Source organism: Pseudovibrio sp. Ad5 (genome assembly GCF_001623095.1).
GTDB lineage: Bacteria > Pseudomonadota > Alphaproteobacteria > Rhizobiales > Stappiaceae > Pseudovibrio.
In genome coordinates this window covers 1-57,671 of sequence record NZ_LMCH01000065.1, presented here as the reverse complement: position 1 = coordinate 57,671, position 57,671 = coordinate 1, and the positions used below count along the sequence as shown (strand labels likewise).

49 protein-coding genes, 2 tRNA genes and 1 other RNA gene (1 of these 52 running past the window's edge) are annotated in these 57,671 nt (G+C 51.6%); 24 read left to right on the top strand and 28 right to left on the bottom strand.

The features are described 5' to 3' along the window. From PsAD5_RS23465 to PsAD5_RS23455, 3 genes are all read left to right on the top strand, one after another. Window positions 1-1,250: the 3' portion of a cation:proton antiporter gene (locus tag PsAD5_RS23465; RefSeq protein ID WP_063293891.1), read on the top strand. The gene continues 568 nt to the left of window position 1, outside the view; only the last 1,250 of its 1,818 coding nucleotides appear in the window; its start codon lies off the left edge, out of view; the stop codon is at window positions 1,248-1,250. A gap of 89 nt (window positions 1,251-1,339) precedes the next feature. Beyond that, on the top strand, window positions 1,340-2,242 hold the full coding sequence (locus tag PsAD5_RS23460; protein WP_063293890.1) for a 50S ribosomal protein L11 methyltransferase: 903 nt from the start codon (window positions 1,340-1,342) through the stop codon (window positions 2,240-2,242). 680 nt (window positions 2,243-2,922) lie between these two features. Beyond that, on the top strand, window positions 2,923-4,743 hold the full coding sequence (locus PsAD5_RS23455) for an aminopeptidase P family protein (protein ID WP_063293889.1): 1,821 nt from the start codon (window positions 2,923-2,925) through the stop codon (window positions 4,741-4,743). 59 nt (window positions 4,744-4,802) lie between these two features. Here the strand turns inward: PsAD5_RS23455 and PsAD5_RS23450 are convergent, their stop codons facing one another. The 4 genes from PsAD5_RS23450 to PsAD5_RS23435 all read right to left on the bottom strand — a co-directional run bounded on the left by PsAD5_RS23450 (window position 4,803) and on the right by PsAD5_RS23435 (window position 8,662). Then, window positions 4,803-5,126, bottom strand: a complete 324-nt coding sequence (locus PsAD5_RS23450; RefSeq protein ID WP_063293888.1) for an AzlD family protein — start codon at window positions 5,124-5,126, stop codon at window positions 4,803-4,805. After that, window positions 5,123-5,872 carry an AzlC family ABC transporter permease gene (locus PsAD5_RS23445; RefSeq protein ID WP_063293887.1) on the bottom strand — a complete coding sequence of 250 codons (750 nt, stop codon included), beginning with the start codon at window positions 5,870-5,872 and terminating at the stop codon, window positions 5,123-5,125. The genes PsAD5_RS23450 and PsAD5_RS23445 overlap by 4 nt, the downstream gene beginning before the upstream one ends. Before the next feature lie 190 nt (window positions 5,873-6,062). Next, entirely contained in the window at window positions 6,063-6,932 is an 870-nt protein-coding gene (locus tag PsAD5_RS23440; protein ID WP_057465742.1) for an AraC family transcriptional regulator, read from the bottom strand. An 89-nt stretch (window positions 6,933-7,021) separates the two neighbouring features. Further along, the gene (locus PsAD5_RS23435; protein ID WP_063293886.1) at window positions 7,022-8,662 is read right to left on the bottom strand and encodes a chloride channel protein; all 1,641 of its coding nucleotides are present in this window, start codon (window positions 8,660-8,662) and stop codon (window positions 7,022-7,024) included. Between the two features lie 309 nt (window positions 8,663-8,971). Here PsAD5_RS23435 and PsAD5_RS23425 point away from each other — a divergent pair, with 309 nt between their 5' ends. Together PsAD5_RS23425 and PsAD5_RS23420 are read left to right on the top strand one after the other, a co-directional pair. Further along, entirely contained in the window at window positions 8,972-10,393 is a 1,422-nt protein-coding gene (locus tag PsAD5_RS23425) for an FAD-binding oxidoreductase (RefSeq protein ID WP_063293884.1), read from the top strand. 172 nt (window positions 10,394-10,565) lie between these two features. Continuing rightward, window positions 10,566-14,642 (top strand): AsmA family protein, encoded by a 4,077-nt coding sequence (locus PsAD5_RS23420; RefSeq protein WP_063293883.1) that lies wholly within the window; start codon window positions 10,566-10,568, stop codon window positions 14,640-14,642. Here the strand turns inward: PsAD5_RS23420 and PsAD5_RS23415 are convergent. The 4 genes from PsAD5_RS23415 to ssrA form a co-directional block, all read right to left on the bottom strand. Next, window positions 14,635-14,856, bottom strand: a complete 222-nt coding sequence (locus tag PsAD5_RS23415) for a ribbon-helix-helix domain-containing protein (RefSeq protein WP_063289922.1) — start codon at window positions 14,854-14,856, stop codon at window positions 14,635-14,637. The two genes, PsAD5_RS23420 and PsAD5_RS23415, sit on opposite strands and share 8 nt — an antisense overlap. A 9-nt stretch (window positions 14,857-14,865) precedes the next feature. Beyond that, window positions 14,866-15,075, bottom strand: coding sequence for a DUF4169 family protein (locus tag PsAD5_RS23410; protein ID WP_063294089.1), 210 nt, complete (start codon window positions 15,073-15,075; stop codon window positions 14,866-14,868). A 57-nt stretch (window positions 15,076-15,132) separates the two neighbouring features. Further along, entirely contained in the window at window positions 15,133-15,744 is a 612-nt protein-coding gene (locus tag PsAD5_RS23405; RefSeq protein WP_063293882.1) for an SspB family protein, read from the bottom strand. 127 nt (window positions 15,745-15,871) lie between these two features. Further along, window positions 15,872-16,227, bottom strand: a transfer-messenger RNA (tmRNA) gene (gene ssrA, locus PsAD5_RS23400). 272 nt (window positions 16,228-16,499) lie between these two features. Here ssrA and PsAD5_RS23395 point away from each other — a divergent pair. The 4 genes from PsAD5_RS23395 to PsAD5_RS23380 all read left to right on the top strand — a co-directional run bounded on the left by PsAD5_RS23395 (window position 16,500) and on the right by PsAD5_RS23380 (window position 19,367). Continuing rightward, window positions 16,500-17,294, top strand: coding sequence for a thymidylate synthase (locus PsAD5_RS23395; protein ID WP_063293881.1), 795 nt, complete (start codon window positions 16,500-16,502; stop codon window positions 17,292-17,294). Window positions 17,295-17,323: 29 nt separating this feature from the next. Then, the gene (locus tag PsAD5_RS23390; protein ID WP_063293880.1) at window positions 17,324-18,148 is read left to right on the top strand and encodes a 3-deoxy-manno-octulosonate cytidylyltransferase; all 825 of its coding nucleotides are present in this window, start codon (window positions 17,324-17,326) and stop codon (window positions 18,146-18,148) included. Next, entirely contained in the window at window positions 18,145-18,756 is a 612-nt protein-coding gene (locus PsAD5_RS23385; RefSeq protein WP_063289918.1) for a histidine phosphatase family protein, read from the top strand. Before PsAD5_RS23390 ends, PsAD5_RS23385 begins: the two co-directional genes overlap by 4 nt. An 89-nt stretch (window positions 18,757-18,845) precedes the next feature. Further along, window positions 18,846-19,367, top strand: coding sequence for a dihydrofolate reductase (locus PsAD5_RS23380; protein WP_057465752.1), 522 nt, complete (start codon window positions 18,846-18,848; stop codon window positions 19,365-19,367). Between the two features lie 9 nt (window positions 19,368-19,376). Here PsAD5_RS23380 and PsAD5_RS23375 read toward each other — a convergent pair whose 3' ends face one another. Next, entirely contained in the window at window positions 19,377-20,297 is a 921-nt protein-coding gene (locus PsAD5_RS23375; RefSeq protein ID WP_208980681.1) for a phytanoyl-CoA dioxygenase family protein, read from the bottom strand. Window positions 20,298-20,496: 199 nt separating this feature from the next. Between PsAD5_RS23375 and PsAD5_RS23370 the strand changes: the two genes are divergently transcribed. The 5 genes from PsAD5_RS23370 to PsAD5_RS23350 all read left to right on the top strand — a co-directional run bounded on the left by PsAD5_RS23370 (window position 20,497) and on the right by PsAD5_RS23350 (window position 25,210). After that, complete coding sequence (locus PsAD5_RS23370) at window positions 20,497-20,961, top strand: GNAT family N-acetyltransferase (protein ID WP_063293878.1); 465 nt, start codon at window positions 20,497-20,499, stop codon at window positions 20,959-20,961. A gap of 349 nt (window positions 20,962-21,310) precedes the next feature. Next, entirely contained in the window at window positions 21,311-22,480 is a 1,170-nt protein-coding gene (hflK, locus tag PsAD5_RS23365) for an FtsH protease activity modulator HflK (protein WP_063293877.1), read from the top strand. Continuing rightward, complete coding sequence (hflC, locus tag PsAD5_RS23360; RefSeq protein WP_063293876.1) at window positions 22,480-23,367, top strand: protease modulator HflC; 888 nt, start codon at window positions 22,480-22,482, stop codon at window positions 23,365-23,367. Before hflK ends, hflC begins: the two co-directional genes overlap by 1 nt. Continuing rightward, on the top strand, window positions 23,367-23,561 hold the full coding sequence (locus PsAD5_RS23355; RefSeq protein ID WP_057465757.1) for a DUF2065 domain-containing protein: 195 nt from the start codon (window positions 23,367-23,369) through the stop codon (window positions 23,559-23,561). The genes hflC and PsAD5_RS23355 overlap by 1 nt, the downstream gene beginning before the upstream one ends. 164 nt (window positions 23,562-23,725) lie before the next feature. Further along, window positions 23,726-25,210 carry a Do family serine endopeptidase gene (locus tag PsAD5_RS23350; protein ID WP_063293875.1) on the top strand — a complete coding sequence of 495 codons (1,485 nt, stop codon included), beginning with the start codon at window positions 23,726-23,728 and terminating at the stop codon, window positions 25,208-25,210. 72 nt (window positions 25,211-25,282) lie between these two features. On the opposite strand, the gene serB is transcribed toward PsAD5_RS23350, so the two are convergent. Next, on the bottom strand, window positions 25,283-26,176 hold the full coding sequence (gene serB, locus PsAD5_RS23345) for a phosphoserine phosphatase SerB (protein ID WP_063293874.1): 894 nt from the start codon (window positions 26,174-26,176) through the stop codon (window positions 25,283-25,285). On the opposite strand from serB, the gene miaA reads away from it, so the two are divergent. Continuing rightward, a complete protein-coding gene (gene miaA, locus PsAD5_RS23340) occupies window positions 26,160-27,152 on the top strand; it encodes a tRNA (adenosine(37)-N6)-dimethylallyltransferase MiaA (protein WP_342585876.1) in 993 nt (330 codons plus the stop codon). The genes serB and miaA overlap by 17 nt on opposite strands. 609 nt (window positions 27,153-27,761) lie before the next feature. Next, on the top strand, window positions 27,762-28,298 hold the full coding sequence (locus tag PsAD5_RS23335) for a GNAT family N-acetyltransferase (RefSeq protein WP_208988787.1): 537 nt from the start codon (window positions 27,762-27,764) through the stop codon (window positions 28,296-28,298). A gap of 60 nt (window positions 28,299-28,358) precedes the next feature. Here PsAD5_RS23335 and PsAD5_RS23330 read toward each other — a convergent pair whose 3' ends face one another. The 3 genes from PsAD5_RS23330 to PsAD5_RS23320 form a co-directional block, all read right to left on the bottom strand. Further along, window positions 28,359-29,915, bottom strand: a complete 1,557-nt coding sequence (locus PsAD5_RS23330; protein WP_063289910.1) for a 2-isopropylmalate synthase — start codon at window positions 29,913-29,915, stop codon at window positions 28,359-28,361. Between the two features lie 531 nt (window positions 29,916-30,446). After that, window positions 30,447-31,361 (bottom strand): PhzF family phenazine biosynthesis protein, encoded by a 915-nt coding sequence (locus PsAD5_RS23325; RefSeq protein ID WP_063293872.1) that lies wholly within the window; start codon window positions 31,359-31,361, stop codon window positions 30,447-30,449. Window positions 31,362-31,499: 138 nt separating this feature from the next. Continuing rightward, entirely contained in the window at window positions 31,500-32,654 is a 1,155-nt protein-coding gene (locus PsAD5_RS23320) for a GNAT family N-acetyltransferase (RefSeq protein ID WP_208988786.1), read from the bottom strand. A 301-nt stretch (window positions 32,655-32,955) separates the two neighbouring features. On the opposite strand from PsAD5_RS23320, the gene PsAD5_RS23315 reads away from it, so the two are divergent. Beyond that, the gene (locus tag PsAD5_RS23315; protein ID WP_063293871.1) at window positions 32,956-34,434 is read left to right on the top strand and encodes a tetratricopeptide repeat protein; all 1,479 of its coding nucleotides are present in this window, start codon (window positions 32,956-32,958) and stop codon (window positions 34,432-34,434) included. A gap of 156 nt (window positions 34,435-34,590) precedes the next feature. Here the strand turns inward: PsAD5_RS23315 and PsAD5_RS23310 are convergent, their stop codons facing one another. The 5 genes from PsAD5_RS23310 to PsAD5_RS23290 all read right to left on the bottom strand — a co-directional run bounded on the left by PsAD5_RS23310 (window position 34,591) and on the right by PsAD5_RS23290 (window position 40,375). Continuing rightward, on the bottom strand, window positions 34,591-36,636 hold the full coding sequence (locus tag PsAD5_RS23310; RefSeq protein WP_063293870.1) for an alkyl/aryl-sulfatase: 2,046 nt from the start codon (window positions 36,634-36,636) through the stop codon (window positions 34,591-34,593). Window positions 36,637-36,759: 123 nt separating this feature from the next. Then, entirely contained in the window at window positions 36,760-37,185 is a 426-nt protein-coding gene (locus PsAD5_RS23305) for a GNAT family N-acetyltransferase (RefSeq protein ID WP_063293869.1), read from the bottom strand. A gap of 182 nt (window positions 37,186-37,367) precedes the next feature. Then, window positions 37,368-37,808, bottom strand: coding sequence for a GNAT family N-acetyltransferase (locus tag PsAD5_RS23300; protein WP_063293868.1), 441 nt, complete (start codon window positions 37,806-37,808; stop codon window positions 37,368-37,370). Window positions 37,809-37,831: 23 nt separating this feature from the next. Continuing rightward, complete coding sequence (locus PsAD5_RS23295; RefSeq protein WP_063293867.1) at window positions 37,832-39,034, bottom strand: MFS transporter; 1,203 nt, start codon at window positions 39,032-39,034, stop codon at window positions 37,832-37,834. Between the two features lie 135 nt (window positions 39,035-39,169). Then, window positions 39,170-40,375: an MFS transporter gene (locus PsAD5_RS23290; RefSeq protein ID WP_208982001.1), complete on the bottom strand. Its 1,206-nt coding sequence runs from the start codon at window positions 40,373-40,375 to the stop codon at window positions 39,170-39,172. 307 nt (window positions 40,376-40,682) lie between these two features. Between PsAD5_RS23290 and PsAD5_RS23285 the strand changes: the two genes are divergently transcribed. Continuing rightward, window positions 40,683-41,180 carry a hypothetical protein gene (locus PsAD5_RS23285; RefSeq protein WP_063293866.1) on the top strand — a complete coding sequence of 166 codons (498 nt, stop codon included), beginning with the start codon at window positions 40,683-40,685 and terminating at the stop codon, window positions 41,178-41,180. Between the two features lie 12 nt (window positions 41,181-41,192). After that, window positions 41,193-41,672 carry a carboxypeptidase-like regulatory domain-containing protein gene (locus tag PsAD5_RS23280; protein WP_063293865.1) on the top strand — a complete coding sequence of 160 codons (480 nt, stop codon included), beginning with the start codon at window positions 41,193-41,195 and terminating at the stop codon, window positions 41,670-41,672. A 120-nt stretch (window positions 41,673-41,792) separates the two neighbouring features. On the opposite strand, the gene ilvC is transcribed toward PsAD5_RS23280, so the two are convergent. The 4 genes from ilvC to PsAD5_RS23260 all read right to left on the bottom strand — a co-directional run bounded on the left by ilvC (window position 41,793) and on the right by PsAD5_RS23260 (window position 44,936). Continuing rightward, window positions 41,793-42,812 (bottom strand): ketol-acid reductoisomerase, encoded by a 1,020-nt coding sequence (gene ilvC / locus PsAD5_RS23275; protein ID WP_057465770.1) that lies wholly within the window; start codon window positions 42,810-42,812, stop codon window positions 41,793-41,795. A 103-nt stretch (window positions 42,813-42,915) separates the two neighbouring features. Further along, window positions 42,916-43,545: a TetR/AcrR family transcriptional regulator gene (locus tag PsAD5_RS23270; RefSeq protein ID WP_057465771.1), complete on the bottom strand. Its 630-nt coding sequence runs from the start codon at window positions 43,543-43,545 to the stop codon at window positions 42,916-42,918. Window positions 43,546-43,800: 255 nt separating this feature from the next. Next, window positions 43,801-44,403, bottom strand: coding sequence for a YeeE/YedE thiosulfate transporter family protein (locus PsAD5_RS23265; protein WP_063293864.1), 603 nt, complete (start codon window positions 44,401-44,403; stop codon window positions 43,801-43,803). A gap of 11 nt (window positions 44,404-44,414) precedes the next feature. Next, window positions 44,415-44,936, bottom strand: coding sequence for a YeeE/YedE thiosulfate transporter family protein (locus PsAD5_RS23260; protein WP_084404522.1), 522 nt, complete (start codon window positions 44,934-44,936; stop codon window positions 44,415-44,417). Window positions 44,937-45,238: 302 nt separating this feature from the next. Between PsAD5_RS23260 and PsAD5_RS28715 the strand changes: the two genes are divergently transcribed. Beyond that, on the top strand, window positions 45,239-46,771 hold the full coding sequence (locus PsAD5_RS28715) for a triacylglycerol lipase (RefSeq protein ID WP_275078139.1): 1,533 nt from the start codon (window positions 45,239-45,241) through the stop codon (window positions 46,769-46,771). Between the two features lie 40 nt (window positions 46,772-46,811). On the opposite strand, the gene PsAD5_RS23250 is transcribed toward PsAD5_RS28715, so the two are convergent. The 3 genes from PsAD5_RS23250 to PsAD5_RS23240 all read right to left on the bottom strand — a co-directional run bounded on the left by PsAD5_RS23250 (window position 46,812) and on the right by PsAD5_RS23240 (window position 48,776). After that, window positions 46,812-47,189, bottom strand: a complete 378-nt coding sequence (locus tag PsAD5_RS23250) for a ribbon-helix-helix domain-containing protein (protein WP_063293862.1) — start codon at window positions 47,187-47,189, stop codon at window positions 46,812-46,814. Between the two features lie 31 nt (window positions 47,190-47,220). Next, window positions 47,221-47,802: a DJ-1/PfpI family protein gene (locus PsAD5_RS23245; protein ID WP_063293861.1), complete on the bottom strand. Its 582-nt coding sequence runs from the start codon at window positions 47,800-47,802 to the stop codon at window positions 47,221-47,223. Between the two features lie 98 nt (window positions 47,803-47,900). Then, on the bottom strand, window positions 47,901-48,776 hold the full coding sequence (locus PsAD5_RS23240; RefSeq protein WP_208981999.1) for a hypothetical protein: 876 nt from the start codon (window positions 48,774-48,776) through the stop codon (window positions 47,901-47,903). 376 nt (window positions 48,777-49,152) lie between these two features. Here PsAD5_RS23240 and PsAD5_RS23235 point away from each other — a divergent pair, with 376 nt between their 5' ends. Then, window positions 49,153-50,559: a glutamine synthetase family protein gene (locus tag PsAD5_RS23235; RefSeq protein ID WP_063293859.1), complete on the top strand. Its 1,407-nt coding sequence runs from the start codon at window positions 49,153-49,155 to the stop codon at window positions 50,557-50,559. 72 nt (window positions 50,560-50,631) lie between these two features. Here the strand turns inward: PsAD5_RS23235 and PsAD5_RS23230 are convergent, their stop codons facing one another. From PsAD5_RS23230 to PsAD5_RS23220, 3 genes are all read right to left on the bottom strand, one after another. Beyond that, a complete protein-coding gene (locus PsAD5_RS23230; RefSeq protein WP_063293858.1) occupies window positions 50,632-51,390 on the bottom strand; it encodes a pyridoxine 5'-phosphate synthase in 759 nt (252 codons plus the stop codon). Window positions 51,391-51,588: 198 nt separating this feature from the next. Beyond that, window positions 51,589-52,182, bottom strand: a complete 594-nt coding sequence (gene ilvN / locus PsAD5_RS23225) for an acetolactate synthase small subunit (RefSeq protein WP_063293857.1) — start codon at window positions 52,180-52,182, stop codon at window positions 51,589-51,591. Window positions 52,183-52,201: 19 nt separating this feature from the next. Next, complete coding sequence (locus tag PsAD5_RS23220) at window positions 52,202-53,974, bottom strand: acetolactate synthase 3 large subunit (protein WP_063290139.1); 1,773 nt, start codon at window positions 53,972-53,974, stop codon at window positions 52,202-52,204. 860 nt (window positions 53,975-54,834) lie between these two features. On the opposite strand from PsAD5_RS23220, the gene PsAD5_RS23215 reads away from it, so the two are divergent. From PsAD5_RS23215 to PsAD5_RS23205, 3 genes are all read left to right on the top strand, one after another. Further along, window positions 54,835-54,910: transfer RNA gene (locus PsAD5_RS23215), tRNA-Lys, on the top strand. 20 nt (window positions 54,911-54,930) lie between these two features. Further along, window positions 54,931-55,006 (top strand) — tRNA-Lys (locus PsAD5_RS23210). 717 nt (window positions 55,007-55,723) lie between these two features. Next, a partial coding sequence (locus tag PsAD5_RS23205; protein WP_063293856.1) for a VCBS domain-containing protein occupies window positions 55,724-57,671 on the top strand: 1,948 nt, incomplete at its 3' end.

Below are 57,671 nucleotides of genomic sequence, written 5' to 3'. Positions count from 1 at the left end.
CTGGGCTGCTGATTGGCGGTGTTGGTGGCTGGGCGCTGGGGCGTGGACTGATCTGGCTGTTTGTTGGTGGCCGTGTTCCTGAATTTCTCAAAGTTCCGCTGATTTTTGTGAGCGTGATGGGCGCTTATGCGCTTTCTGATTTGGTATTGGAAGAATCCGGTCTGCTGACAGTGACGGTTCTTGGGCTGGTGCTTGGTAACTCTCGTCTTGCCAGTCTTGAAGAGCTGAAACGGTTTAAGGAAGCGGTCACGATCATTCTGGTGTCATCAGTCTTTATTGTGCTGACTGCTTCCGTTCAGCTTGGCAGTCTTGCGGAGTTTGGGTTGGAGGATTTGGCATTTATTCTGGTGCTGTTGTTCGTGATCCGGCCTATTTCGGTTTGGGTTGGAACCATTGGTGCTCACTTGAGCTGGAAAGAGCGTTTGCTGGTTGGGTGGATTGCGCCACGCGGTATTGTGGCCGTTGCGGTTTCCGGCTTGTTTGCAAGGTCGCTTGTTGAACATGGGGCTCCTGATGGAGAGCGGTTGGCGGTTTTGTCGTTTGCCGTTGTGGTTGCGGCTGTGTTCGCGCATGGGTTTTCGCTTGGGCCATTTGCACGGTGGCTGGGGCTTTCCAGCCATACGGGGCCGGGTCTGCTGATTGTGGGAGCGAGCCGGTTTAGCGTAGCGCTTGCGACCAAGCTGAAAACGCTGGATGTTCCGAGCCTTACCGTTGACCGCAACTGGGGTAAGCTGCGGCTTTCGCGCAATGCCGGGCTTGCGAACCATTATGGTGAGGTTCTTTCCGAGGAAGTTGAGAACGAGCTTCCGCTTGAGAACTACAGCGTTTTGCTCGCTGTGACTGACAATGATGATTACAACGCGCTGGTGACCACAAACTTTGGACCGCTTATGGGGCGAGGGGAGGTGTATCAGTTTGCACCCTCAGAAGAGCAAAGCGAGAAGGAAAAGTTTCGCCGTGTTGTGACACTTGGCGGGCGTCCCTTCCTGACACCAGAACACAGCTATAACGACCTTGAAACGAAGATCAGTGAAGGCTGGTTCATCAAAGCCAGTGAGCTGACAGATACTTATGGCTGGGCCGAGTTTCAGGAGGCTTTGCCGGAGACGGCTATTGTGCTGATGTTGATAGACCCGACCAAGAAGCTTCGCCCGCTGAATGGCACCAAGCCTGCGCTGCCGATTGCTGGTTCAACAATACTTAGCCTTGTTCCCTGCGAATATGCGGCAGAGCGCGAGAAAACCTCGTGAGTACTGGCTTTTCGGCGCTGCACCTTCTATACGCCTAGGCAAAGGTTTTCACTGAGTTTTGATAGCTCATCGTAACTAAGGGATTTTGCATGGACACGATCCGGGTTCGCATTCCGGCACCTGAGGCTGAAGCAAAAGCACTCTCCGATATTATGGAGGCGCGCTTTGAAGATGACGGGTTCCCAGTTGCCGTCTTTGAAAGCTCCAAGGACGGAAAAACTTGGACCGCAGAAGTGCTGGTTCTGGAATCTACGGTTGATGACGCAATCAATCTGGTTGAAATGCGTTTGTTTGATCAGTTTGAAGGCGGCGTTATTCCAAGTTTTGCTGAAGTTGAGGCGCTGCCTGACATCAACTGGGTTGCCAAATCCCTTGAAGGTTTGAAGCCGGTTCGTGCGGATCGGGTTATCGTTCATGGTGCGCATGATCGTGATGCTGTCGGCCAGTCTGACATTGGTATCGAGATTGAAGCAGCACAGGCTTTTGGTACCGGTCACCATGGTACGACTGAAGGTTGTCTTTTAGAGCTTCAGCGCTTGTTGAAGCGGCACAAATACCACCGTATGCTTGATCTGGGCACCGGAACGGGTGTTCTGGGCATTGCACTTGCTAAGCTGACCAGCTCTGAAGTTCTGGCGACCGATATCGATCCTATTGCAGTGGAAGCTGCGATTGATAATGCGCGTAAGAACAATGTAGGGCCTCACTTCAAAGCCTTTACCGGTGCTGGTGTGGATGACCGCCGCTTTAATGAGTTTGGCCCGTTTGATCTGGTTGTTGCCAATATTCTTGCAAGACCGTTGATGCAGATGTCCGCTAAACTGTGCGCTCACCTTGCGCATAAGTCTACGCTGGTTCTATCCGGCTTGCGGATTGAGCATGGTCCACGGATCATCTCAGCGTATGGACAGCAGGGATTGAAGCTTGTGCATCGCCGCGAGATTGAAGGATGGCTGACGCTGACCTTTGCTAAAGGCAACTGGGACTCGTAAGGTCTGACAGATTGCTAAAGCAGTTCGCATTTAAATGGAAACGCATGAACTGCTTTAGCCTTTGTTTTTGCGTACCTTTCTCCGAAAACCGGTTTCCACTTTTCGGAGATACGCTGTAATAATTCTGGACCCTCATTGCTGATGCAGTGAGGGTTTTTTGATGTCTGATTGAAATGCAAAAAAACAAAAAACCTTTGCTTCCTGATCCGGCAAATTGGGAGGAAATTGCCGGGGAAGCAAAGGTTTTTTTGTGTGCCAAGCAACTGGGAGGAATTTGCTTAGCTTGCTAGATACTGGGAGGAGGTATCCAGCTATATGAGTGGCATTTCTAGCGCTTTATCAGCAGCTGATGGATGCCGGCCATTTTTGTCGTGCAGATCACTTTGGGAGGAGGTGTGATCCACCGGTTTGCTTTGGGAGGGAAGCGCCCCGTCGACAAGAGGAGTTATCTATTATTTTAGTTTGTAAAAAAAGAGATAGTTTCGCATGACACTTATGCGTTTTTTGCATGTCTCTGTATTGTCATGATCTGAAATTGCATGGAGAACATAGCAGATCTGCGTATAACGCATGGATTGTGTACTTCTGTATCCCCATCGTCTGAATTGAGAGTATAAATTCCTCTTAGGAGCCGTGTTTGTGTGGTTGAGTTGCGTGACGATCGGCATTAGCCTTCCGGCATGTTTCAAAGCTTTGACACAGTAAATGATAAATCTCGTGGGCCGGTTCGGTTGGCCGCTCTGCGAGACGAGCTGGCCTCGCGTGGGCTTGATGGCTTTTTGGTGCCGCGGGCAGATGCTCACCAAGGTGAGTATGTTCCTGATAGTGACTGCCGCCTTGAGTGGCTGACGGGTTTCACCGGCTCTGCTGGTATTGCTGGTGTTCTCAGTGACAAGGCAGCTGTTTTTATTGATGGCCGCTACACCATTCAGGTGCGAGATCAGGTAGATGAAGAGGCGTTTGCCTATCGTCATCTGATTGATGAGCCGCTGACGGGCTGGCTTCGTGAGAATGCGGCAGAAGGCCAGAAGATCGGGTACGATCCGATGTTGCATCCTGTTCGTCAGGTGCGCTCCCTGAAAGCTGCCTGTGAAAAGGCTGGTGCACAGCTGGTTGCTATTGAAAGCAATCCTGTTGATGCCGTTTGGAGTGATCGCCCGGAAGCGCCGCTTGGTGCCGTGAAAATGCACGGGATGCAGTTTGCTGGTGAAAGTGCTGCAGACAAGATCAAGCGTATTGGTGAGTTGATTGCTGGAAAAGAGGCGGATACAGCGCTTCTGACACAGCCAGACTCAATTGCGTGGCTGTTGAACATTCGCGGTAGCGATGTGATGCATACGCCGCTGCCACTGTCTTTTGCTTTGGTACCGACCAACGGCAAGCCATCGCTGTTTATTGATGGACGCAAGCTTTCCAATGAAGTGCGTGATGAGCTGAGCGCTCTTGCTGATATTGCAGGACCGACAGAACTTGCACCTGCATTGAAAGCATTGGGTACTGAAGGCAAACGAGTGCTCATTGATACCGGTCTTGCGGGTCAGGCTCTTTATGATGCGGTTGCTGACAATGGCGGCCATGTTGTGGAAGGGCAGGAGCCAACTCTGCTGCCGAAGGCTGTTAAAAATCAGGCTGAGATCGAGGGCACAAAAGCTGCGCATCTGCGTGACGGTGTTGCCTATGCTGGCTTCCTTGCATGGTTTGAGAAGACGGCGCCTCTTGGTGGCCTGACTGAAGTTGTTGTTGCTGAAAAGCTTGAGGAGTTCCGCCGTGAGACGGGTGCTTTGAAGGACATTTCCTTTGACACCATTTCAGCGGCTGGTCCTCACGGTGCGATCTGTCACTACCGTGTGAGCAACGATAGCAATCTGCCGATTGAGCTGAACAGTGTGTATCTGATCGATTCTGGTGCGCAGTACGAGGATGGCACAACAGACATCACACGTACGCTTGCTGTTGGAGCTGTGACTGCTGAGCAGTGCAAACACTTTACGCTTGTTCTGAAGGGCCATATTGCTATTGCGACCGCGCGTTTTCCTGTTGGGACGACCGGCTCACAACTGGATACTCTGGCTCGTATCGATCTTTGGAAGCAGGGTCTCGACTTTGACCATGGCACTGGCCACGGTGTCGGCTCTTATCTGGGCGTGCATGAAGGTCCGCAGCGGATCTCCAAAGCTCCAAACAGCATCGCGTTGAAGCCGGGTATGATCCTTTCCAATGAGCCGGGTTATTACCGGGCTGATGAGTACGGCATCCGGATTGAGAACCTTGAGCTGGTGACGCCTGCTGCTGCCATTGAGGGTGGTGATCAGAAAATGCTCGGTTTTGAGCCGCTTACACTGGCACCGATTGACCTGCGTATGGTGGATACCAAGCTTCTCTCCGCGTTCGAGCTGAACTGGCTGAATGCTTACCATGCTCGTGTGCGGGAATTGGTTGGGCCACTGCTGGATGGTGAGACCAAAGCATGGCTGGAAGAGGCGACCCGTCCGGTTTCTTAAACCGTTCCTGCTTCTCTTTGAGATAAAGAAAACCCCGCTTCATGGAGCGGGGTTTTTGTTTAGATGACAGTGAGTGCCATTCTGAGCACGACAACACTGACAACACCGAGTGTCATGGCTGCGAGCATTGGCAAGCGTAGGGCTGCAATCGCGGTGATGGCTGTTGCCGCGGTCTCTGCGATGCCGGTTGCGAAGGCTGTTGGGGCGACGACCGACATGAGGATCGCTGGCGGAACGGCTTGCAAGGCTGCCTCAGTTCTGCCTGAGAAAGGGACGAACTTTGTCAGCACCAGCCCTGCGATGCGGGTCAGGTAAGTTCCTGCTGCCATTGCCACAATGGTGAAGAGGACAAGCGGATCAACTGCGAAGACTTCTGACATCATGACTGAAGTGCCTCCGCAGGTTTCTGGAGCCCGTTGGTTTTTTCGTCATATTGGACTGCTGCGGCGATGACGCCTGCGATTGCGCCAGCGATTATGTACCAAGCACCTGGAACGAACTTATGGGTGAGAACTGCCGCTAAACCGCTCGCTGCGAGGACTACGCCAGTTTTGCGGCCTTGCCAGAAGCCCATGACCAGACAGATGAAGAGAGCGGTGAACGCAAAGTCCAGACCGTAGCGGGATGGGTCGCCCATGACTGCGCCTATCAGGCTTCCGACCACTGTTGCGACTTGCCAGGTGATGAACAGGGTCAGGCCAACACCGAGATAGAAGCTGAAAGTGGTGTGATGCTTGATGGCGCGCTGTTCAGACAGAGCCCAGACCTCATCGGCCAATATGAAGAAGCCAAGGTATTTTTGCAGGGGTGTCCAATGGCCGAGTTTGGGGGCAAGGGACGCACTCATAAGCACGTGGCGCAGGTTGATCAGGAAAGTGGAGAAGGCAATGGTGAGCCACGGGAGTGGGTCGGCCCACAAATCCAGCGCAAGAAACTGAGAGCCGCCTGCAAACACGAAGGAGCCCATCAGCAGGACTTCCAAAGGAGACATGCCCTTTTGTGCTGCGAGCGCGCCAAACAACAGGCCGATGGGTGTCGCGGCGAAAATCAACGGGAAGAATGTTGTTACACCGAGGAAAAATTCATTGGGACCAGCGTTGATCGCTGATTTGTTCTGATTGCTTTTCACAAAACCCTCCTAGAGCCTGTTGCGCTCATTTGTATTCACGCCTCACGCTCTAATTTCTTTACTTTCAGCGAATTCTTGTCGTTTGATTGAATTCAATTAAACGGAACGCGCTCCAGAGCATGGAGTGCTTTTAAGTCAGAGAGGCCGATGTCGTCTTGAATGAAATTGCGCTTCTGGTATGCCGCTGTGATTAAATGGAAATCACAGATCGCTGGAAAGCTGCTGGTGTGGTGCCAACACGGGATTTGAACTGCCGTGTGAGATGGGCCTGATCCGCAAAGCCGCAAAGGGATGCCGTCTCGCTTGGAGAGGTTCCACGGACAAGCAAGCGTCTGGCGTTTCGTACCCGCACATCAGTCAGGTAGGCGTGCGGTGTTTGTCCTGTCGCTTTTTTAAAGGAGCGGATGAGGTGATACTTTGAGCGGCCTGAGATGTTTACCAGATCATCCAGATGCACGCTGCCCATGAAGCTTTCTTCCAGATACTCCCGCGCTCGTTTGATTGCGACGGGATCTTTTGATCCGGTGATGTTGTCAGTGAAGCTGCCGTGTTTTGCGAGCATCTTGGCGAAGATCATATAGAGCGGTTCTTCGGCTTCCAGATCAATGGAGCGGTTCTGTATGGACTTGTGCGCTTCAACGAATTCCTGACAGAGCTCGGGGTCATGGACACAGGCCTCCGGGAAAAACGGTGTTCCGCTTTGTGGTTTGTCCGTCAGATCCTCAGCGATCTTCTGCAACAGTGAGATGCTGGGGTAGGTCATCCGGTAGGTGTAGCCGTAGCCCTCCGGTATACCGTCATGAAGCTCGAATGGGTTGACGAAGACCAGATCTCCGGGACCTGCGAATATCTGCTGTCCGCGTTGCCAGTAGCACTGACAGCCCGAGAGAATGCCACCAACAACGAATGTGTCGTGGGTGTGAGGTTCGTAAACATGGGTTCTGAAACTTGCCGCAAGACATTCCAACCCATCAAAGCGAGGCGCACACCAGAATTGTGCGTTCTCTCCCGAATTGAGCGGAGTTGCTTCTAAGGCAATTTTTTGAGTAACCGGCTTCATAGACCCAATTTATCCAGCGAAGACAAGGATGTCTTGAATGAGATTGCTGTTTTTTACGGATGGGTCAATGGAGATTATCTGGGGTTTGGCTAGCGGTGCTCCTCAACATTCGCCTGAATGAGAGCTGAATTGAAGTAACGCAGAGCCTTCACGTGACTTGCGTAACCAATAACTTCCGCTGGGTTCTTGGGGTCAATGACGGGCAAGGTGGACTTGCCTGCATCATCGAAGGTTCTTAGCGCTTTTTCGAGCGTGTCGAGCGGTGCAAGGAACGGTTCTTCTGACTCTGGGTCGAAGGTGGTATCGGAGTCCGGCCTAGGTGGATCTGCGAAATCTTCAACATGAACAATGCGGACGAGCCATTTGTGGGCACCGTCTTGCAGCATGACACCGCGCATTTCCAGCTGCCAATGGAAGTAGGAACGACCATGAATTGCCTGATTGAGGCCTGTTGAAATGGAGACAGCGATCAGCAGTGCAATGGACAACTCGTAACCACCTGTCAGCTCGAACACGATCATGGTGGTTGAGATTGGTGCGCCAAGGACGGCTGAGGCGACCGCTCCCATGCCTAAAATAGCGTAGAGGCCGTGGCTGGAAGCCATTTCGGGCAGGTGATTTGCCGCGATCAGACCAAAGGCACCACCCGTCATCGCTCCCAGATACAGCGAGGGTGAGAAGATGCCACCACCGAAGCGCGAGGCGAGCGTGATGGCTGTTGCTACTGTTTTCACGACGAGTAGCGAGAGCATCAATGTGAGCGGTAGTTCTGAGTTGAGCGCTCCATCGGTTGCCTCATAGCCAACGCCAATGATTTCCGGATAAAAGACAGCGATTGAGCCAACCAATGCGCCGCCGATGATCGGGCGGAGCCAGATTGGCATCTTGATGTTTCTGGCAAGCCAGTCTGAGCCGATCAATGCAAACTGGAATGAGATGGCAACAATCGCGCAGATGATGCCGAGCAGCACAAAAGCTGGGAATTCCCAGTATGTGTTGATCTGGTAGTGGGGCAGGATGAAGGCCACGGCTTCGCCAAAATAGAGGCGAGACACCAGCGTTCCCATGGCTGATGAGAGCACGATTGGAACGAAGGCAGACATTGCGTAGTGTCCGAGGATGACCTCATGCGCGAACAATACGCCTGCGATTGGTGCGTTAAAGCTTGCAGAAACTGCACTTGCGACACCTGCAGCAAGCAGGATACGCATTGTTGAATCAGGGAGTTTCAGCTTGGAGAAGACGGAGGTGCCGAGTGTGGCGCCAAGATGAACCATAGGGCCTTCACGACCAGCACTGGCGCCACTGCCAAGTGAGATGACTGTGATGAGCGCGGAGCTGAGGCCGGGCCAAAAGGGCAGGCCGGTTCCACCATGAGCCCGTGCTTCAATCACGTCTGCTACGCCGCCGGCACGCTGCTTCTTCTGGATTGTTTGCAGAAGAAGGCCAACAATTGCGCCGCCTATTACAGGTGCCAGAACAATGACATACCATGGTTGAGCGTTTGCCGCGCTGATCATGCGTTCGGAGACAGTGCCGAGCGATAACCATTGAACCAGCCCAATGCCAATGCGAAACAGGATCGCAGATCCGCCCACAGCTGCCCCGATGATCAACGCAAGGAGCCAGACAAGCGGGAGCCGCGATGACATGAACAAACGTAAGTTAGGTTCGACCCATTTATAGGCTATGCGCATTGCGATTTTCAGCGGGTTAGCTTGGTTAGGCATAATAGATTAAGCGATACGACAATGAATGATTGGCATTGTCTTTAACGAGATTCCCCGGCAAACGCCAATCAGGATATGCTCTGATCATCTGATTTTGGATCATTATTTTCGATAAGCACTGAGAAACACTTAAGGAGCTTCTTCAGGTCCGTTGGCTTGTGTGGCAATCGTCTTGCTAAAAGCTCAATTATGCTGGCCATGCAGAATACTATAATTCCAATAAATACCGAGTCGTGTCTCGAAGTTTCGACTATATGCTTGGAGGTGTGCTTCCGGGGGGAAGTATCTGGAATATAAAGGAGGTCTGCCATGTCTCTGACGGGGATGCAGCTGAATGTTACACGCAATGCCGAGGGGATCGACAAAGCGATTGCGCTCTTGAATGAGAAATTTGGTGACCGTTGCCAGACATCCATGAGCTTGCGGAAGCAGCACGGGCATACGACATCATGGCTACCAAACCAGCCGCCAGATGCTGTTGTCTTTGCACAGTCGACTGAGGAAGTCTCTGAAATCGTAAAGCTTTGTGCTGACCTACGTGTGCCGGTCATTCCGTTTGGCAGTGGTTCTTCTTTGGAAGGGCATCTGAATGCACCGGGGGGCGGTATCTCGCTGGACCTCTCTCAGATGAATGAAGTTGTTTCAGTTCATGCTGAGGATTTGGACTGTGTGGTTCAGCCGGGTGTGACGCGCAAGCAGCTTAATGCTTATTTGCGTGATACTGGTTTGTTTTTCCCGATTGATCCGGGCGCTGATGCCACTATTGGTGGCATGACGGCGACGCGGGCTTCTGGCACCAATGCGGTGCTTTATGGGACGATGAAGGATATGGTTCTGGCGCTGACGGTTGTCATGCCTGACGGGACCATTGTGAAGACTGGAAGCCGTGCCAAGAAATCGTCTGCTGGATATGATCTGACGCGCTTAATGGTTGGCTCGGAAGGTACGCTTGGGGTGATCACTGAGATTACGTTGAAGCTGAAGGGTATACCTGAAGCAATTTCAGGTGGAATTGCCTCTTTCGATAGCATTGCGGATTGCTGCAACACGGTTATCGAAGCGGTGCAGTATGGCATTCCCGTTGCCCGTATGGAGCTGTTGGACACACTGACCGTCCAATCCGTTAACGCCTATTCAAAGCTGGATTTGCCAGAATCACCGTTGCTGCTTGTGGAATTCCACGGCTCTGAGGCTGGTGTGAGAGAACAGGCTGAGCGGTTTGGTGAGATTGCGGCTGAAAACTCTTTGAAAAAATTTGAATGGGCGACCGATCCTGAAGAGCGCAACAAGCTTTGGGCCGCGCGGCATGACGCTTATTGGGCTGGCCTTGGTCTGGCACATGAGCGAACCGGACTGTCGACAGATGTCTGTGTGCCAATCTCTCGTCTGGCCGATTGTGTGACGGCTACACACGATGATATCGAAGAAAATGGCTTGATTGGTCCGATAGTTGGCCATGTTGGTGACGGCAATTTTCATGTGCTTGTGTTGACGGACCTGAATGAGCCTGAGGACATTGCCAAGTCTGAGGCGTTTGTTGAACGTTTGAATTATCGTGCAATTGAGCTGGGTGGAACCTGTACTGGTGAGCATGGTGTAGGGCAGGGCAAGATGAAGTATCTGCCTAAGGAACATGGTGCAGGGGTGGCTGTGATGGCTGCCATCAAGCGTAGTCTTGACCCGCTGAATATTATGAACCCCGGTAAGATTTTTGCCTTAGATACCGAGTAAAGAAGTGCCGTAAATACGCACTTGCTTCGTTCCGTTCGGAAACATTGCCTTAAGTCGTTGCTGTCGTCTTGTTCCTGCTGTAATTCACATAGACAAACAAGTGTTTGCATGCAGCTCATAGGCGGACAGCGCGGCAAGGCGTGAGGTTCGAAGTGGGTAAAGGAGCTTAACGTTGAATTCGGTTTACATCACCGTCGGTGGGACTTTGATCTTGGCGCTGGTCATCGCGCTTGTTGGCCCTTTGGTCATCGATTGGTCAGCTTATCGTTCCCTGTTTGAAAGCTATGGTGAGAAAGTTCTGGGGCATCAGGTGACGATCCTCGGTGAGACCGATGTCCAGCTGCTGCCTGCTCCCTACGTGAAGCTCTCTGACGTTCGTGTTGGTGCTGTCGAAGATCCGTTGATGACGATCAAAGGATTTGAAGGCCGTATTGAATTGCCTTCGCTTTTGCGCGGAGAAGTGCACGTCACTGAGATGAAACTCAACGAGCCGGAGCTTAACCTTTCTCTTGATGAGGAAGGCCGTCTTGATGTTTTGCAAACCAACTCCCGCCGTTCCGTTATTTCTGAAATCGACCCGACCTCGCTTATTCTGGAAGGCGTGAGCGTTCAAAATGGATCTGTCGTGCTGACTGATGCACGGACGGGCGAAGTACGCCGCGCAGGCAATGCGAACCTTGAGCTTTATGCTGGCGGTTTGCAGGGGCCTTTCAAAGCGGAAGGCGCGATGCTTTATGAAGGTGTGCCTTACACGCTGAAAATTGGTAGTGGCCGTGTTGAACGCAATGGTCAGATCCGGGTTAAGACGCAGGTGTCTCCTGCAAATGTTGCAGCTCAATTCTCAACGGATGGTTTCCTGACACACCAGAACGGTGTGGTCTCCTATTACGGAGATGCCGAGGTTCAATCTGTTGTCAGTGAAGGCTCTGATGCGCTGGAATGGGCTGGGAAGAGTAAGTTTAATCTGGACGGTGAGCGGCTGGAACTGACTGAGAGTACTTTGCGTCTTGGCTCAGAAGATCGCCCGATTACCGCTGAAGGTGGCGGTATTTATAGTTTTGGTCCAGAGCCAGAATTTCAGGCTGTTGCTCAGTTTAAACAGGTTGATCTGGACCGAATGATTGGTGGTGGGCCACAGCGTCCGCTGGTTCCGACTGATGCTGTTTTGACGCGACTGGCTGGCGGCTTGCAGTCTCTGCCCTTGCTGGATGTGAAAGGCAATATGGATCTGACCGTGCCTGTTGTGGTGGCGGGTGGTTCTGTTGTTTCCAATCTGAGTGCCTTACTTGAATCGACTGGCACTGGCTGGAAGATTGATGAGCTCTCTGGTGAGTTGCCGGGTCGTAGCCTCTTCAAGACCAGTGGTTACCTGGAGCTGCGCGGCTCTGCCGGCTATCAGGGGGATTGGGAGATTTCTTCCCGTCAGCCACATCAGCTGGCGCATTGGTGGTTGGGGGAGCGGAAGGATGCTTCCAAACGTTTGTCTCCTGTTGCGTTGAGAGGCCGTGTTGAAGCAGGTTCCGGTGCTCTGCGACTTCCTGATTTGCGGATTGATGCCGGAGATGTGCGCAGTGTTGGCTTGATTTCATTTGAGCATCCACTTGATCGCAGCCCGTTGATCACCGTTGATATGGATAGTGACCGCGTCAATCTGGATGAAATCCAGCGTTATGTGGAAGCGTTTACGGGTAAGAAGATCAAACCCAGTGCGGTTGATATGTCCATGCGGCTTTATGCAGATGAGCTTGTTGCCAGTGGCGTGAAAGCAAAAAGCATGGCCGTGAGTGCGAGCCTGAGCCGGGATGCGCTTTCAATCGAGCAGCTGAAAATCCGTGATTTTGCTGGTGCTTACATTGATATGAAGGGCCGCATTGATGACCTGAGCACGACACCACAGGGGAACATCAAAGGCACGTTGACAGCATCGTCTCTGACTGGAGCGGTTGCTGTTTTGGAAGAATATGCACCTGACCATCCGTTGATTGAGCGCTTGAAAACAGCTGCTCCGGATCTTGCACCCGCCAGCCTTAAAGCTGAGCTTTCTGCCTATGCTGAGAAGGGGCGGACGGATATGTCTTTGAACCTTTTTGGTGAGGTTGGCGTCAGTGATCTGGATTTGAATGGTACATTTGAAGGCCGCATTGATGATTTCGCAGAAGGTGACCTTTATGCGGAAATGACGCTTGGTGGCAAAGATGGCGTCAAAGTGCTTCGACAGCTCGGGTTTGAGGCTATCCCAATCACGCAACTGCAACCGGGAGAGGTTCGTCTTTCCTTGTCTGGCAGTCCGCGCGATCAACTGGCCTTTGGTTTTTCCAGTGACCTTGTTGGGTTGAAGATCCTCTCCGATGGCACCGTGCGGATTCCGAACCGGTCTGCTGCTGTCTGGTCTGCCAAGGTTGCGTTGCAGTCTGATGATCTGGCGGATTATGGACTGGCATTTGGCAAGATTTATCCAATTTACTCCGGTCCTCTCAAAGCGAACCTGAGTGGTCAGCTTGAAGGACGCGGGCGGGACTTCAAACTCTCAGATCTGAAAGGCCAGCTGGCTAATATGGATCTGTCTGGTGATCTTGAAGGTACTTTGAAGAAGGGTGGACCTTTAGAAGCATCCGGCAAGCTGGAATTGTCTGAGCTTGATATGCGCAGTTTGAGTGAGCTGCTGCTGGGAGCCAATGTTTGGGCCGGTGTGCTTCAGGAAGATTCTGTGTGGTCCTCGCAGGCGCTGGGGCAAGGCCTTGCTGATGGTGTGGATCTGACCCTTGATGTGAAGAGTGATCGTGCTTTGTTCAGTGATGAGTTCCGACTGGACGCCGCCAGTGGTCAGCTTCGGCTGCGTTCAGATCAGCTGTCTATCAATGAAGGTACTGGCCGGTTTGCAGGCGGTGAGTTTTCTGGTGCTTTCGATCTGCGGCGGGATCAGGGGCAGGCGACTCTGTCTGGCCGGTTCCGTTTGGATGACGCTGACTTTGAAGAGTTGGCCTGGGCTGACGAAGGTCGTGCTTTAGCCACTGGTAAGCTGCAGGCAATTGCTGAGTTTGAAGGAAACGGGCGTACAATCTCCGGTCTTGTGGCAGGTCTTTCAGGTGGTGGTACTTTCAGCGTCACTGATGGTGTAATTCGCCGGATCAACCCAGCGGCCTTTGACCTCGTGATCAAGGCAGCGGATGCAGGTCTTGAGCTGGATGAGGCTGCTATTCAAAACACCTTTGCGGACCATCTGGATGCGGGCTCTATATCGTTCAACCGGGTTGACGGGTCCCTGGGCATTGCCAGTGGGCGGATCCGGGCGCGTAACATCTCCGTTGATACTGCCGGGACCACGCTGTTTGGCTCTGCGCTTGTTGATCTGGAGAAGTGGGCGCTGACGGGCGATGTTTCCATGAAGACCCGTGACGAGGCGCAAAAGGTTGCGGGTGCGGAGCCTCAGGTCGCTATCTTGTATTCTGGTCCGCTGGAAAACCCAGTGCGCAAACTGGATACGGGACCTTTGCTCTCCTACCTCAATCTTCGTGCGATTGAGCTGAATGTGAAACGGATTGAAGAAGAGCAGCGCAAGATTGCTGAGCAAGAGCGCATGCTTGATGAACTGAAGAAAAAGCGGGAAGAGGAAGCCGCCCAAAAGGCGCAGGCTGTTGAGGACGCGGAAAAGGCTCGGCAAGCCGAAGCTGCTGCTGCAGTTGAACGTAAGCAACAGGCGCAGGCAGACAAAGAAGCGAAAGCCCGTGCTGCCCGCCTGGCAGCTGAGGAAGAAGCGCGCAAGGCAAAAGCGGTTGAGGCTGTGAAGCGGGCTGAGGAAGCTCACAAAGCAGCAGAGGCGAAAGCTGCTGCGGAAGCCAAGGCTGCGGCTGAAGCGCAAGCTAAGGCCGACGCTGAGAGCAACAAGAGCACTGTACAGGATTTTAGTGCGCGTATTCGGTCTGTTCTTGATGGAGACGCCACTGCAAAAAAGCCCGTTAACCCCTCTGTTGCAATTGTTGATCCGCCCAAACCGAGAGCGAAATCCAGCCTACCTGCATTGGAAGCTCCGGTGACCATTGGTGGCGTGAACGAGGCGACTGTGCCAGCGGGAGAGGTTGACCTGCTTGGGCCTATCATCCAGTCAGGTGCTCCGAAAAATCTTGGTGTGCTTGAGGCAGGCAATGACAATCAGGTCTTGCGTGGACCGCTGCCTGATTTACAGGCTGATGAGCGGGGAGCGCCTAAGTTCATTGAGCTGCCAGGTGGTCGCCTGCTGCAGGTTAACTGACCAGTTGGGTCTGAAAGTGTTTGAGCACGGCGACGCGGATGCAGCTTGAGAGATTGTTTTCCGGGTTTCGCTCATCATCAATCGAGGCGATGGTCGCGGTAATGTTCTTGCCCTGACTTCGCGCAAAGTCTTCCAGCCCAGACCAGAACTCCGGCTCCAGCGTGATGCTGGTTCTATGTCCGTGTAGGGTGATGGAACGTTTCTTGAGGCTCATATGAAAGCCTCACTCTTTATCTGCTGGTGATGAAGAAGAGACGGAGGCCAACTTGTGACCTTCAAAGCGTTTTGTCTGCAGGTCTGCTTCTGCATTTTCCTGAGATTTTTCGGCTTTTGAACGCCCGAACTTCCGGCGGTTTTCCGCAGCGGAGCGGGCTTTGCTGTCTCTGGCCTTTTGTTTGCGGGCCTGACGCAGGTTAACAACGGTCGCGCTCATACAATCACCCATTACATGACGTTGATGAGCCGACCGCTCTTATCTTGATCGGAAGGATCAGCTCTTCTTACGGAAAGCATCCAGAGAAACAACCTGCGCACTTCCGTTGTCATCTTTGGAAGTCTCGTCAGAGTCAGTTTTCTCTTTCTCTTCCTCAGAGTCTGAAGCTGTCTCTTCTGTTTCGGAAGTAGCTGCGTTAGCTTCTTCTTTTTCGTCCTGTTCGACAGCCGATTCCAGACGTGCATGGAACTCTTCCACAGAGTCCAGATCACGTTCCGCAATGCGGAATTCTGCAGGCAGTTCTTCACCGGTTTTGCCAGGCTCAAACTCAAGAGCAAACTGAACAGACGGGTCGAAGAAACCCTTGATTGCAGAGAACGGAACATACAAATGCTCCGGAACACCACCAAAGGACAAACCAACCTCGAAAGCGTGCTCAGTGATCTGCAGGTCCCAGAACTGGTGCTGCAGCACGATCGTCATTTCTTTCGGGTAACGTTCCCTTAAGCGGTTTGAAATCTTGACGCCAGGGGCCGTGGTTTCAAAGGCAATGTAAAAATGGTGCTCTCCGGGAAGTCCTGCCCGGTTGACCTCAACCAATATCTTTCGGACTGCGTTTCTCAACGCGTCCTGAATGATGATGTCATAGCGGATTAAATCTTCAGCCATGTCCGGCACCGCTCATCCTTTGCGTTCTTATTCGGCCTAACTATAGCGTAGAGGCGACAAAAAGGCCTGTCTTTTATTTCTATACCTTGAATAGGCATAGAATAAGGAAAGAGCCTTTTAACACTAAAGTGGAGGCTTCTGTTGCCAGGTGCCTCCGAACCCCGCCTGAAGGTGCTAACCAACGGGACTTAGTGGACTACCGGAACTGCATTACGCAGCTACAGCGTTGTCCATAGCGTAGTTGTCATTTGCAACTATCATTTTGGTCCGATAACGGTGGTACCATGCCGAGCAAAAACAAAGCCTTTACGCCCTCGTCGATCCTGTTTCGCCCCCCCGAAGACCGCTGGAGTACAACGGGCTTTGGTGGAGGCGCCGGGTACCGCCCCCGGGTCCGAATGGTTTATTGCGCTCGCAATTTATTGCCGTAGCCAGCGAACTGGCAGGGGGAATATAGGTGCACGCACTGGCAAATGGAAGGGCAAAAGCTATCGGTTACTGTCGCAGGGCTAAGAGAACCTGTTGACAAAGCGGCATATTCACAGGCCAATTTGAACAAGTGGTGGTGTTGAAGATTTGTAAATGACGCTTTTGCGGGGATTTGCCTAAGGCGGAAGCACTCAAGCTATTTTCCCGGTCTTTTTATCGACGGAAGCTTGGGGTAAGACCCCGTATGCAAGATGGCACAGAGGCGACTTTCGGTAGATTGGCTATACTGTGCGCGACTCGAATCGTAAAACAGGAGATGATCCTTCGTGCAGCAATATCTAGAGCTGATGCGCCGTATCATGGATGAAGGTGTGGTCAAGGAAGATCGCACTGGGACAGGCACCAAGTCTGTCTTTGGTCATCAGATGCGGTTTGATCTGTCCAAGGGCTTTCCGGTTGTTACGACCAAGAAATTGCACCTGAGATCTATCATTTATGAGCTGCTCTGGTTTTTGGCGGGTGATACCAACATCAAGTACCTTAAAGACAATAAGGTGCGCATTTGGGATGAGTGGGCAGATGAGAATGGCGACCTGGGGCCAGTCTATGGTTATCAGTGGCGCTCCTGGCCCAAGCCAGACGGTGGTTCTATCGACCAAATTGCCAATGTGGTGCAGCAGATCAAAACGAACCCGGATAGCCGCCGGTTGATCGTTTCTGCCTGGAACCCTGCGCTTGTTGACGATATGGCGCTGCCGCCTTGTCATTCGCTGTTCCAGTTTTACGTGGCAAACGGCAAGCTTTCCTGTCAGCTCTACCAACGTTCTGCAGATGTGTTCCTCGGTGTTCCGTTCAACATCGCTTCTTATGCATTGCTGACCATGATGATTGCACAGGTTTGCGATCTGGAAGCTGGTGATTTTGTTCATACGCTTGGTGATGCGCATCTCTACTCAAATCATATGGAGCAGGCTGAGCTTCAGCTTTCCAGAGAGCTGCGGGCCTTGCCTGTTATGCGTATCAATCCAGAAGTGAAGGATATCTTCGGGTTCTGCTACGAGGACTTTGCTTTGGAAGGTTATGACCCGCATCCACACATCAAAGGTGTTGTTGCGGTCTAGTTGTCTTTGGTTTTTTAAAAGGAGTTCCCATGCGAACCCTTATTTGCGTTCCGGCGCGTATTGGATCAACCCGTTTTCCGCGCAAGCCGCTGCACCCAATCAGTGGCCGCAGCTTGCTGGAGCGTGTTGTGCAAGTTGCTCGTGTTGCTGCGAAACAAACTGGTTCTGACTATGTGGTCGCGGTGGACCATGAAGAGGTTGCCGAGCATTGCCGACATATTGGTGCGCCCTTTGTGATGACTGATCCGGAGCATCCATCGGGTACGGACCGAGCACTTGCTGCCTCCAGAGTGCATGGCACGCATCCCGAGTTCGTTTTAAACCTGCAGGGTGATGCGCCGTTTACGCCGCCTGAGCATGTTTCTGCGTTGATTCAGGCGGCTGCAATGCGCCCTGATGCGGATGTGTTCACGCCTGTTATTCGGCTGGACTGGAACGGGTTGGACGAGCTCCGTGAGCACAAGAAGGCTCATCCGTTTTCCGGCACAACTTGTGTGCGCAGGGATGATGGAACGGCTCTGTGGTTCTCCAAGAACATTCTTCCGGCCATTCGTAAAGAAGTGAAACTGCGGGAGACCGACAAGCTTTCTCCTGTCTTCCGCCATATCGGGCTTTATGGCTACCGCGTTGACGCGCTTGAACGCTTCAACGAGCTTGGGCTTGGGTACTACGAGCAGATGGAAGGGCTTGAGCAGCTTCGTTTTCTGGAAAACGGTATGGTTGTTCATGCGGAAGAAGTGCAGCCGCCTAAACTTTCCATGTCTGGTGTGGATACGCCAAGTGATGCGGAGCTTGCTGCACAATTGATTGCTAAATTTGGCGACCCGTTTGATCATCTGGAGACTGGCCTTTGACGCGCGTTTACATTCTCAGACACGGCAACACTTTTGATAAGGGCGATGTTGTCACTCGTGTTGGTGGCCGCACAGACTTGCCTCTCAGTGTTTCTGGTCTGGGTCAGGCTGAGAAGCTCTCTGAGCACTTTGCTGATCTGGGTGTGAGCTTTGATATGGCGTTTTGCTCTCCACTGCAGAGAACCAAGCAAACGGCGCAGATTGCTCTGAAAACGCAGGCTGAAGAGGTTGATCTGAAGGTTCTGCCGTTTTTGGTGGAGATTGATTACGGCCCGGATGAAAATAAACCCGAGGAAGAGGTTCTGGCCCGGATTGGTGACGAGGCTCTTCGTGCATGGGAAGAAGAAGGTGTGCCGCCGAATGGCTGGCACATTGACCCGCACGCTGTGATTGGACGCTGGCAGGAGTTCTTTGCATCTGCTCCCAAGAAGTTCCCAGGTAAGACCCTTCTTGTGGTGACCAGTAACGGGATTGCACGCTTTGCATTGAAAGCATTGGCTGATCAAGGTGCTGGTGCTGATTTGAAACTGAAGACAGCGGCCTATGGTGTGTTCGATGTTACAGACGAAGGCCTGCCGTTAATGCTTAGTTGGAATGTGAGGCCGTAGGTTCTTTCCTGCTGCCTGAACTGGTTTAGATGGGAGCTTGATGCTCTCATCAACTGAGTACGACTTGTCTCTTGCCGATTGAGGATAGGATGAAGCAAATTTCGATGATCTCAGCTGTGGCTGAAAATGGTGTGATTGGCGCAAACAATGACATGCCATGGTCTGTTTCTACCGATCTGAAGTTCTTTCGCAAAACGACAACAGGTAAGCCCGTGATCATGGGGCGGCGGACCTTTGAGAGTATTTGCACGACGCTTGGCAAGCCTCTTCCAAACCGCAAAAATGTCGTCATCACGCGTGATCCGAACTACGCTTATGAAGGTGTTGAAGTGGTCAGCAGTCTTGGTGATGCACTCACGCTCGCAAATGACATTGCTGAGAATGATGGCGTCGATGAGATTATGATTGTGGGTGGGGGGCAGATCTATAAAGAAGCTATGCCAAAGGCTTCCACTCTCTACATTACCCGTATTCATGCGCAGCCAGACGGTGACACGAAATTCCCGGATATCTATGAGGGCGAATGGGAGCTTGCTGAACGCACGCCGTTTGATCGTGGAGAAAAAGACTCCGCTGATTCCTCTCTGGAAATTTATCGCCGCAAGCTTTGATACAGCCTGTTAGTTGTTGCGCGTTGATGACTTTGTTGTGAGGTCTGCGCGCAAAGCAAGGCGGTGAGCTGTATGGGCGTTGTGCGCGTTGTTGGTGCTTGGCAAACGGCCATGGAAACCTGAGCGGTCCATAATCAGCAGTGTGTTTGCCTCTACCTTTAAAGGTAGGAGAGGTGGCAGATCCAGCTCTTGCAGATCACTCAGCCCTGTGATGGGCTCATCGTCGTCTTCTTCCATCTCTGTATAATCAAGATGGCGCTGATATTCCCAGAGAATACGTTGTTCTGTCATGCGATGTGAGCCGGGGATGTAAAACATTGCGCCGTCTTCGGGTGTGATTTTTTCCAGAAAAAGCAATGCAATTGCGCCGGGCGAGAATGCATCGTGTTCAATTTCAAAAGGTGGTGTGTTGCTGCCTTCCGTTTCAAAGCGGAAGGACGGCGTGCATTGTGCCATTGCCTCGATATGGTACGCAGGCTTGGCTTTTCTGCCTGCTGCGAACTGTAGCGGTGGCGGAATAAGCTCGTCTGTGATGGCAGATTGTAAAAAGGGTTGCCTGAGAAGGTGCGTATAGTTCAACGGCAGTGTGAAGCTTTGTGCGTTATGCCAGTTGGAGAGAAGCCGCTTATTCCGATCTCTCTGCCCGACAAAATAGTCAAAGGCTTCGAACTTGAGCCTGCGAAAGAACTCCCGCGGCAACACATCATGTTTGATCCAGATGCCATGGGTTTGCAAAGCCTGAGCGCAAGAGAGAGGCAGGGTTGAATACAGTTTCGCCTGCTTTTCAATCTTCTGGCTATGGAGATCGGTCAGCTCGCTATGAAACCAATTGGGTGTCGTTTCTTCGTCCCACTCCGATTGATAGGAGGACGAAGGCAGGAACCTGCGCTGCAAGCTGTTCATGAGGTGTTTTGGCTTTATTGCCCGCATTTGCATCCCCGCCGCTCTTCATTAACGAGAGGTTAAGGGGATCGGTGCTTTGGGTCTTTCCTTCTGTTTCTGCTTGTGAAATCTGCCTAAAGATTAGTTTCTGGCAGTAATTGACTTGCAATTTGAACGCTGACCACCAAGATAAATAAGGGTTTGAGGCTTGCTTTTCGGGAGTGAGCCGCGGAATTTTTGAGGTGGAATGTCCCAGTTTCTTGAGCTTAAAGACTTCAACGAGTTCAGCGTTGAACAGCTCTATGCTTTGCTAAAGTTACGTTGCGATGTGTTTATTGTTGAACAGCAGTGCGCATATCCAGATATCGATGGGCTCGATCCTGTCAGTAAACACATTCTCGTGATGAATGATGCCGGGCATATTCTCGGGGCGCTGCGAATCCTCCTGAAATACGACGATGGCGATGTGTTCAAGATTAGCCGTGTGTTGGTCTCAAAGGAGGCGCGTGGGCAGGGTATTGCTGGTAAGTTGATGAATGCCGCGCTTTCTTACTGCGCAGCGACCAATGATGATGCGCGGGTGGAGCTGCAGGCACAGGACTATCTGAAGGACTTCTATGGCGGGCTTGGCTTCTACGCCACTTCGGAGACTTATCTGGACGATGGTATTCCGCACATTGATATGCGTTTAAGGGTGCCGCCTGAAAGCTGAGGGCTTAAAACTCTGCACGTTTCCGCTGTGTGTTGGCTTGGTTTACGTTTTGTTGAGCAAAACAGCAAGAATTTGCCTGATTGTGCCTCTAATTCTTACAGCTGAAATTTACAGATAGGCTCTTGTACGTCGGTTGAAACGTGCGAAAGAAGGCTTATCTTCTTGAATAATGTCTGGTTTCTGTGGGGTTTTGGTGTTTTTCCATAAAGTGCAGCCTTTTGGCGTATCTGCATTCGTTGAAAGGCGCTGGTAACTTGCCTATAACCCTAATCAAGTAATAGTTGGCTTAGTCTAACTCTCATCTATTTGTCGGTTTGTCCGGCAACATACCTAGTAAAGGGATCTCTCTATGCCTTGGAGCAATCAAAGCGGAGGTGGCGGCAATGACGGCGGCCCTTGGGGGAACTCCGGCGGCAACAAGGGCGGTGGTGGCCCTTGGGGTGGCGGCGGTGGCCCACAGCGTGGCGGCGGAAACGGTGGCGGCGGTAATCCACCTGATTTTGAGGAAATCCTCAAACGTGGTCAGGATCAGCTGAAATCCGTTCTACCTGGTGATGGTGGCGGCCTTGGCTTTAAAGGCATCTTATTCGCTATTCTCGTTGCCGTTGTTATCTGGCTTGCTACCGGTATCTACCGCGTCGAACCAAGTGAAGTTGGTGTGGAACTGGTATTTGGTAAGGTCGTTGGACAAACTGATCCAGGTCTGAACTACAACTGGCCATATCCAGTTGGCGAAGTGCGCACTCCAGAAGTGCTGCGTGTTCGCGAATTGACTGTTGGTATGGAAGAGTTTGTTCGAGGCAGCTCCATCAACCAGCGTGATGTGCCTGAAGAGAGCCTGATGTTGACCGGCGATGAAAACATCGTTGACGTAGATTTCAAGGTTCAGTGGCGCATTCAGAATACTCCTACTGGTGTTCAGGAATTCCTGTTCAACATTCAAAACCCTGAAGGCACTGTGAAAGCTGTTGCTGAAAGTGCGATGCGTGAAGTTGTTGGCAGCTCTCGCATTGATTCAATTCTGACTGAAAACCGTGCCCCAATTCAGATCGCGGTGCAAAAACTGATGCAGGAAACTCTCGATAACTACAAAGCTGGTATCGAAGTCACTCAGGTTCAGATGCAGAAGGTTGACCCTCCTGCGCAGGTTATCGAAGCGTTCCGTGATGTTCAGGCAGCTCGTGCTGACCAAGAGCGTATCCAGAACGAAGCACAAGCTTACGCTAACAAGATCGTTCCTGAAGCTCGCGGTAATGCCGCTCGTGTTTCCGAAGCTGCTCAGGCGTATCGTGACAAGACCATTGCAAATGCAAATGGTCAGGCACAGCGATTCAGCAAGATTTATGAGGAGTATGCGAAGTCTCCTGATATTATTCGCCAACGCCTCTACCTTGAGACTATGGAAAATGTCTTGAGTAAAAATCCGAAAATTATCATCGATGGAAATGGTCAGCAAAATGGTGTTGTGCCTTATCTGCCGCTTGACCAGCTGAACAAACGTGCTGGAGGAAACAACTAATGAAAAGCGGTCTTCTTGGCATTGTTATAGCTGCTGTCGCTCTGGTTCTTTATTGGTCGGCTTACATCATTACCCCAACTGAGCAGGCTCTTGTTCTGCAGTTTGGTGAGGTGAAAACACAGGAAACTGAGCCAGGTTTGAAATTCAAGTTGCCTTGGCAGAACGTTATCGTTCTTGATAAACGCATCCTTGATCTCAACATGCCTCCTCTGGAAGCAATCGTTGCTGATAAGAAACGTCTGACTGTTGATGCGTTTGCTCGTTACCGCATCACCAATCCAGTGCGCTTCTACCAGTCTGTGAACAACGTAAATGAAGGTGCACGTCGTCTTGCGACGTTCCTGCAGTCTTCTCTACGTTCTGAACTGGCAAAAGCAACCTTCGTGCAAGTGGTGCGTGATGATCGTTCCGATCTGATGGAAAAGATCCGTCAGGACGTGGACAAGAGCGCTGCTGCGATCGGTATTGATGTGATTGACGTGAAGATCCGTCGTGCTGATCTGCCAGAGGCGAACTCTCAGGCGATTTTCCGTCGTATGCAGACTGAGCGTCAGCGTGAAGCGACTGAAATCCGCGCACAGGGTGAAGAACAGTCTCGTCGTATTAAGTCTCGTGCTGATCGCGATGCAACCGTTCTTGTTGCTGAAGCACAGCGTGATGCTGATATCATCCGTGGTGATGGTGATGCGGCTGCCAACCAGATTTTTGCAGAAGCTTATGGCAAAGACCCAAGCTTCTTCGAGTTCTATCGTTCCATGCAGGCATATACCAATGCTCTGGAAGGTGGCGATACGTCTCTGGTGCTGTCTCCTGACTCTGACTTCTTCCGCTACTTCAACGATCCAAGTGGAACGCGGAGTGCTCCGGCGGTTGGTGCACCTCAGTAATGAATGATTTTATTGTGGCTCTGGGACTTGTCCTCGTTGTTGAGGGAGTTGTTTATGCTCTAGCCCCAGGCCATTTGAAGGAATTCATGCGGAAAGCTCAGGAGATTCCTGATCAGTCTCTCCGTCTTGGCGGTGTTGCTGCGATGGGGCTGGGTGTGTTGATTGTATGGTTGGTGCGTTCCCTCAGTGGCTAGACGCAGATTTGCCAATGATACAACTGCGAGAAATCAGCCTGACGCAGTTAAGAAATAAATGTTAGTTTTGCCCGCGCTTTATTAACCAAGCGCGGGCATATTTGTTTTCAGTATGCGTTCTGGTGAAGTGTTTGTGTTCACCTGATAATCTGAGGAGATGGCTTATGGCCGGTGTTTTCCCTCGCCTTGAGCTTGGACGATCGATCAAGGCAATTGTTTTTGCGAGTGTACTTGGAGTTGCGGCGGTGACCGGCAGCTTCGATAGTGCTCGCGCAAGCGGCCCAGAATCTCTGGCAGACCTTGCTGAAGAGCTTGGTGATGCCGTGGTCAACATTTCGACTGCGCAAAGAGTGAAAGCCAAACGGTCTCTTCAACTGCCAGATGTCCCTGAGGGATCTCCTTTTCAGGAATTTTTCGAAGAATTCTTCAACGGGCAAGAACCTGAAGGTGAAAGCCCGCAGCGTGTTCAATCGCTCGGTTCTGGCTTTGTTATTGACGGTGAAAAGGGCATCATTGTTACCAACAACCATGTGATTGAAGGTGCGGACGAGATTACCGTTAACTTCAATGATGGAACCAAACTGTCAGCACAATTGCTTGGATCTGATGAAAAGACGGACCTTGCTGTTTTGAAGGTTGAACCTCAGTCAACCTTGGACTCGGTGAAGTTCGGCAGTTCTGAAGTGCTGCGTGTTGGTGACTGGGTGATGGCGATCGGTAATCCGTTCGGTCTTGGCGGTACAGTTACAGCAGGTATCGTTTCTGCACGAAACCGCGATATTAACTCTGGTCCTTATGACAACTTTATTCAGACCGACGCTGCTATCAACCGAGGCAACTCGGGTGGTCCGCTGTTCAACATGGATGGCGAAGTTGTCGGGATCAACACTGTTATTTTCTCGCCTTCAGGTGGGTCTATCGGCATCGGCTTTGCCATTCCTGCAGAGACTGCTACCCGTGTGATTGCGCAGCTGCGTGAGTTTGGTGAAACCCGTCGCGGCTGGCTTGGTGTGCGTATTCAGCATGTCACTGAAGAGATCGCTGAGAGCCTGGGTATGGACAGCGCGCGTGGTGCTTTGATTGCTGGTGTAACTGAGGGTGGACCTGCACAGGAAGCTGACATCATGCCAGGTGATGTTGTGCTGAGCTTTGATGGTCGGAGTGTCCCTGAAATGCGCGATCTGCCGCGCATGGTTGCTACGACAACGATTGGCAGTACTGTTCCGCTCATGGTTTTGCGCCGTGGTGAAGAAGTCGAGCTTGAGGTCACCCTCGGACGTCTTGATGAGGTGGCTGAAATTGAGAAGGTTGAGGAAGAGCAGGAAAGTCCAAAGAGCAAGGCGGATGAAACCGTTGTGCTTGGGTTGTCTCTAGCTAAAATCGATGAACCTTTGCGTGAACGTTTTGCCCTGTCAGACGAAATCGAAGGCGTTGTGATTACCCGTGTTGCTGAAGGCAGTTCTGCTGAAGACAAACGGGTTCGCGCTGGTGATGTGATTGTTGAGGTGGCTCAGGAGCCTGTTGCAGCACCAAAAGATGTGGTTGCTATGATCGAAGCTCTTAAGGCTGATAAACGTCGCTCTGCGTTGCTGTTGCTTTCCAACGGTTCTGGCGAACTGCGGTTTGTTGCAGTTCGTATCGAAGACTAGTTCGTTTTTATCAGACATGAAAAAAGCCGCTTCCAGATTGGAGGCGGCTTTTTTATTTGAAGGCAAGGAAACTTAGGTCTTTGCAAATTCGTCGTGGCTGTAACCTTGAATGTAGAGCAGGGCTGTTAGGTCGCCGTAGTTGATCTTAGCGCGAGCTTCCGCAGCCACTCTCGGCTTTGCGTGGAAGGCAACGCCCAGACCAGCAGCGCAGATCATGGCCAGATCATTGGCGCCATCACCTACTGCAATGACGTCTTCCAGTGCGATGTTCTTCTCCTCAGTAAGCTCGTTGAGGCGGTCTAGTTTCGCCTGTTTGCCAAGGATCGGTTCAGCAACTTCACCTGACAGCTTAGATTCCGCTTCCAGAAGGATATTGGCCCTGTTTTCATCGAAGCCGATGACTTCGGCAATCTTCTGCGTGAACGAGGTGAAACCACCGGATACCAGTGCAGCATATCCGCCATTGGCTTTCATGGTCTGCACGAGTTCTCGTCCGCCAGGTGTCAACGTAATGCGGTTTTTGATGGTCTTGCCGATGACTTCTGTGCCCAGGCCTTTAAGCAGAGCAACACGTTGTCGCAGAGCTGGTTCAAACTCAATTTCGCCGCGCATGGCGCTCTCGGTGATCTCGGAGATTCTCTCTTTCAATCCCAGTTCCGCTGCAAGCTCATCAATGCACTCCTGCTGGATCATGGTGGAATCCATATCTGCGATCAGGAGTTTCTTTCTGCGGCCATTCTGGGGTTGAATGAAAACATCAACTGGTGCATTTGCAAGGTTTGTGCGAATAGAGCTTTCGAGTTCTTCAGGTTCTGCGGGACCCTCAATTGTCAGGTCTACAGCGATGTGAGGGTTGAGAACCTTAACCTGAGGAGCTGCGGGAAGAAGGGCAATGACCTTCTCAACGATATCCTCAGTGACAGCGGGTTTGGCTGGATTGGAAATGAGCGTGACAACAAACGACATAAGCAGCTCTCGGACTGGGCAAGTGAATGGCGCTGGTAAAAGGCCTGTTGTGGTGTTGATAGCCGGACCGACGGCCAGCGGCAAGACAGCTCTTTCCATTCAACTGGCAAAAGAGCTGAATGCGTGGGTTGTTAATGCAGATTCCATGCAAATCTATTCCGATCTGCATATTTTGAGCGCGCGTCCAAGCGTGGAAGAAGAATCGCAGGCACCGCACCACTTGTTCGGCCATGTGCCCAGTGACCAACCTTACAGTGTAATGAACTGGCTGACGGAGTTTGAAGAACTGTTGTCTGACGCGCGGCTGGCGGGTCGCCCGCTGGTTGTTGTTGGTGGGACTGGTCTTTACTTCAGGTCCGCGCTGGAGGGATTATCTCTGATGCCCGATATTCCTGAGGATGTGCGGCAGCATTGGAGGGTGTTCTCACAGGATGCAGCTGCAGGGGCGCTTCATAACGCTCTGGGAGAGCGGGATCAGATTATGGCTGACCGTTTGCATCCATCAGACACGCAGCGCATTGTACGCGCTCTGGAGGTTATTGAGGGGACGGGTAAGTCTCTATCAGTCTGGCAGAATGAACGTAGCACTCCTTTGCTGAGTACCGATGAATCTGTGAGGGTGGTGTTGTCGCCAGATCGCAAAGTCCTGCATGATCGGATTCATCGCCGGTTTGATTTGATGGTGGAGCAGGGAGCAGTTGAGGAAGCGTGTGCGCTTTGGGCCAAGGGCCTTGATCCAAACTTGCAAGTGATGAAGGCGATTGGCGTGAAACAGCTTGCTGAAGCGGCTCAGGGGCTCACCAGCATGGACTGGGCAGTTGAGAAAGCTAAGACTGAGACGCGCCGCTATGCAAAGCGACAATCCACGTTCTTCAGGGGACAACTTTCGATTTGGCAGAATATTGACCCGCTCAAGACCAGCGAAACTGAAGCTTTTGTTGAAACTGTGAAGACTGTGTTCTCCCATGGATCTTAATGATGGCTTTTATTGATTGGCGAAAATCCCTGTTAAAATTGGCAGATAGATAGTTTTACTGATGAATTTCTGAGTGACATCTTTCTACGGTTTCTTTAAAGAGAGGCGCACGTTTGGCAGAGGTCGCCAAACAAGCCATACTATTTTCCGAGAAATTTAATTTGCGGCGGAGCTGAGGCTCCTTAGAGCTCTGGTCGGTGTGAGTATACTCCACCGACCAGTACTAATTTTAAGTGATTGTGATGAGTTGTATAAGACTAGGTTTACCTTAAGTCATTGTGCGGCTCGCATAATTGGCGTTATCCGGCAAATCTGTGGTATCTAAAGATCGTAATTTTGCCTTATTAAATGTTGTCTGCATACTTTCTTCGAGAAAATCCTACTGAATTTCAAAGGATTGCATGTAGCAGGACTTCTGACGCTTTTTAGACATAATGAAGTGTCATCAAGCATTCGGCTTTGAATTTTGATGGTATTTAAAAGCATATTGCATGCATTAAGGCGGTTGTAATCTGAGGGAGAACTCTCCAGATGTGACCTGAGGCTGTTGGTCTTACGTGGCTGGTTTTTCTGGCTGGCTGGCGTGTGATTATAATGGAGGAAGCAAGCGTGACACTCCCAATCCTGGAAACGAAACGGCTGCGGGCACGACCTTTTACCTCTGATGATCTGGCAGATCTTGTAAGCCTTCATAGCAATCCAGAGGTCAATCGTTACTTACAGCCCACTAATGTGGCCTGGGATGTTTCGATCGTGAAAAAACGGTTGGCAAGCTTTATTGAGACTCAGGAACTGATGGGTTTCAGCCAATGGCATCTGTCGACGCATGAGAGTGAGTTCGTTGGCCGTGCTGGTTTCTCTCTTTACGAGAAAACCGCCGAAGTCGAGATGGACTACACTTTGTTAGAACACTTCTGGAACAAACGTTTTGGCAGTGAGATTGCGCAGGCGCTGGTGGAGTGGTTCTTCGAGAACACCTATTACTCTCACCTTTTGGCCTTCGCTCATCCAGAAAATCATGCTTCCAAGAAAGTCATGAAGCGTGCAGGCTTTGAGTTTCGTGAGACGCGACTGGTTGATGGGTTGCCCTGCGAATTTTATCAAGTGCTTAGCCCAAGCTGTCAAAAGCTTGCTGTTCCGGCCTGAACTGGCACAAAAAAAGCGCGGGGCTTTCGACCCGCGCTCTTTCCATGAAAATTGAATGACTTAAACGGTGATCGCGTCTTCTACGTTGACCTGACGCTGACGGCGGATTGTCAGTTTGTTCAGTGCAGAGACGTAGGCGCGGGCAGAGGCGACCAATGTGTCTGTGTCTGCACCTTTACCAGTTGCGATTTTGCCGTTGTCTTCCAGACGAACGGAAACTTCAGCCTGCGCATCGGTGCCTTCTGTCACTGCATGTACCTGATAGAGGGACATGTTTGCGTCATGCGGCCAAATTGCCTTGATCGCGTTGAAGGTGGCATCAACCGGGCCGTCGCCTGTAGCTTCACGGGTTTCGTGCTTGCCGTTGACGTCCATTGTCAGGATGGCTTTTTGAGGTCCACCAGTACCAGCGATCACTGTCAGAGCGATAACCTTGACGTTCTCGCTTTCAATTGTGATCTGGTCTTCCACCAGCGCTTCAATGTCTTCGTCGTAAACGTTTTTCTTGCGGTCTGCCAAGTCCTTAAAGCGGCGGAAGGCTTCCTGCAAAGCGTTGTCGCCCAACTCATAACCCAGCTCAGACAACTTGTCTTTGAAGGCATGACGGCCAGAGTGCTTGCCCATAACCAAAGAGGTCGCACGAACTCCAACATCTTCCGGGCGCATGATTTCGTAGGTTTCTGCGTGCTTTAACATACCGTCCTGGTGAATACCGCTTTCGTGGGCAAATGCGTTTTTGCCGACGATTGCTTTGTTGTACTGGACGGGGAAGGAGGACACTGCAGAGACCAGCTTAGATGCGCGGGTCAGATAGGCTGGATCGATGGTGCATTCATATGGCAGCACGTCGCCACGTGTGCGCAGGGCCATGACGATTTCTTCCAGCGCGGCGTTGCCAGCGCGCTCGCCCAGACCGTTGATGGTACACTCGATCTGACGTGCGCCGCCTGCGACACCAGCCAGAGAGTTTGCGGCGGCTAAGCCCAAGTCGTTGTGACAATGCGCTGAGAATATTGCCTTATCTGAGTTCGGCACATTCGCGATGACCTGCTCGAACATGGCTTGATACTCAGCAGGTGTTGCGTAGCCAACGGTATCCGGCAGGTTGATGGTTGTTGCGCCGGCGTTGATAGCGGCTTCAACACAGCGGCTCAGGTACTCGATGGAGGTTCGGGTGGCGTCCATTGCGGACCACTCGATGTCATCGATCAGGTTGCGTGCCTGTTTCACCGTTTTGGTGATGATCTCCAGAACCTGCTCTTCTGTTTTGTTCATCTGGAATTGCAGATGAATTGGAGAGGTGGAGACGAATGTATGGATACGGCCTTGATTTGCCTGCTTAATTGCTTCGCCAGCGCGGTCAATATCCGCCGGGATTGCACGGGCCAGGCCTGCGATTACGGAGTTCTTTGAGCGTTTGGCGATTTCGCTGACCGCTTCAAAGTCACCCTGAGAGGCAATTGGAAAGCCTGCTTCAATGATGTTGACGCCCATTGTATCAAGTAATTCAGCGACTTGCAGCTTTTCTTCCAAGGTCATGGACGCGCCGGGAGATTGTTCTCCGTCGCGCAGAGTGGTGTCGAAAATAACTACTTGGTCTTTAGCGGATGCGGTCATTGGTGATGCCTTCAACTTTGCCCCGACACCTTGTGTGTCCTGAATAGCGCCTGGGGATTTTTCTTCATTCTCAGATATTTAAGAGTGATCCCCTAAGTGCCCGCCCAGATACGGGGCCGCCGACGCCTAGGGGCATCTAAGTAGAAGGAGCGCGCGTAGGAAGAGGCCGCCATGCTGGCGCATGGTGCTGTTTTCATTCAGATTGTCGCGGTTCGCGATCATTATCTGTCAGCTGCCTTTTCGTCGCTATGGCTTGGAATCAAAGTTTTCCAACTACTTACGTGTCGGATACTTGTTTGAAGTTACAAGCCAAATCTTCTTGTAGCGTTACCGAGTAAGTCTCGTTTTTGCCTAATCTGTAATTTTCCTAGCGGATATGCGGATTAAACGCAAGAATTTTACTCAAAACAGGGCACTGATTACTCAAAAGTATATGCAGCTCACGCTGAGATAATCTCAATTGGCTCACAGAACAGTCCCAATATGCGGGAGAAGTGGAGGAGGCGGAGTGCTCTCCTCCGGTGTTATCGCTCAGAGGAGCAGTTCGCCGCGGGCGAGGATAACTGCCTGTCCGCCAATGCGGTGAGCGTGAATGGCGCCAGACCGCATCTCCATTTCCAGTGAGATGGAGGAGGGGCGTCCCATCTTGAAGCCTTGCTCAATGAGATATTTGTGTGTGCCGTCCAATGGCTGGTCGAACTCCGCAATGGACCCGGCAAAGGCGGCGACTGCTGACCCAGTTGCTGCATCTTCGCGTGGCAGGCCGTTTTCCAGATAGACCATGCGGGCGTGGAATGCGCTGTCTACATGGATGGTCTGGCGGCAGTATGCAAAGGTGTTGTTGTGGGCGATGGTGCCGAACGCTTCTTCCCAGTATTTATGAACTGGCTGGATGCGGTTGATGGCGTCCATATCTGCGACTGGAACAAATGCAAATGGCAGGCCGGCTTCCCAAGCTTTGGGCTTGTGGTTTTCGAATGTGATTTCATTTGGTTCCAGAGACAGAGCTGCAGCAATCACATCTTTTTCGCCAAGCTCCTGAGCTGGCTTCGGCAATCTTGGTACATCAAACTCAGCGGAGGTGGCCTTGTCTTTTTGCAGGGCGACAGCACAGCGCACCAACCCGACTTTTTCTTCCAACAGCACCAATGCATCCATATCGTTATCCGGTGCGCCGAAACGATTTTCGGCCATCAAAACGGCGGTGCCCACGGTTGGATGACCTGCAAATGGCAGTTCCATGGACGGGGTGAAGATGCGGATGGAGGCGTTATGAGCGATATTGTCTGGTGGCAGAACGAAGACGGTCTCGGAGAGGTTAAATTCGCAGGCAATCTGCTGCATCTGAGCGTCTGACAATCCCTTTGCATCCAGCACAACTGCAAGCGGATTACCTGCCAGCGCTTTATCAGTGAAAACGTCTAGCAGGGCATAAGGTCTGGCCATTTTAAAAGTCCAATTATCTCAGTTTGGTGTTGAACTCGTGGTCTTGCATCACGGGCTCAACTTACGAAAAAGATTTGCTTGAGCGCCACTCAAGATTGTTTTGGCGCCAAATACAAGTCTGCAAATGAAGATAGCTCGTTAATTTAACAGATGTGCGGTGAGCGCCAAGGCATATGGGGGGACGCTGTAGTCCTTAAGATCCTCACGGGATTTTACGATAACTGCTTCTTCCAACTCAGGTTTTTTCTGGTTTGCGTTGAAATGTGCAATTTTTGAAAGGATTTCGTCTGAGGTGAGTTGCAATGTTAAAATACGCGCAATTGCGAGACGTGGCCCATCTTCGATTGCGAAGACGTCCCCCAACTCTCCCTGATCCAATGTGAGGCCTGTTTCTTCTTCCAGCTCGCGGGCGATGGAGCCGAAGATTTCCACCTTCCCGGCGGGCGTGATATCGTTGAGATCAAGATTGCCACCGGGTGGGTAAACCTGACCTGCTGTTGCGGTGTTTCCCGCCATTTTACCAAATACGAGATGGCCCTGGCTGGAACGGAGGACTGCGCAGCCAAACAGGTTTTTGGCGCTTCTGTCAGGAAAGCCCCAGTCGCGCCATGCGAGGAATTCGGAGTAGTTGATTTCTACCAGATCACCGGAAAATTGCTTCTGGTCCAAGGAGTATTGGTACAATGACAGAACCTTACCATCCCAAAGATCCGGGTTATCGGAAATCAATGTCCGCCAGTTTTCCTTGATAGCCTCACTGTTATTGGTGGCGAAATCCCAGCAATCGGAAGTGTTAAGGTTCAAACTGACATCTGCGATCTCATGGATTTGCGGGGTGAGATCTTTTTGCATGTGCTCGATCGGGCCAGCCCCTTTGAAAGCACTCGGTCTGTTGCTTGTGCTGTGATAGCCGTGGTGCTGATAAAAGGGAGCTGCGTTTGCATCTGATTCAAGGCGCATGCGGGTGCATTGCATGCGTTTGGCTGCTTCTTCAGCACCTTCCAGCAACCAGGCTCCATGGCCTTTGCCGTGTGCTTCGGGCAACACAAACAGACAATCCAGCAAAGCGGTTTCTGCATTTTCCCTGGTGATGCGCGCAAAACCAAGTGGTCGTTCGTGATCGGTGATGACAAGGATTGGATCTGCCTCGATCATTTCCGGGGTGATTTTCCAATGGTCCCGAAACTCCTGCATGTCCTGCGGATCATATCCCCAGTGACCTTTGGCAGCGTGCATAATATCTGTAAGGGCAATGGCTTGGCTTTTTGCGGCGAGCCGCATCTGGCAATGCATTCTTCTTAATTCTCCAAATTCAACCAGCACCGTTTGTGCTTAAGCCCGAGGAAGTTGAGGCCAAAGATTTGCCAGTCTTCTTTTCGGTCTAGTTGAAACAACCAGCCAATAGTGGCCCAAAAGAGGAAATGGTTTCAAGTGACCAATGTGATTTGAAGGATATCCAACCCGAAAAGATTAGAGATTAACTATTTGCATGAGGTTCGTAGGCTGACAAGAGCTTTCCGGGCAAGCATGACGTGTTTGCCCTCTCGCATGGCGCTCTTTCTGACCCGTGACAATCACAGTTGAGAAGGTACTCATGCGCTTTTTTTTGCCACTCCTTTGCTTGCTTGCAGTTGCCAATGGCCTGCCCGCTCATGCCGTGAGTTGGCAAGCAAGTGGGAGTGAAAAGGAACTCCTGCTGTCCAAGGGTGTTGGCGGGCTGACGCTTCTTCATAACCGGGCAGGGAAGATCCATCGTTCCACGCGGGCGGAGATATCCAAGAGTGCGGTGATTACCTCCCTGAATGCAGAAGCGCTTGCTGGTAATGCTGAGGCCGTCTTTGGGCTGGCCGTGGCGCATGAGATGGGGCACGGCGTGCCGCGAGATCTGCCCGTTGCCATGGAGCTTTATGAAAAAGCTGGCGAGATGGGGCTTGCGGCTGCCTACAACAATCTGGGTGAAATCTACCGGCAGGGCAAGCATGGTGCGCCTGATGCGGAGAAAGCACGTGAGCTTTATCAGATTGCTGCAGACTGGGGGGATGCCTGGGCGCAGAACAATCTTGGCCTTCTCTATCTGCATGGCATCGGTGTGGCGCGGAATCCGAAACTGGCCTTTTATTGGGTGAAAGGTGCTGCCATGGCGGGGTTGATGCAGGGCATTGAAAACCTTGCTGGCCTGTATCGTGATGGTGTTGGTGTTGAGCGGGATACCTCGCGTTCTCGTGTGCTTTATCGCAAAGCTATTTCCCTGGGCTCCATAGACGCACATGTGCCACTTGGTGAGCTGCTGGAGAATGGAGATGGCGGCGAGGCGGACCTTGCTGCTGCAATTCGGCATTACCGTGTTGCAGCTGGTGAGGGACATTTGCTGGGCAACCATTATCTTGGCACGCTTTATGAAGACGGGGTCGGGGTCAAACGAGACCTTGAACTGGCTTTCTTTCATTATGAGCGGGCCGCGCGGCGCGGGTTGGCGCGATCGCAGTTTGCACTGGGGCGGTTTTATCTGCTTGGGCAAGGAACGGAACCAAACCTGGAAAAGGCGATCCGGCTTTACAAAGCGGCGGCTAAACAGGGCAATGCACAGGCTTTGAATGATCTGGGCGTGCTTTATGAGAACGGGCGCGGTGTCCCACAGTCCTATGAGTTGGCGCTGGAGTTTTATACGGCGTCTTCAGCGCGCTTTCCGTTTGCTTTGACCAATGCCGGGCTGCTTTACCTGAACGGACGCGGTGTGCGGCAGGATGTGGACTTGGCGAAAAAGCTGTTTCAGCAGGCCTCTAAAAGAGGAGAGCCTGTGGGAGACGTGTTGCTGGGCAAAGTCTATTTGCAGGGCTTCAATGAAGAGCCGAACCCAGGTGAGGCGGCACGGATGTTTCTGCTTGCCGCGTCCAAAGGCGTGCCGGAAGCGTTTTATCTGCTTGGATACTGTCATGAAAGCGGGCGGTGTCTGGGCCGCAATCTTGTGAAGGCTCGGGACTTTTACAAGATGGCTGCTGATCAAGGATATCGTGAAGCCGAGAGGGCACTGCGCCAGCTTGAATGGCGCTTGAGAACTCAGAGCAATAATTAGAGCATGTTGCGCTCATATGCATTCACGCACCAAGCTCTAACTCTTTAATTTTGCGCGTATTCTTATCCGAAAACCGGAACCACTTTTCGGGAACACGCTCTAGATACAAAAAGAGCCGGTGTTGAGCCGGCTCTTTCATGCATTCATGCATGCCTGTTATTTGCTTGGTGTACTCTGGTTGGCCTTTTCCAGCGGCACGGGGCGCACGATGTTGAACCAGAAATCAAAGCTGTCCAGCATTGCCAGCAGATCGGTCAGTTTGGAGGCTTCTCCATCCACTGTGATCATGCCGGATTTGATGGCCTCATCAAAGGTTTCCATGCCCAGCATGATGTTGTCGAGTGTGCTTCTGTCCAGTGTCACTGTGGCGTCTGCATTCTCCAGCTGGTATCCTTCAATATGGCTGAGCGCTGCGTTTTGCAGTTCCATTGCATATTTCTGGTCGGTGTCTGGGAAAATCCAGTTCAACTTGATTTGCTGATCGCCCGCCTTTGTGTTGTTCAAACGCATGGCCGCGTAATCAAAGAGCAAATCCACATCCATAGAGCGAATGATATCCGGGCTGGCCGTATCAACGGCAGGCAGTTCCTGAATGCCGGACCGAAGTTCTTTAGCGCCGGAGAGGTAGAAGTTGCGCCATGGACCGGATTCTGCCTGATAGCCGAGCTGTTCTAACGCGTCTGCCTGTAGTTGCGCGGCATCTTCATTGTCTGGCTCTGCGAAGACCAAATGGTTGAGCACTTCTGCTACCCAGCGGTAATCACCCTTGTCAAAGGACTCCTGCGCTTTTTGGAGCAAGATCACCGAACCGCCCATGAACTCGACGTATTTGGGGCCAGACAGGCGTTCTGGATACTCATGCAGTGTGGCGGGATTGCCGTTGAACCAGCCCAGATACCTTACGTAAGTGGATTTTACGTTATGGTTGAACGAGCCGTAGTATCCGCGGGTACTCCAGTCGTTTTGTAATGTTTCCGGCACTTCCAACATTTCGGCAATCTCAGTCATGCGGAAGCCATGGTTGGCCAGTCGCAATGGCTGATCGTTGATGTAACGGTACAGATCGCGCTGGTTGCGCAGGTGTTTCACGATGGTGTCATTGCCAGACAGATGCCAGTGGTGCGGAGCGAAGAGGACTTCAACGTCCTTACCGTACTTGTAGATGGCCTCGTTGATGTACTTGGACCAACCCAATGGATCTCTGAGTTTCGCGCCACGCAATGAGTATGTGTTGTGCATTGTGTGGGTGGCATCTTCTGCGGTGCAGAGAGCTTTGAACTCCTGAATGTAGAAGAAGAACTCTGAAGGAGCCTCTGAATCCTGAGCCATCCAGAAATCGAAGGTGAGGCCATCGATCTTATGGGTTTCGCCATTGTCCCTGATGATATTGGTTGGCGGAATGAGCGTGACCGTGCCGCTTGATGTGGTTGGGCCGAGGCCTGCGCCGACCTGTCCCTCCGGAGAGTGTGGTAGCAGGTTGCCATACATGTAAGAGGCACGTCTGCTCATGGCATTGCCGGCCATTACGTTTTCTGAGACGGCATGTTCCATGAAGCCTTCGGGGGCATAGATTTTGACTTTGCCGCTGGCGACATCGGCTTCATCCACCACGCCGCGGACACCGCCGAAGTGGTCTACATGGCTGTGGGTGTAGATGATGGCTTTGACCGGCTTCTTGCCGCGCTGGGCATAATAGAGCTCCAGTGCATAGCGAGCGGTTTCCTCGGAGATCAGCGGATCTACGATGATGATGCCTTCGTCGCCCTCAATGAAGGTGATGTTGGAAAGGTCTGCCGCGCGCACCTGGAAGATGCGTTCTGACACCTGAAAGAAGCCACTCAGCAAAATGAGCTGGGACTGACGCCAGAGGCTTGGGTTGACAGTCTCCGGGGCAATGGAGCCCTGCATGATGAAGTCAAACTTGGAGAGATCGTAGACAATATCGCCCTTGGCGTTTTTGACCACACCGCCGTCTGGCAGTGGAGCGAGATAACCTGCCTGCGCGTCCTTGAAGTCTTGCTCATCGGAGAAATGCAGCTGCTTCAGGATGTTTTCATAAAGATCTCCGGTGAAGCGTGTCGCCGGTTTGGTGATGGTCTCTGCGGTGGTCGCAGTGAGCGAGAGAGACCATGCAATGCTTACGGTGGCAGTTGCGCACAAGATTTGGCGGGCAAGGGATTTCTTGGTTTTATTGAGCGTCATTCCCGACCTCCAGAGTAGAGTTGCCCTTCTCCTTATAGGTGTGCGGTTAAGGCCTCAGCTCAACCGCTGTTTGAAATGAGGTTTTTGGTTGCTGAAGGCCTAATGAAGCGCTGCAACCACGGGTTAATGCGTTGAGGATATGTGTTTGTTGAAGCGCACCATGAGGCGTTCTGAAGGATCCACTTGGACAAAGCCGTATTGGCTGTACAGGTCGTGAGCATCGGGGGTTGCAAGGCCGATACTTTGAACCTCTTTGACGTCTGGATGTGAAAGAACTTCCTCCAGCAGGTGTTTGGATAGTCCTTTGCCGCGATGTTCTTCAAAAACGAATAAGTCACACAGATAGGCAAACGTGAGTTTATCTGTGATCACGCGAGCAAAGGCGACCTGTTCTCCACTGGGTAAGTAAGCGCCAAAACAGATGGAATTGCTCAGAACGGTATCGAGTGCTTGTGGTGGTAATCCTTCCAAACGACCGGACACCTCAGAAAGGAACAGGTAGACACGTTCCTTTTCAATTTTCGAGATATCGGTGCTGAACGTGATCATTGGTTCGCCTCTGCTTCAGTGTGAACACACCTCGCTTGATTGAGGGAAGGTGCTTTCTTGCACAGTTTATTTCTTGGCGGTTAAGTGATCTCTTAAACATGCAAGGCGCTGGGTTTGTTGGTTAGCGCCTTGCGCATATCATATGAACAAATTGTAGGAGGAGTGTGTTGTGGTCTGCCCTCCTAAGCTTTCTGATAGGCCGTCTTGTTGTGCCGTTCCATCATGCGGTCCGGGGCTGCAAGTGGCGTGAAGCCGAATTGTTTGTAGAGGTCGTGCGCATCTGCTGTTGCCAGCAGGACGCGGCGGAGGCCTTGCAATTCGGAGTGGGCGTCGATTGCTTTCATGAGCTGTTTGGAGAGGCCTTTGCCGCGATGCTCGGGGGAGACAAAGACGTCGCCCAGATAAGCAAAGGTGGCTTTGTCTGTGATGACGCGAGCGAACGCAACTTGCTCTCCGTTTGGCAGATACAGCCCGAAGCACAGTGAGTTTTCTATCGATCTGTCAAAGACATCCCGTGGCAAGCCTTTGCTCCAATAGGCGTCTTCTGAGAGGAACTGATAGATCTTGTCGCGCTGAAGTTTGTCTTTGTCGGTTGAGATTTCGATTTCCAGAGTTTGGGTCATTTTGAGCTGCTTAGGTCTGTCGTTTAGGAGGTTTGGAGGCTGGTTTCAGGCTTTGGAGCCCGGACGACCAGCAAAATTGCGGCGGAGAGCAGAGTGAGTAGAGCGGAAAACTGGATGGTGTTTCCGAATGTGGTGATGCTTGCCACTGTGCCGGTCATCATGTTGCCAACCAAGGCGCCAGCAAAAATGGCGTTTGTGTAGGACGCCGTGGCGATCCCCGGTCGATGCGGTGCGTATGCCTGTATGAATGTGAGGCCAAGCCCGACGTTGATGCCGTAGTACAGACCTTCCAGTGCGCAGAGCAGGTAGATTTGTGAGGGCTCTGTTACCCGTACAATCAGGAGGAAGAAGAGTGTTCCAAGCAGAGCTGAGAACAGCATAGCGTTCTTCTGGCCCAGCTTTTGAGCAGGTTTAACGATAACAAAGATGACTAAGACTTCGACGAAGCATTTGACTGAGAAGGCGAGGCCCGGGGTTGCTGTTGGGAAGCCCATTTCCTCAATGAAGAAGACGGGACCTGCGGATACAAAAATGACGTTGGCCGAGGTGAGCGCAAATATGGGCAGGCAGGCGAGGATGAGGGCGAACGGAACTGGCTCAATCCTGCCATTCTCACTGGTCTTGATCGGATGGTGGGTGGTGAAGCTTTTGGGAACGATCCAAATGCCCATCGCCAGCCAGCAGATGCTGATGACACCGGCTGTCGGGAAAATGGAGCTGACGCCGAACATGCCGTAGAGCGTGAAGGCCAGCGGTGTGCCGACCATCCAGCCCAACGACATAGCAATGCGCAGGTGTGAGTTGAACTTGGCAGGTTCCCGATTGGTTTGCTCTGCGAACAGGCGTCCAAAAGAGAACATGGTGGAGAGCACGCCACCTGAGACACCCATGAGCGGCACACCCATCAATAGCATCCAGTAGGCCGGTACTGTTGATTGAAGGCCCATGTTGAGCATGTAAAGCGTGGAGCAGAATATCAAGATAGGCTTCAGCCGTGCTCCAGCATCAATACGTGCGCCGAAATAGCGGTTTGAAAACAAAGTGATGGCTGTTGAGCCGACGATGTAGACCGCGAGTTTCCATGCTGGCTCGCCGAGCTCTGTGACAACATAAGAGCTGTAGAGTGGGATGAGGCAAGCAATCGCCAGAGAGCCAATGAGCATGTAGACGTGAATCAGTATTGGGAAACGATCCAGCATTGCCAGAGCCGCAGGAATAGAGCGCATGGGGAATCCAAAGGTGATGGGGAAAGACTTATGGAGTCTTGCGGGAATGTACGTATTGATACATCTCCTTGAACGAAATGCAAGCAGGAGATGTTATCGCGCTTTTATGTGCGCTGATCCGGCCAGCGCAAAGGCTCAGGATGTTTGTGCGAGCTGCTGGTGTTGGGGGGGCTTGATGACCAACAGGATCAAGGTGGCCAGAGCTGCGAGGACGATGCTGCTCAGGATTGTGTTTTGGAAGGTGGTGTAGGATGCGACAAGCCCAGTGAGGACATTGCCTGCCAGACCGCCAACGAAGATGGCATTGACGAAGTAAGAGGTCGCGATGCCGGGTTTGTGGCGGGCATAGTTCTGAATGAACGTGATGCCCACACTGGCACAGATGCCATAGTACATGCCCTCAATGATGCAGAGCATGAGCACTTGCTCAACGGAATTGGCGCTTGTGATTGTTGCAAAGAAGAGCATGGCACCCAGACCGGAGAGCAACATCATATTCCGTTCGCCAATCCGCTGTGTTGGCTTGATTGCAAAATAGATGATGATGACTTCGAAGAGGCTTTTGGTTGCAAAAGCCCAGCCGGGGACGGAGACCGAGAGGCCCATCTCCTTAATGAAGTAAACGGGGCCTGCTGAAAAGAATACGCTGTTTGCAGCAGACAAGGCGAACACGGGAACACATGCGATCAGCAACATCATGGGAACTGTGTCTGCAGTGCTGCTTTCCTGAGCGTGCTTCTTGATGTGAGTTTTCAGCGTTGCGGGGATGAACAGCAGGCAAAGGGTGAGCCAGATAAAGGCTGAAATGGCTGCTGCAAGATGGATTTCCTGAAACCCATAGGTGCCATAAAGCAGGAAGGCCGCAGGTGGACCGAAGACCCACCCAAGCGACAGGCAAATGCGCATGTGAAGGTTGAAGGTGCCCGGTTCGCGTCCGGTCTGCTCTGCAATCAACCGACCCGTGGAATACATGGTGGACAGAGCACCAGCGCTGATGCCAATCAACGGAATGCCGAAAATGATGAGAGACAGGTAGGAGGGAGCAGTCAATTGGATGAGAGCATGAACAGTGAAGGCGCAAATGTTGATGAGAAGCAATGGTTTGACGCGGTTTCCACCATCAATGAGACCACCAAAAATGCGGTTGGTGGCAAGAGACACGACTGAAAATCCGCCGATGACGAGCGCAAGATTAAACGCTGGTTCCTGCAATTCCTCAATGATGTAGGTGCTCAATAATGGGATTACGAAGGCAATCGAAAATGCGCCGAAAAACATCACTGCGAAGAATAAAATTGGGAACTTATCAAGTCTTTGTAATGGACTGCTAATAGGATTCAAGAAAAACTCCACGCCCTAACCTTGCAAAAGATGGTTTCGGGCCAATCGCTCTAATACTACGTAAATTACCTGATGAGGGTGTCGTGTAAAGTGAGCAATTTTAAGCACAGAAAAACACAGTGAAGGCCCGGGTTTTTCTGGATGTCATGTATCTCTAAGCCTTTGGAAGATTATTGATTATTGTTGATCGGATAAAGGTGAGCTGGATTTATTCTGTTTGAGCATCGCTGCTTTGCTTCTCGAATATTGACGGTTGGTTTTTTTGAATTGGCTGGGATATTTTTGGAGTGGTTGGTGGGAGGTCTGCATGCTCTTTGCCTTTATTCTTGCTCTTACGGGCATTTTATTTGGTGGCCTTATCGCCATCTTGTCAGTCTATGCGCTGATTAAAGAAAAGCGATTTGTTGACAATGAGGGGCGTGTTGTTGAGCTTGAACTTCCATTTTTTGGCAAGCTGAAAACAAACGCGGCACCGATTGCTGTGACGTTCATTGGTGGAGGATTGATTGTCTTTTGCCTGCAGCAATTTGGCAATGCTCCCAACCTGACTGAGTTGGTCGCTACGGTCAGAATTGAACAACCGCATTCCGTCAACATGGTTGCGCTGGCCGTTGTTAGCGATGAATGGGATTCCGTGGAGAGTTGGGGGAGCGAGGAAGAGCTTGAGATCAAGTTGACCGTTCCCAGCAACTGGAAGTCTTACAATGGATATCTGGTCCCGCTGGGTGATCCGGATGTTGCTCCCCGATTTTTTAATGCAGGCGAGAAGTTTAAACCGACCGTTGTTTTGAGCAAAAACCGCTAAGGAGGAGCGTAGATGATGATCCGGCATTTCGCTCGTTTTGTGATGTTTTGCGCCTTGATTTTGGTCAATGTGCCAGCGTTCTCAATGGGGGGATGCGAGGGGAGTGATGCCGGAACGGGTGCACCAACAGCCTCCGTGTGCGGGCAAGCTGTCGATGATCAAAATGAGCCCATCGCAAATGCACCATTGCTGCTGAAAAACAAAAACAGCGAGAAGGCGATTACTGTGTTCACGGATTATCAGGGCTTTTTCAGAGCGTACAATCTGGATAGCGGTGAATACTCAGTTGAGCTGCCAGAGGGGCTAGCAAAAGAGTTTTCTGTCGCTCCCTCTGATGAAGCTTTGCCTGCCAGCAGTGTTGCAAGCAGACGAGACAAGAAAACCATAGAGATTAAAGAAAAGAGCTTCTTTCAGAACATGCTCAGTTTGCAGCCTGAGGCCGTTGATGCTGGAAAAATTCAGCTTGAGGTTGAGCCGAACCGGCAGAGATAAAACTGGGTGATCAGGTCTTCAGTGCATTGATCTTTATAAAAACAATCAGAGCGGCAGTTGAGGTTCAGTTCAACTGCCGCTCTGATTTTGTTTTATGCGTATCCTGCGATGAGGATCAGATTAGTTCTTCGCTTTGTCGACCAGCTGGCCAGCGGAGATCCAAGGCATCATTTCGCGGAGCTTTGCGCCAACTTCTTCAATTGGGTGCTCGTCGTTCAGGCGGCGTGTTGCTTTGAACTTAGCGCCACCAGCCTTGTATTCCTGGATCCACTCAGAGGTGAAGGTGCCGTTCTGGATTTCTTCCAGTACGCGCTTCATTTCTGCTTTGGTCTCAGAAGTCACGATGCGTGGGCCAGTCTGGTACTCACCCCACTCAGCAGTGTTGGAGATGGAGTAGTTCATGTTCGCGATGCCACCTTCGTAGATCAGGTCTACGATGAGCTTCACTTCATGCAGACACTCGAAGTATGCCATTTCTGGTGCGTAACCAGCTTCGGTCAGGGTTTCAAAGCCTGCACGGATCAGCTCAACCAGACCACCGCAGAGAACTGCCTGCTCACCGAACAGATCGGTTTCACACTCTTCGCGGAAGGAGGTTTCGATGATGCCGGAACGACCGCCGCCAACGCCGGATGCGTATGCCAGACCGAGGTCTTTTGCGTTGCCTGTTGCGTCCTGATGAACAGCGATCAGACAAGGTACACCGCCGCCTTTCTGGTATTCGCCGCGTACGGTGTGGCCTGGGCCTTTTGGTGCAACCATGAGAACGTCGATGGTGGACTTAGGCTCGATTAGACCGAAGTGAACGTTCAGGCCGTGTGCGAAAGCGATTGCTGCGCCATCACGGATGTTGCCTGCGATATCTTCTTTCCAGATGTCTGCCTGCAGCTCATCAGGAGTTGCCATCATCATCAGATCTGCGTCTTTTGCTGCTTCTGCAACAGTCTTACAAGTGAAGCCGTCTGCTTCAGCTTTCAGGCGTGTTGTGGAACCTTCGCGCAGAGCGATGGTGATGCCTGCAACGCCGCTGTCTTTGAGGTTCATTGCATGTGCACGGCCCTGAGAACCGTAGCCAATGATGGTGATGTTCTTGCCCTTGAGCAGGTTCAAATCGCAATCGCGGTCGTAATATACGCGCATGGTACTACCCTTTGTTTCGCCCGTGCCTTTCCCAAAGCACGTATGGTCTAGTTTTTGGTTTGCGTTTCCCTGAAAATCTGTTTCCACTTTCCAGAGAGGCGCTTTAATTCTGTGCTCCGTAGAGCTGTATGAACTGTTTGACTGCTGTTTGGGCAGCCAGTTCCAAGTCTTTTGCCGATGCCTGCGCGGTGCCGCCCAGAAGCATGCGGATGTGCTGATCGCGAACGACCAGCCCGTAAAGTGTGCTGTAGGCTTCCTGCGGGTCTTCGCAGTGCAGGTAGCCAAGTGTGCATCCTTTTTCCAGCAATGCTGTGGTCTGTCTGCCAATGCGGGCGCGGCCACTCTTTTCGAGGATGGCGCCAAGACCGGTTTCAGATTTGCTGGCTTGCCCGATGGCAAGTCTGTTCAGGGCCAGAGAAACGTCGCCGGAGATGGTCTCCAGCAGGTTTCTGGCAAATTCTTCCAATGCGGCGCGCAGGCCGTCTTCGCTCATGTTTGCGGCTGGATCAGCACCCGGAATAACCTTAGAGGCCTGACGGGTAACGATTGCAGCAAGCAATCCATCGCGATCCCCAAACCACTTGTAGAGGCTCTCTTTCGAGCACCCCGCAGCGCGAGCGATGGCGGCTGTTGTCAGCGCTTTTTCGCCGCCTTCCACCAGCAGCTCCAGCGCTTTGTCCAGTACCGCGCGCTGGCGGTCTGTAAAGTCTGGTTGTTCTGGCTCAGTGGACATATGCGGTTCTAATTCCAGCGGTTTGGCTTGTTTGTTTTTCTGTACCGTACGGTACGGTTCGGTTATGCCGTAGAATCGAAATGGATGCAACAGGAAAGTGAGGGAAAATACAGCGTGGGCGCAATAAAATTAGGTGTCTTAAGGTGAGTTTGATTTGATCCTTTCTCATTCACGCAAAAAAATGCCCCGAAGGTCTGTGCTCCTCCGGGGCATTACTGATCTGAACCAAAGTCAGTTCAGTTGGGGGCTCTTAAATTATGCATGTGCCGTATTTGAATTGACGGATGCTTCCTTGTTCTGATCCATGCCGCGATCCACCTTCCATGGGCGATACATTTCCAGTGCGATCATAACGACGACGAGGGCTGCTGCGGTGATAAGTCCGAGCATCCAGAAGGGTAGGGGTGGGAAAAGATCCGCGTAGGTGATCTTGCCGAAGCTGCCCATGTCCAGCACGCCGTCGATGAGGGATTTGTTGTAGCCATAAAATGCTGCGCCCATGATGCCACCGATGACAGTGAGCCATGCATCTTTGTAGCCGCGGCCAATCTGGGCAAAGACTGTGCCCGGGCACGCACCTGCGATGGCGATGCCTGCGCCGAGGATGGTGCCGCCGACGATGATGTTGCCAACAACAAAGCTTTTCGGGTGCAGCTCTGCAAGGCCGAGTGCAGTCAGGCCAGAGAGGACGACCAGACCAGTTGCTGTTGCTGCGAGGAACATTTTAAGCATGGTGTAGTCTTTGAAGAGGAACTGACCGATGAGCACGCCAGGTTCCATGACACGAGACTTTTCCAGTGCGACACCGAAGATGATGCCCATGGTGAGGCCGAGGATAACAAGCCAGAAAATTTCCATATGACCTCTCCTTAGGATGCGCGTTTGTAAAGAAGGTTGGCGGTGACGATGCCACCTGCGAACATGGCCGCAACAGCGATGCTGGAGCCAACGCTGAGCTGTGCAAGGCCGGAGATGCCGTGGCCTGATGTGCAGCCGCCTGCGATGCGGGCGCCAACCAGCAAAACGAAGCCACCGATGAAGCCTTGCAGGAGACGAACAACCGGGGCTGAACTTGCACCGATGGTCTTCCAGCTGGCAGAGGAGAAGCTGGCTTTACGGCCACTTGCTTTGTAGGAAATCAGAGCGCCCAGAGCGATACCGATCACCAATGCGCTTTGCCAGAAGTATTTGTCCTTGGACATGTACTTGGCGAAGTACTTGATCTCCGTGATGCTGGAATCAAACAGCGAGAAGATGAAGCCGGTGCCGGTGACGAAAGAGGATGAAGCCCCCAGCGCAGTATCAACCAGCAGAAATGCCGGGATTTGCAGGAGCCCAATAATCATGCCCGCCAGGTAGGGGGACCAAACGTTTTGCCTGAGAAGATCCAATTGATTGCCCTCCGATCTCTCCTTAATTTAGTATATTAATATATGCTAATAAACTAATATACAAGAGGGATTTGTAAGGGAAGCGTGATTTAGATGAGCTGAATGAATTTGTTCTTCCAGCAAGATCATCCAGATATAACGCAATAGTTTCATCAGCGTTGGTTAGGTTATCTGTTGTTTGCTGGATGAACATCCATCTGCATTTCAAATATATGAAATATGGAATTCATAGTCCTACTATTGGTTATTGTGAGACCAGCGTTTTCCTTCAGGATGTAGTTGCTTTGCATTCGGGAGGGATGATGTCTTTATTTGAGTATAAAGGGAATGACGCGCGACAGCTCATGTCTGATGCTTTGGACTTGATGCTTTATAGTTATCACGGGCTGGATGATGCGCTTGGGAGTGCGTATCAAGCCAACGGGTTCTCGCTGGGAACACTGGTCGGAACTCTTTGGGGAACTGAAGATCAAGCCGGATTGTTGAGCGGGGAGAGTGAACAAGCGGCACGTGACAGGATTGAGGAGAAGGGATGGACGGTCCTTTCTGCTGCTGATCTTGGCTATGATGGTGCAATCATTGATCACAACGGGACGTTTCAGGGGGAGACGTTCAAGTTCAAAGATGCTCAGGCAGACGTGTTGGCCAAGTATGATGAAAAAGGCAACATCACGCAGGTTGCGCTGGCGTTTCGTGGAACGACGGGGACATTGGACAACATTGTTACCGACACGATTGGGGATGTGATCGACTATCTTGAGTTCTTCAAGGATGAACCGCATTACGTTGAAGAAGCGTTCGGCGGGCTGCTTGCTGCGCTGAAGGATTTCATGGTTGGGCATGGACTGGATGGCAGCGATCTGGTTGTGACAGGCCATTCGCTGGGTGGCGGTGCTGTTGCCAACATGGCAGAGCGCAGCAATGACTGGCTGGATTGCTTCTTTGTGGATGCCAATTACATGGCGTTTGCCAGCCATTATACGCCGGAGGATGGTGCGGCTGTTCTAGACAGCGGGGCTGAGCTTTTCAGCTTTGATCTGGAAAACGATCCGGTGCCCTCGACGATCTCGTCTGATGGTCTGGATTTGACGGGTAACGATACGGACTACGGCTACGACACCAGCAATATCGTCATTTTCAATGATTGGTATGATACACCGCTGTTTTGGGATGGGGGCGGATTGCTCAACCTGCCGAGCTGGTCGGCGCATCTGCCTTTCAACTACAGCACGGCATTCAATGCCATCAACGCCTCGGCGTTCTATAGCGAGATGAACCGGGACAGCGTGGTGATTATCTCCGGGCTTTCTGATCAGAAACGTGATGATACGTGGGTTGAGGATATTCCAGTTCTGCTGGACCCAACCGGCCACCATGGACAGGATGCCTACATCCTCGGATCAACCTCCAATGACCTGCTGCGCGGGAATGATGGTGATGATGCGTTGGAAGGGTTTGCTGGTGATGATCATCTGCGCGGGGAAGATGGCAATGACCGGCTGCTTGGTGGTGCAGGAGATGACATTCTGGAAGGTGGTGACGGCAACGACGTATTGCGGGATGGTGCGGGCCGTGACTTCCTTGTTGGGGGAGATGGTGCCGACACGTTTTGCTTTGTGGATGATGGTGTGAAGGATGTGATTGATGACTTCGATGCTGGCGAGGACACCATTGATCTTTCCGCAGCTGGTGTGAGCTCCTTTTCAGAGCTGGATATCGATGAGACAGTTTTGGGAGGATGGATCACCATATCCTACGGTAATGATGTGCTGGAGGTGGATACGGGATGGTTGTTCACTCATAGCCTGAGCGCTGAAGACTTTGTCTTTGCATAGCAGTTGATTGGCTTCTCTCGCTGAAAAAGGTGAGGGGAGCCTAATTTGCGTTTTCTATGGCACGTGTTTGTGCCCGATAGGCGCGTTCGTTCTTCAGCAACTGAGGAGCATTGAGAGTGCTGATCGGGACGGATTTGTCCTTTGGGATATCCTCTGTCACCTGTAACGAGAGATAGCGGAGGCAACATACACGCAGGAAGCTGGTGAAGTTGCCCAGGTCATGTCCTGCTTCGATGGGTTCATTGTGCAGACGTGTCAGAAGCTGGCCAACGGACATGTCGTCACGCTTAGCGATCTCTTCAAGGATGGTCCAGAAGTAAGTTTCCAACCGCACGCTGGTGACCATACGGTCAATGCGAAGGGAGCGTGTTGTACTCTCCCACAGGTCAGTATCTGCTTTGATGAAAAGCTCACACATGGTCCCCTCCGCAATTGTCTAGTGCTGCTTCTTAAGCATAAGCAGGCTGGTTCAGCAGAGCAAGGAACTGCTTGAGCCATGCTGGATGAGCAGGCCATGCTGGTGCTGTTATAAGGTTGCCATCAGTGACTGCGTCAGCCACGTCGATGTCAGCGAATTTGCCGCCGGACATGGTGACCTCTGGTGCGCAGGCCGGATAGGCAGAGCAGGTTCTGCCCTCTAACACGCCAGCAGCAGAGAGAAGCTGAGCACCGTGGCAGATGGCTGCGACCGGTTTGTTCTCTTTGAAGAAGTGACGCACCATCTCCAGAACGGCTGGGTTCAGGCGCAGATATTCTGGTGCACGGCCACCGGGAATGACGAGTGCGTCATAATCGGCCGGGTTGATGGCGTCAAAACTGGCGTTGAGTGTGAAGTTGTGACCGCGTTTTTCGGTGTAGGTCTGGTCACCTTCAAAGTCATGGATGGATGTTGCGACGGTATCGCCTGCTTTTTTATCCGGGCAAACGGCGTGAACATCATGACCAACGGCGCCTAAGGTCTGAAACGGCACCATGGTTTCGTAATCCTCGGTGAAGTCACCGGTGATCATAAGCACTTTTTTGGCAGACATGTTTCCCTCCCAGATGTGACTGCGAGGGAAACCTAGCAAGGGAAGAGGCTGAGCGGGTAATAGCGTATTACTACATAGCCCAGCCTTATCTCGAAGGCTTAGTCGACTTCGTTGGTTGAGAGGGAAATCCAACGTTTCAGCTGTGGCAGATCAGAGCCTGCTGCTGTGCGGTCGTTTTCCTGTAGTGTTGTGGTGCCGAACTGGAAGAATGCGCCAAAACGGAACTCATGAATGACCGGTTCGTCGGATTCATCACCTTTGATCTGGAAGTCATGGCCGCTGTAGGAAGCACTGAGACCAACTGGCAGAGCGGTGAAGCTTTGCTTGAACTCGGCACCCCAGCTGAAGATGTTAACTTCACCATCACGCGCATCACCCGGGTTTGGACGATTGTAGCGATCACCACTGACGTAAGACAGAGAGCCGGTCAACTTGGTGTTTGGTGTGAAGTAGTAGCTTGCGCCACCACGGGCAAACAGGCCGTTGTCGATGGTCTCGTTCTGGTCGTCATCACCATCAAGGAAGCCAGCCTGACTGAACAGGGTGATGTCCTGAAGGTAATACTGGCCTTCAACACCAATGAACTGGAAGGTCTTTGTGGAGGTGTCGTCTCCGCCGTCAACGGTTACACCGCCGCCACCGAAGACACCGAACAAGCCTTGCTGTGGGTCTTTGTAAGCAAAGTGGACTGCTCCCAGACCGTCGCGGAGGGTGTTGTCACCGTCCTTGGTGTCGAACTGGTAGTATTCGAGATCTCCATCTACCTGCAGGCTGAACTGCTGGAAGAGTGGCAGAGCGTAAGATCCATAGAAGCCAAGGGTGTTTGGTTCCTGATCTTTCGTGTCGATCTGATCAGCCTCAAAGAAAGAGCGACCAACGTTGACGCCGACAAAACCGCCTGCGTTAAGCTCTCGTGGAGCTTCTGTTTGGTGGTTGGCTTCTTGTGCACTTAGGGGATGTGCGGCAAGAGCCATGGGGATAGCTAGGAGGTATAAAGAGCGCATGTTTCTATTATTCTTGATGGGGTGTCCTTAGGGAATGTCCAACCTAGCAGAAATCCGTATCCTTACAATTTTCTCGCAATAAACTATTAGTTATCTCTACGAGTGTTGCTGATCTGCACGGTGGGTATGGGGGCACTTATTTCCATCATTTCATAGGCTTGATGTGGTTTTTGTCGATAATTCCAGCCGATGCACCTGTGTACCAATTACACTGCTTAGGTAGTCTTGAGGATTTACTTGCAACTTATGCAGATGCGAGATTTAGTTTAAAGGTCGCCAAATTCTTCCATGTTTTGCAATCAGCGTTGACTTTAAGGTGCTTTGTACATCTTGGAGTGGATCAGGCATGACGACATTTTGGGAACAGCAAACCGCCTCAAAGGAAGGGCTGGCCAAGCAAATCGCGCAGTTGAGGCAGCGGGGCGTACATTCGGTTATCACGCAGGTGCCAGATATGAACGGGCTTTTGCGGTGCCGGCTTCAGCCTCTGGATGGGTTGGAGAAGGGGTGTTCCACCAACTCCTCGCTCTATCTTATTCCTCACGGAGACGGGCAGCCTGCTGGTGAGCAGATCTACGAATCTCCGCACGTCTGGTATCACACCGGCTTTGGCAATTTGCACAGTCTGGCAGATGGCAACACGCTGTTTCAGCTGGGGTGGCGACCTGAGATTTCAGAGGTTCTGCTGAATTGTTATGAGCGGAATGGTGCGCGTTTTTCATTGGATTTGCGGCGTCCGCTGGAGATGCTGGAAGAAAAACTTGCCGAGCTGAAACTCACCATGAAGATTGGAATGGAGTTTGAGCTAGGGATCTTTCATTTTGACCGGGCATTAGTTGAAGCGGGACACCACCATAAGCTCAAGCCGTTTGGTCATTCCTTGCAATATGACTCAGTCAACCGTGATCCGGACTACATGGACCTGATGGAAGCGTTTCGTGCGCGTATGGACTCGCTTGGCATTGGGGTTTCCTCAATGGAGAGTGAGATTGGTTGGGGCATGTATGAGATTGCCTTGTCGCCGACTTCACCACTGCAAGCTGCTGACAATGCAGTACGAGCACGTCATCACCTGAAAGAGCTGTGCCGGGAGCATGATCTGATTGCGACCTTCATGGCCCGTTATCAGCCAATGGGTCAGGATTCTGCGTGCGGAACCCACGTGCACATCAGCCTCTATGACGAGATGGGGCACAATGTATTTTATGATCGGGAGGCGGTGCTGAGTGAGCGGGGGAGGTTCTTTGTGGCCGGGCTTCTGGAGCAGATGCAAGCGTCTCATCTGGCGTTTCGGCCAACGATCAACTCGTATCGCAGGCTTTCCCGATTTACTGGTTGTCCTGAAGAAGTGTGTTGGGGAGATGAGCACCGCGTGAGTGCGGTGCGCGTGATTTCCAGTCCTGACCCGCAAGCGGTCCGCTTGGAGCATCGGTGTCCGGGGGCTGACACCCATCCGTATATCATCGTGCCTTTGATTGCTGCCGCTGGGCTGGAGGGGCTTCGTAAAGGGGAGGAGCCACCGGCAATGCTGATTGGTGATCCGGGTAAGGATGAAACCTTGGAGAAGTTGCCGCGATCATTAGAAGCGTCACTGGAGCTCTTCCGGGAGAGTGAATTTGTGAAGGAGGCCTTGGGGGCGTCGCTGGCGGATCAGTATGCACGTAGCCGGGAGAATGAGCTGAAGGCGTTCAAAGCATGGATTGAGAAGGACATCACCAGTTTTGAGTTTCTGCGGTATTTTGAAGGGGTTTGAATTCAGCAGCCATATACAAAAAAGCCTGCTATAACGGATCACAGCAGGCTCTTCTTTGAAACAAGTTAATTCTTAGAGTTCTGTCGGCTCACCAAGGGCGTGGCGGAAACGGCGAACGCTTTGGGTGAAGCCGTGTTCCAGAGCGTCGGCAGTGAAACCGTGGCCAATAGAGACCTCTGAGATGTATGGCACGCGCTCAATCAGAGCTGGCAGGTTCTCAACGGTGAGGTCGTGTCCTGCATTGACCAGCAGACCCGCTGTTCTTGCCGCTTCTGCGGTAGCAACGACTTTCTCCAGCTCGACCTTTTCGGCTTCCTTGTCAGAGTGACAGGCTCCATAAGGGCCGGTGTAAATCTCGATACGCTCAGCGCCTGCTTCAGCTGCAAGAGCTGGCTGGCTTGGTTCCGGATCCACGAAGAGTGATGTGCGCACGCCCCAGGACTTCGCAGTGCTGATGGCTTCTTTCAGGAGATCCATGTTTTGGGAGAAATCCCAGCCGTGGTCTGAGGTTTGCTGGGACGGGTCGTCTGGTACAAACAGAACCTGCGTCGGGCGGGTTTGCTCCACCAACTCCATGAAGCGCTCATCCGGATAGCCTTCGAGGCACAGCTCTTTGCCATGCAGCTCCTCACGTAGCATTTTGGAAATGTCTTCAACATCTGTGCGGCGAATATGGCGCTCATCCGGGCGTGGGTGCACGGTGATGCCTTTGGCGCCTGCATTGAGGGCGAGGGCTGCCAGATGCGTCACGCTTGGCCACGGAACGTCGCGACGATTTCGCAGAACTGCTACAGCGTTTACGTTGACGGATAAGCGGCTAGGCGTCTTCATGGGGCATACTCTTTTTTGAGTCAGGGCATGTCGCCTTTATACGCCATGCTCTGACTTTTTATTCTTCACGTACCCTTATCCGAGAACCGGTTCCCACCTGTCGGGGATACGCTCTAGATTATCAAAATAAAACGGCGTCTTCACAGACTTGCAAAAGACGCCGCTCAATATCAATAGGACAAAATTGTCCTCTAACTGTTAAATTTCATCCTGCAAGTCTTTAAGACCTTGGGACCCACGTGAAAGTGCGGCAACGCCCGTACGTGAAACCTCAACAAGACCCAGTGGTGTCAGGATTTCGATGAACTGATCGATTTTATTGGTGCGGCCTGTGATCTCGAAAACGAAGTGATCAATGGTTGCATCAATGACAGTTGCCCTGAAAGCTTCTGACAGACGCAGGGCCTCCAGACGTTTGTCTCCTTCACCACGCACCTTGATCAGTGCCAGCTCTCGCTCAAGCGGCTTTTCCTGATTGGAGTTGCGTGCTGCAACGGTCAGATCCCGGACGATATGCACCGGTACAAGGCGATCCAGCTGGTGGCGGATCTGCTCGATGATCTGAGGAGTACCTGTGGTCACAATCGTGATACGGGAAACGTGCTTCTCGTGCTCCGTTTCAGAAACACTGAGACTGTCAATGTTGTAGCCACGGCCAGAGTACAGGCCAATCACGCGGGCAAGAACACCCGGTTCATTGTCTACAATGATAGATAGGGTATGTGTTTCGAGGACATCGCTGGTTTCGGCTAGGAAATAGGCCGATAGAGCGTCTGTTTTCTGTGCGTTCATAATGGTTCTCCCAGCTTACCTATACCAATGACTTGCCAGCGGTGTCGATGGCGTTTGCAACGGCTTCATCAGTTGCTTCATCTGGCAACAACATTTCGTTGTGGGCTTTGCCTGATGGGATCATTGGAAAGCAGTTGGTCAGCTGAGCGACGCAGCAATCAAACAGAACCGGGCCAGGTGTTTCAATCATTTCCTGAATGGCGTCATCCAGTTCACCCGGTTTGGTGACACGAATGCCTTTGCCACCGTAAGCTTCTGCCAGTTTCACGAAGTCAGGCAGGCTGTCCGTGTAGGAGTGGGAGAGGCGGTTGCCGTGCAGCAGCTGCTGCCACTGGCGAACCATACCCATATAGGAGTTGTTCAAAATGAACGTTTTCGGGGCCAGACCATGCTGAACGGCTGTCGACATTTCCTGAATGTTCATCAGGATGGAAGCATCGCCTGCAACGTTGATACACAGCCCGTCTGGATGAGCAACCTGTGCGCCAATAGCTGCTGGCAGGCCATACCCCATTGTGCCAAAGCCACCTGAAGTCAGCCAGTGATTTGGCGATTCAAAGCCAAGGTACTGCGCCGCCCACATCTGGTGCTGTCCAACCTCGGTGGAGATGTAAACATCCTTGCGGCCTTTGATGGCTGCGTTCAGACGCTGCAATGCGTACTGAGGCATGATGACATCATCGCTGTGGCGGTAAGACAAGCAATCGCGTGCGCGCCACTTGGCGATCTGTGTCTGCCATTCCTTTAGCTCTGGTTGAGAGCGGAAGCTGGAGGCGCGCCAGATGCGAACCATGTCTTCCAGAACGTGAGCCACATCGCCAACAATCGGCAGGTCAACATGAACGATCTTGTTGATGGAGGATGGATCGATGTCCACGTGAATCTTGGTGGAGTTCGGTGAGAATGCGTCCAGACGGCCTGTGATGCGGTCGTCAAAGCGTGCACCGATACAGATCATCAGATCACAATCGTGCATAGCCATATTGGCTTCATAGGTGCCGTGCATGCCCAGCATACCGAGCCACTGCTCACCGGATGCAGGATAAGCGCCCAGACCCATCAGGGTGGATGTAATCGGGAAGCCTGTCTGATCCACCAGTTCACGCAGCAGCTGGCTTGCAGCTGCGCCGGAGTTGATGACGCCGCCGCCTGTATAGAACACAGGGCGTTTGGCTTTTGACATCAGCTCAACAGCTGCGCGAATGGCAGTCATGTCGCCTTTCAGCTGCGGGCGATAGCTTTTGTGGTTGCTCGGGTTTGCCTGCGGGCCTTCATAGGTGCCGGTGGCAAACTGCACATCCTTTGGAATATCGACAACAACAGGGCCTGGACGACCAGATTGTGCAACATAAAATGCTTCATGGAGAATGCGAGGCAGATCATCAACGTCCTTCACCAGCCAGTTGTGCTTGGTGCACGGGCGGGTGATGCCAACGGTGTCACATTCCTGGAACGCATCTGACCCAACAAGGTTGGTTGGGACCTGACCAGTGATGCAGACCATAGGGATGGAATCGAGCATGGCGTCTGTCAGGGCAGTCACCATGTTGGTTGCGCCCGGACCAGAGGTCACCAGAGCAATGCCGGCTTTTCCGGTAGAGCGTGCATAGCCTTCAGCAGCATGGCCTGCGCCTTGCTCGTGACGGACAAGGATGTGCTGGATCGCATCCTGCTGGATCAGCTCATCATAAATGGGTAGAACTGCACCACCAGGGTATCCAAATACATGTTCCACCCCGTTGTCCTTCAGCGCCTGGAGAACCATTTCAGCGCCTGTCATCTCCCGTTGCATCATCAAGTCCTTGTTGCCTGTATCTGCTCGTTTTGCCTGATTGAAGGGTGTGCAATCAATCCGACTGTTTGTTTTGCAGGGGTGCTCTTTTAAACATCGCTGCGAATTAGCCATAAAAAAAGGAGCCGTTTGGCTCCTTGTGCGCGTCTAACCGTTCCGAGTGAGCTAGCTCACTCCGGCGACGCGCGTCCCACCACGATAAGAAGAATTGAAGTTTGCATTCTGGTATTGGGAGCCTCAGGGCTCCACTCTCCCTTAACATAATTCCAACCGTGTAAGAGATTACCGCGCTTCACCATTGAATCGCTCAGGTAAACTCTGAAATTCGGGGTGAGATTAGGCTTAGATACGTAAAAGCGTCAAGTGGCTTCTTCTTAATGTTGCGCCGCAAAGACCTCTCGTTTCCTTGAGTTATCTGCAATAGTCAGCGTGCTTTGCAGAAGTTGCGTGGCGGAAAGTCCTACTCGCTCTGTTTGTATTGGCTTTTCCAGGCGCAACTGTTGCACTTGAGCGAACCCGCAGAAATACAGGATTTTGCAGTGCGATGCTGGCGGGGCCACTTTAGCTGCAGTGCACGCCTCTGACTGATAAGGAGAGCTGGGGTGGCCCGTAGTTGGTTGTTTGATGAAAAATTTGCGTTGGACTAATTGATAAGAGGTCAGTCTTGTGAAATTTGCGGTGTTTTTTCGCGTTTCGCACTTCTGAATTGTGTTTGTGCTGCGAAAATTCGTAGATTTGCATAGGTTAGTCTGGGATAAGTTTACTTTACACAAGACATTTTTGAAAAGTTGCACCTAGGGCCTTGCGCTCTTGCTAAAGGCTTTATATACACCCGCCATCGCTTCGGCGGGAAACGTTTTGGGTGTATAGCTCAGTTGGTAGAGCAGCTGACTCTTAATCAGCCGGTCTAGGGTTCGAATCCCTATGCACCCACCAACAAACGTCTCGTGTTTAGTGAGCCCGTAGCTCAGCTGGTAGAGCAACTGACTTTTAATCAGTAGGTCCACGGTTCGAACCCGTGCGGGCTCACCATTTAACCTCATGGTATATAAAGAGGTTTAGCAAAGCTCCCTTCCGGGAGCTTTTTGCTTTTGTGCCTTGTGTCAGCACTATGTAAGCAAATGAGAGCGTTTGAAAGCAATGCTTGTCCTTCCAAATCCTCCAATTACTCCTTTTAAATTATTGGCGTTGACGCTGTTGTGAGTGTCGCATTTGATGGTGATATTTTCACCGACTTGCAGTTCACCCAACAAACAATATCAACTATGAGAAGTGAAATATAAAATATCAACCAAAAATTGCAGTTTAAATATCATTAGTTTTTTTAATGTTTGAAGAATAATAATGCATAGTAAATGCATATTTTATTCAAATTTCAGAGCATCAGCATCTAGATCTCCCTGATATTTGAATGAGTGCAATTGGATCGGAGTTATATGCTGCTCCGGATGAATTAAAAATTTCCACCAAGGTTCAATGTTTTATTGAATCTTATTCAAAATCAATTAGATAGCCTCATAAGTGCGCTCAGGAAATAGATATATTGATAGGTTCTTTTGATAACGGAAAAACCTGTTGAAGTGAGTGTGTATGGCCCCGTTCAACTCTGGGTTTCTAAAGGAGTGAAGCGCTTTCATCGATGGGGTCTTCTGAAGTCACTTTGAGTAAATTGAGAATTAAATCCAATTTGATATCGGATTTTCTACATGAAAGCGTCTCGGAGAATTTATTGATTTCTTTGAGGTTAGCATGTCTGATTCTGTTTCTGCGGCACCGTCCAACAACGCACCTGAATTTGGTCCAGTTGAGGTAATTTCCTCTTCAGAGCTTTTGCTTGATGCAAATGGTTCATTTTTAGACGGACTTGGCTCTGCTATCGCTGTGAATGCCTTAGGCACTGTAGTTTTTGGTGCTCCAAATGAGCTTGGCCCTAACGATGGCGCTTTGTTGGTTCGTCAGCCAGATGGGCAAGGTGGTTATGTTGAAACGAAGCTGACGCTTCCGGTAGATACTGCCCCAGGTAAATTTGAAATATCTATTGCAATCAATGATTCCGGTGCCGTGGTCGTGGGGGAAAAAGTTGATGGTCTAGGCGGTGCGTTGTATGTTTATTTACCTGATGAAAATGGTACCTATGGAGAAGCCATAAAGCTTGCTGATGAAAGTAGTGTCGCAAGCGCTTTTGGCAGCGCCGTTGCGATAAGAAACGATGGAGTAATCATTACTGGGGCGCCTTTGGCCATTGATAGCGGAATGGAGCCATCTGGTGTTGTTCAAATCTTTACACCAAATGCTGACGGCGAATATGTTCTACAACAGTTAGAAGCGCCTGAGGCAGTTGCAGAGGCGTCTTTTGGACAGTCTCTCGATATTAATGGTGCTGGGCTTCTGGTGGTCGGAGCTCCCGCAGATAATGGTAATAACGTTAACAGCGGTGCTATTTATGTTTATCAGGAAAATGCTGATGGCCTCTATGACGCACCAGTAAAGCTGATGTTACCAGAGGGGGCAACAGACGACCAGTTTGGCAACTCAATAAGCGTAAATGAACAAGGTGTGATTGTAGTTGGCGCAAAAGGCGCTGATGCCGATCTGTATGATTCAGGCTCCGCCTACGTTTACATTCCCGCTGAAGATGGAACATATGGTGAAGCTGTTGAACTGCCAATAGAGGGTGCTTCATTACTAGACAGAGTCGGAACCGCGATTGCGATCGGAAATGACGGCGTCATTGTTGTTGGTGCTGAACCTGGTTTGAACACCGAAGGCTTTGCTTATGTGTTTAGCCCTGATGGGGTAGGTGGATATATTTCTACCAAGCTAGTGGCACCTGATGGAGACTCTGAAGGTACTTTTGGGAAATACATCAATATTGGCAGTGATGGAACAGTTTACATTGGTGCGCCTGACAATGATCTCACAGCATTAAAGGCGGGCGCAGTTTATGCCTTCAAACGCGATGTTGTTGGCAATTATGTACACCTTTCCAATGAACTTGCCCTCGAAGAAAGCACTGATAATTCTATAATTTCAGACAGTTTGGAGTTGGCCTTTTCTGATGCCGATATAGCGGATGCAGACCATAGTGCTAATGTATCATCAGTGAGTTTTACGGGTGTCGCATCCGGCCTTTCTACTCTAAGCAATTCTGAACTAACTGCTCTGCTTAAAGTGACAGATGTTACTTCTTCTGAAGGTAGTGTCGACGGGCGCATTAATCTTACCTTCTCTGCGGCGTCTACAGTATTTGACTACCTGGCAACAGATGAGCAGGTTAAGCTCACCTTTACTGTTGAGCTAAGTGATGGAGTTGGCGGAACAGCTACACACCCTGTGATTGTGACGATTGTCGGAACCAATGACGCTCCGGTCGTTTCTGATATTGAAGTTGCGACTTCAGAAGATAGCATCTTGGAGATTACACCAGAGTTTGTAGATCCTGATCACTCAGATACGCATACGATCACGTTTGATGCTGCAGACACAGCTGGTGAAGTGTCTCTTATCGATGGCAAGTTTCACTATAATCCAAATGGTCAGTTTGATGATTTAGGAGCAGGCGAGACCGCAACCGACACGTTCACCTACACGATCGATGATGGCAATGGCGGTGTGATCACCAAGACAGTGACGGTGACGATCAACGGCACCAATGATGTGCCAGTTGTGAACGACATCGACATCACAGTTGTGCAGA

Excerpts from the sequence above, each read along its gene's own strand:
- PsAD5_RS23460 (WP_063293890.1), top strand. The coding sequence starts at position 1,340 with ATGGACACGATCCGGGTTCGCATTCCGGCACCTGAGGCTGAAGCAAAA.
- PsAD5_RS23455 (WP_063293889.1), top strand. The coding sequence starts at position 2,923 with ATGTTTCAAAGCTTTGACACAGTAAATGATAAATCTCGTGGGCCGGTT.
- PsAD5_RS23450 (WP_063293888.1), bottom strand. The coding sequence starts at position 5,126 with ATGATGTCAGAAGTCTTCGCAGTTGATCCGCTTGTCCTCTTCACCATT.
- PsAD5_RS23440 (WP_057465742.1), bottom strand. The coding sequence starts at position 6,932 with ATGAAGCCGGTTACTCAAAAAATTGCCTTAGAAGCAACTCCGCTCAAT.
- PsAD5_RS23435 (WP_063293886.1), bottom strand. The coding sequence starts at position 8,662 with ATGCCTAACCAAGCTAACCCGCTGAAAATCGCAATGCGCATAGCCTAT.
- PsAD5_RS23425 (WP_063293884.1), top strand. The coding sequence starts at position 8,972 with ATGTCTCTGACGGGGATGCAGCTGAATGTTACACGCAATGCCGAGGGG.
- PsAD5_RS23415 (WP_063289922.1), bottom strand. The coding sequence starts at position 14,856 with ATGAGCCTCAAGAAACGTTCCATCACCCTACACGGACATAGAACCAGC.
- PsAD5_RS23410 (WP_063294089.1), bottom strand. The coding sequence starts at position 15,075 with ATGAGCGCGACCGTTGTTAACCTGCGTCAGGCCCGCAAACAAAAGGCC.
- PsAD5_RS23405 (WP_063293882.1), bottom strand. The coding sequence starts at position 15,744 with ATGGCTGAAGATTTAATCCGCTATGACATCATCATTCAGGACGCGTTG.
- PsAD5_RS23390 (WP_063293880.1), top strand. The coding sequence starts at position 17,324 with ATGCGAACCCTTATTTGCGTTCCGGCGCGTATTGGATCAACCCGTTTT.
- PsAD5_RS23380 (WP_057465752.1), top strand. The coding sequence starts at position 18,846 with ATGAAGCAAATTTCGATGATCTCAGCTGTGGCTGAAAATGGTGTGATT.
- PsAD5_RS23375 (WP_208980681.1), bottom strand. The coding sequence starts at position 20,297 with ATGCGGGCAATAAAGCCAAAACACCTCATGAACAGCTTGCAGCGCAGG.
- PsAD5_RS23370 (WP_063293878.1), top strand. The coding sequence starts at position 20,497 with ATGTCCCAGTTTCTTGAGCTTAAAGACTTCAACGAGTTCAGCGTTGAA.
- hflK (WP_063293877.1), top strand. The coding sequence starts at position 21,311 with ATGCCTTGGAGCAATCAAAGCGGAGGTGGCGGCAATGACGGCGGCCCT.
- hflC (WP_063293876.1), top strand. The coding sequence starts at position 22,480 with ATGAAAAGCGGTCTTCTTGGCATTGTTATAGCTGCTGTCGCTCTGGTT.
- PsAD5_RS23355 (WP_057465757.1), top strand. The coding sequence starts at position 23,367 with ATGAATGATTTTATTGTGGCTCTGGGACTTGTCCTCGTTGTTGAGGGA.
- PsAD5_RS23350 (WP_063293875.1), top strand. The coding sequence starts at position 23,726 with ATGGCCGGTGTTTTCCCTCGCCTTGAGCTTGGACGATCGATCAAGGCA.
- serB (WP_063293874.1), bottom strand. The coding sequence starts at position 26,176 with ATGTCGTTTGTTGTCACGCTCATTTCCAATCCAGCCAAACCCGCTGTC.
- PsAD5_RS23330 (WP_063289910.1), bottom strand. The coding sequence starts at position 29,915 with ATGACCGCATCCGCTAAAGACCAAGTAGTTATTTTCGACACCACTCTG.
- PsAD5_RS23325 (WP_063293872.1), bottom strand. The coding sequence starts at position 31,361 with ATGGCCAGACCTTATGCCCTGCTAGACGTTTTCACTGATAAAGCGCTG.
- PsAD5_RS23320 (WP_208988786.1), bottom strand. The coding sequence starts at position 32,654 with ATGCATTGCCAGATGCGGCTCGCCGCAAAAAGCCAAGCCATTGCCCTT.
- PsAD5_RS23315 (WP_063293871.1), top strand. The coding sequence starts at position 32,956 with ATGCGCTTTTTTTTGCCACTCCTTTGCTTGCTTGCAGTTGCCAATGGC.
- PsAD5_RS23310 (WP_063293870.1), bottom strand. The coding sequence starts at position 36,636 with ATGACGCTCAATAAAACCAAGAAATCCCTTGCCCGCCAAATCTTGTGC.
- PsAD5_RS23305 (WP_063293869.1), bottom strand. The coding sequence starts at position 37,185 with ATGATCACGTTCAGCACCGATATCTCGAAAATTGAAAAGGAACGTGTC.
- PsAD5_RS23300 (WP_063293868.1), bottom strand. The coding sequence starts at position 37,808 with ATGACCCAAACTCTGGAAATCGAAATCTCAACCGACAAAGACAAACTT.
- PsAD5_RS23295 (WP_063293867.1), bottom strand. The coding sequence starts at position 39,034 with ATGCGCTCTATTCCTGCGGCTCTGGCAATGCTGGATCGTTTCCCAATA.
- PsAD5_RS23285 (WP_063293866.1), top strand. The coding sequence starts at position 40,683 with ATGCTCTTTGCCTTTATTCTTGCTCTTACGGGCATTTTATTTGGTGGC.
- PsAD5_RS23280 (WP_063293865.1), top strand. The coding sequence starts at position 41,193 with ATGATGATCCGGCATTTCGCTCGTTTTGTGATGTTTTGCGCCTTGATT.
- ilvC (WP_057465770.1), bottom strand. The coding sequence starts at position 42,812 with ATGCGCGTATATTACGACCGCGATTGCGATTTGAACCTGCTCAAGGGC.
- PsAD5_RS23270 (WP_057465771.1), bottom strand. The coding sequence starts at position 43,545 with ATGTCCACTGAGCCAGAACAACCAGACTTTACAGACCGCCAGCGCGCG.
- PsAD5_RS23265 (WP_063293864.1), bottom strand. The coding sequence starts at position 44,403 with ATGGAAATTTTCTGGCTTGTTATCCTCGGCCTCACCATGGGCATCATC.
- PsAD5_RS28715 (WP_275078139.1), top strand. The coding sequence starts at position 45,239 with ATGTCTTTATTTGAGTATAAAGGGAATGACGCGCGACAGCTCATGTCT.
- PsAD5_RS23250 (WP_063293862.1), bottom strand. The coding sequence starts at position 47,189 with ATGTGTGAGCTTTTCATCAAAGCAGATACTGACCTGTGGGAGAGTACA.
- PsAD5_RS23245 (WP_063293861.1), bottom strand. The coding sequence starts at position 47,802 with ATGTCTGCCAAAAAAGTGCTTATGATCACCGGTGACTTCACCGAGGAT.
- PsAD5_RS23240 (WP_208981999.1), bottom strand. The coding sequence starts at position 48,776 with ATGGCTCTTGCCGCACATCCCCTAAGTGCACAAGAAGCCAACCACCAA.
- PsAD5_RS23235 (WP_063293859.1), top strand. The coding sequence starts at position 49,153 with ATGACGACATTTTGGGAACAGCAAACCGCCTCAAAGGAAGGGCTGGCC.
- PsAD5_RS23230 (WP_063293858.1), bottom strand. The coding sequence starts at position 51,390 with ATGAAGACGCCTAGCCGCTTATCCGTCAACGTAAACGCTGTAGCAGTT.
- ilvN (WP_063293857.1), bottom strand. The coding sequence starts at position 52,182 with ATGAACGCACAGAAAACAGACGCTCTATCGGCCTATTTCCTAGCCGAA.
- PsAD5_RS23220 (WP_063290139.1), bottom strand. The coding sequence starts at position 53,974 with ATGCAACGGGAGATGACAGGCGCTGAAATGGTTCTCCAGGCGCTGAAG.